The 57,671-nt window shown below is 36.4% G+C and carries 60 protein-coding genes, 2 pseudogenes and 2 other annotated features (2 of these 64 cut by a window edge); of the genes and pseudogenes, 50 read left to right on the forward strand and 12 right to left on the reverse strand.

The features are described 5' to 3' along the window. On the forward strand, positions 1-1,322 hold the 3' portion of the coding sequence (argH, locus tag AC1Q8L_RS09440) for an argininosuccinate lyase (protein ID WP_000041261.1). Its footprint begins 67 nt before the window's first position; the window shows 1,322 of its 1,389 coding nt (coding positions 68-1,389); its start codon lies off the left edge, out of view; the stop codon is at positions 1,320-1,322. A gap of 72 nt (positions 1,323-1,394) precedes the next feature. Here the strand turns inward: argH and AC1Q8L_RS09445 are convergent, their stop codons facing one another. Continuing rightward, positions 1,395-1,574 (reverse strand): hypothetical protein, encoded by a 180-nt coding sequence (locus AC1Q8L_RS09445; protein WP_000342760.1) that lies wholly within the window; start codon positions 1,572-1,574, stop codon positions 1,395-1,397. 95 nt (positions 1,575-1,669) lie between these two features. Here AC1Q8L_RS09445 and AC1Q8L_RS09450 point away from each other — a divergent pair, with 95 nt between their 5' ends. Further along, positions 1,670-2,365 carry a hypothetical protein gene (locus AC1Q8L_RS09450; RefSeq protein ID WP_001252888.1) on the forward strand — a complete coding sequence of 232 codons (696 nt, stop codon included), beginning with the start codon at positions 1,670-1,672 and terminating at the stop codon, positions 2,363-2,365. A gap of 41 nt (positions 2,366-2,406) precedes the next feature. Here AC1Q8L_RS09450 and AC1Q8L_RS09455 read toward each other — a convergent pair whose 3' ends face one another. Continuing rightward, positions 2,407-2,865, reverse strand: coding sequence for a universal stress protein (locus tag AC1Q8L_RS09455; protein ID WP_001066672.1), 459 nt, complete (start codon positions 2,863-2,865; stop codon positions 2,407-2,409). A gap of 147 nt (positions 2,866-3,012) precedes the next feature. Between AC1Q8L_RS09455 and AC1Q8L_RS09460 the strand changes: the two genes are divergently transcribed. From AC1Q8L_RS09460 to AC1Q8L_RS09495, 8 genes and pseudogenes are all read left to right on the forward strand, one after another. Continuing rightward, entirely contained in the window at positions 3,013-3,804 is a 792-nt protein-coding gene (locus tag AC1Q8L_RS09460; RefSeq protein ID WP_002024902.1) for an SDR family oxidoreductase, read from the forward strand. 213 nt (positions 3,805-4,017) lie between these two features. Next, a complete protein-coding gene (ald, locus tag AC1Q8L_RS09465; RefSeq protein ID WP_001219401.1) occupies positions 4,018-5,151 on the forward strand; it encodes an alanine dehydrogenase in 1,134 nt (377 codons plus the stop codon). 141 nt (positions 5,152-5,292) lie between these two features. Further along, on the forward strand, positions 5,293-5,694 hold the full coding sequence (locus AC1Q8L_RS09470) for a hypothetical protein (protein ID WP_000534959.1): 402 nt from the start codon (positions 5,293-5,295) through the stop codon (positions 5,692-5,694). A 44-nt stretch (positions 5,695-5,738) separates the two neighbouring features. Further along, positions 5,739-6,071 carry a cupin domain-containing protein gene (locus AC1Q8L_RS09475; RefSeq protein WP_000450930.1) on the forward strand — a complete coding sequence of 111 codons (333 nt, stop codon included), beginning with the start codon at positions 5,739-5,741 and terminating at the stop codon, positions 6,069-6,071. Continuing rightward, entirely contained in the window at positions 6,068-6,856 is a 789-nt protein-coding gene (locus AC1Q8L_RS09480) for a GNAT family N-acetyltransferase (protein WP_000736479.1), read from the forward strand. The genes AC1Q8L_RS09475 and AC1Q8L_RS09480 overlap by 4 nt, the downstream gene beginning before the upstream one ends. Before the next feature lie 2 nt (positions 6,857-6,858). Next, positions 6,859-7,203, forward strand: coding sequence for a DUF6176 family protein (locus AC1Q8L_RS09485; protein ID WP_001100204.1), 345 nt, complete (start codon positions 6,859-6,861; stop codon positions 7,201-7,203). A gap of 228 nt (positions 7,204-7,431) precedes the next feature. Next, positions 7,432-7,572: pseudogene (locus AC1Q8L_RS09490) on the forward strand (anti sigma factor C-terminal domain-containing protein); the annotation flags it as partial. Between the two features lie 63 nt (positions 7,573-7,635). Continuing rightward, complete coding sequence (locus tag AC1Q8L_RS09495) at positions 7,636-7,842, forward strand: hypothetical protein (RefSeq protein ID WP_001248905.1); 207 nt, start codon at positions 7,636-7,638, stop codon at positions 7,840-7,842. A gap of 13 nt (positions 7,843-7,855) precedes the next feature. Here AC1Q8L_RS09495 and AC1Q8L_RS09500 read toward each other — a convergent pair whose 3' ends face one another. Then, complete coding sequence (locus AC1Q8L_RS09500; RefSeq protein WP_000941489.1) at positions 7,856-8,683, reverse strand: DUF2785 domain-containing protein; 828 nt, start codon at positions 8,681-8,683, stop codon at positions 7,856-7,858. Positions 8,684-8,777: 94 nt separating this feature from the next. Here AC1Q8L_RS09500 and AC1Q8L_RS09505 point away from each other — a divergent pair, with 94 nt between their 5' ends. Together AC1Q8L_RS09505 and AC1Q8L_RS09510 are read left to right on the forward strand one after the other, a co-directional pair. After that, positions 8,778-9,152: a hypothetical protein gene (locus tag AC1Q8L_RS09505; RefSeq protein WP_000816700.1), complete on the forward strand. Its 375-nt coding sequence runs from the start codon at positions 8,778-8,780 to the stop codon at positions 9,150-9,152. Positions 9,153-9,172: 20 nt separating this feature from the next. Next, the gene (locus AC1Q8L_RS09510; protein WP_001079430.1) at positions 9,173-9,538 is read left to right on the forward strand and encodes a DUF3221 domain-containing protein; all 366 of its coding nucleotides are present in this window, start codon (positions 9,173-9,175) and stop codon (positions 9,536-9,538) included. Positions 9,539-9,567: 29 nt separating this feature from the next. On the opposite strand, the gene pepQ is transcribed toward AC1Q8L_RS09510, so the two are convergent. Beyond that, positions 9,568-10,665: a Xaa-Pro dipeptidase gene (gene pepQ / locus AC1Q8L_RS09515; RefSeq protein ID WP_492339430.1), complete on the reverse strand. Its 1,098-nt coding sequence runs from the start codon at positions 10,663-10,665 to the stop codon at positions 9,568-9,570. Between the two features lie 149 nt (positions 10,666-10,814). Here pepQ and AC1Q8L_RS09520 point away from each other — a divergent pair, with 149 nt between their 5' ends. After that, a complete protein-coding gene (locus AC1Q8L_RS09520; protein ID WP_000868922.1) occupies positions 10,815-11,498 on the forward strand; it encodes a metal-dependent hydrolase in 684 nt (227 codons plus the stop codon). 39 nt (positions 11,499-11,537) lie between these two features. Here the strand turns inward: AC1Q8L_RS09520 and AC1Q8L_RS09525 are convergent, their stop codons facing one another. Continuing rightward, positions 11,538-11,699 carry a hypothetical protein gene (locus AC1Q8L_RS09525; RefSeq protein WP_000976017.1) on the reverse strand — a complete coding sequence of 54 codons (162 nt, stop codon included), beginning with the start codon at positions 11,697-11,699 and terminating at the stop codon, positions 11,538-11,540. Between the two features lie 244 nt (positions 11,700-11,943). Here AC1Q8L_RS09525 and AC1Q8L_RS09530 point away from each other — a divergent pair, with 244 nt between their 5' ends. Together AC1Q8L_RS09530 and AC1Q8L_RS09535 are read left to right on the forward strand one after the other, a co-directional pair. Next, positions 11,944-13,257 (forward strand): CBS domain-containing protein, encoded by a 1,314-nt coding sequence (locus tag AC1Q8L_RS09530; protein WP_000201579.1) that lies wholly within the window; start codon positions 11,944-11,946, stop codon positions 13,255-13,257. 209 nt (positions 13,258-13,466) lie between these two features. Continuing rightward, positions 13,467-13,730 carry a DUF3949 domain-containing protein gene (locus AC1Q8L_RS09535; protein WP_000093046.1) on the forward strand — a complete coding sequence of 88 codons (264 nt, stop codon included), beginning with the start codon at positions 13,467-13,469 and terminating at the stop codon, positions 13,728-13,730. Positions 13,731-13,737: 7 nt separating this feature from the next. On the opposite strand, the gene AC1Q8L_RS09540 is transcribed toward AC1Q8L_RS09535, so the two are convergent. Further along, positions 13,738-14,043, reverse strand: a complete 306-nt coding sequence (locus AC1Q8L_RS09540) for a YtpI family protein (RefSeq protein WP_001144756.1) — start codon at positions 14,041-14,043, stop codon at positions 13,738-13,740. Positions 14,044-14,201: 158 nt separating this feature from the next. Here AC1Q8L_RS09540 and AC1Q8L_RS09545 point away from each other — a divergent pair, with 158 nt between their 5' ends. Continuing rightward, entirely contained in the window at positions 14,202-15,134 is a 933-nt protein-coding gene (locus AC1Q8L_RS09545; protein ID WP_000545129.1) for a DHH family phosphoesterase, read from the forward strand. 51 nt (positions 15,135-15,185) lie between these two features. Here AC1Q8L_RS09545 and ytrI read toward each other — a convergent pair whose 3' ends face one another. Further along, entirely contained in the window at positions 15,186-15,689 is a 504-nt protein-coding gene (gene ytrI / locus AC1Q8L_RS09550) for a sporulation membrane protein YtrI (protein WP_001265736.1), read from the reverse strand. Further along, a complete protein-coding gene (locus AC1Q8L_RS09555) occupies positions 15,686-16,099 on the reverse strand; it encodes a YtrH family sporulation protein (protein ID WP_002005839.1) in 414 nt (137 codons plus the stop codon). The genes ytrI and AC1Q8L_RS09555 overlap by 4 nt, the downstream gene beginning before the upstream one ends. A gap of 42 nt (positions 16,100-16,141) precedes the next feature. Here AC1Q8L_RS09555 and dnaE point away from each other — a divergent pair, with 42 nt between their 5' ends. The 8 genes from dnaE (at position 16,142) to AC1Q8L_RS09595 (ending at position 26,970) form a co-directional block, all read left to right on the forward strand. Then, positions 16,142-19,468: a DNA polymerase III subunit alpha gene (dnaE, locus tag AC1Q8L_RS09560; protein ID WP_000673718.1), complete on the forward strand. Its 3,327-nt coding sequence runs from the start codon at positions 16,142-16,144 to the stop codon at positions 19,466-19,468. 133 nt (positions 19,469-19,601) lie between these two features. Next, complete coding sequence (ystJ, locus tag AC1Q8L_RS09565) at positions 19,602-20,810, forward strand: NADP-dependent malic enzyme (protein ID WP_161114790.1); 1,209 nt, start codon at positions 19,602-19,604, stop codon at positions 20,808-20,810. Between the two features lie 14 nt (positions 20,811-20,824). Beyond that, on the forward strand, positions 20,825-21,469 hold the full coding sequence (locus AC1Q8L_RS09570; protein ID WP_000204444.1) for a FadR/GntR family transcriptional regulator: 645 nt from the start codon (positions 20,825-20,827) through the stop codon (positions 21,467-21,469). Between the two features lie 185 nt (positions 21,470-21,654). After that, on the forward strand, positions 21,655-22,524 hold the full coding sequence (accD, locus tag AC1Q8L_RS09575; RefSeq protein WP_000942856.1) for an acetyl-CoA carboxylase, carboxyltransferase subunit beta: 870 nt from the start codon (positions 21,655-21,657) through the stop codon (positions 22,522-22,524). After that, positions 22,512-23,486 (forward strand): acetyl-CoA carboxylase carboxyl transferase subunit alpha, encoded by a 975-nt coding sequence (gene accA / locus AC1Q8L_RS09580; RefSeq protein ID WP_061660088.1) that lies wholly within the window; start codon positions 22,512-22,514, stop codon positions 23,484-23,486. The genes accD and accA overlap by 13 nt, the downstream gene beginning before the upstream one ends. A gap of 128 nt (positions 23,487-23,614) precedes the next feature. Continuing rightward, positions 23,615-24,574, forward strand: coding sequence for a 6-phosphofructokinase (gene pfkA / locus AC1Q8L_RS09585; protein WP_000821158.1), 960 nt, complete (start codon positions 23,615-23,617; stop codon positions 24,572-24,574). A 53-nt stretch (positions 24,575-24,627) separates the two neighbouring features. Next, positions 24,628-26,385: a pyruvate kinase gene (gene pyk, locus AC1Q8L_RS09590; RefSeq protein WP_001232667.1), complete on the forward strand. Its 1,758-nt coding sequence runs from the start codon at positions 24,628-24,630 to the stop codon at positions 26,383-26,385. A gap of 195 nt (positions 26,386-26,580) precedes the next feature. Beyond that, positions 26,581-26,970 (forward strand): FxsA family protein, encoded by a 390-nt coding sequence (locus tag AC1Q8L_RS09595; RefSeq protein WP_000871631.1) that lies wholly within the window; start codon positions 26,581-26,583, stop codon positions 26,968-26,970. 612 nt (positions 26,971-27,582) lie between these two features. Here AC1Q8L_RS09595 and ytvI read toward each other — a convergent pair. Further along, complete coding sequence (gene ytvI, locus AC1Q8L_RS09600) at positions 27,583-28,701, reverse strand: sporulation integral membrane protein YtvI (RefSeq protein ID WP_001081389.1); 1,119 nt, start codon at positions 28,699-28,701, stop codon at positions 27,583-27,585. Positions 28,702-29,086: 385 nt separating this feature from the next. Here ytvI and AC1Q8L_RS09605 point away from each other — a divergent pair, with 385 nt between their 5' ends. From AC1Q8L_RS09605 to AC1Q8L_RS09625, 5 genes are all read left to right on the forward strand, one after another. Further along, the gene (locus AC1Q8L_RS09605) at positions 29,087-29,548 is read left to right on the forward strand and encodes a DUF441 domain-containing protein (RefSeq protein ID WP_000625507.1); all 462 of its coding nucleotides are present in this window, start codon (positions 29,087-29,089) and stop codon (positions 29,546-29,548) included. A gap of 387 nt (positions 29,549-29,935) precedes the next feature. Next, entirely contained in the window at positions 29,936-31,084 is a 1,149-nt protein-coding gene (gene citZ / locus AC1Q8L_RS09610; protein WP_000503651.1) for a citrate synthase, read from the forward strand. Between the two features lie 160 nt (positions 31,085-31,244). Next, positions 31,245-32,537 (forward strand): NADP-dependent isocitrate dehydrogenase, encoded by a 1,293-nt coding sequence (gene icd, locus AC1Q8L_RS09615; RefSeq protein WP_000206893.1) that lies wholly within the window; start codon positions 31,245-31,247, stop codon positions 32,535-32,537. 19 nt (positions 32,538-32,556) lie between these two features. Further along, entirely contained in the window at positions 32,557-33,495 is a 939-nt protein-coding gene (gene mdh, locus AC1Q8L_RS09620; protein WP_000153232.1) for a malate dehydrogenase, read from the forward strand. Between the two features lie 215 nt (positions 33,496-33,710). Next, positions 33,711-34,184 (forward strand): MaoC family dehydratase, encoded by a 474-nt coding sequence (locus AC1Q8L_RS09625; protein WP_000914180.1) that lies wholly within the window; start codon positions 33,711-33,713, stop codon positions 34,182-34,184. A 56-nt stretch (positions 34,185-34,240) separates the two neighbouring features. Here the strand turns inward: AC1Q8L_RS09625 and AC1Q8L_RS09630 are convergent, their stop codons facing one another. Beyond that, positions 34,241-34,372: a hypothetical protein gene (locus AC1Q8L_RS09630; RefSeq protein ID WP_001238014.1), complete on the reverse strand. Its 132-nt coding sequence runs from the start codon at positions 34,370-34,372 to the stop codon at positions 34,241-34,243. A 90-nt stretch (positions 34,373-34,462) separates the two neighbouring features. Here AC1Q8L_RS09630 and AC1Q8L_RS09635 point away from each other — a divergent pair, with 90 nt between their 5' ends. From AC1Q8L_RS09635 to dnaI, 12 genes are all read left to right on the forward strand, one after another. Next, positions 34,463-34,699, forward strand: coding sequence for a hypothetical protein (locus AC1Q8L_RS09635; protein WP_001267356.1), 237 nt, complete (start codon positions 34,463-34,465; stop codon positions 34,697-34,699). 162 nt (positions 34,700-34,861) lie between these two features. After that, positions 34,862-35,581, forward strand: coding sequence for a two-component system response regulator PhoP (phoP, locus tag AC1Q8L_RS09640; protein WP_001065220.1), 720 nt, complete (start codon positions 34,862-34,864; stop codon positions 35,579-35,581). Beyond that, positions 35,574-37,337: a sensory box histidine kinase PhoR gene (phoR, locus tag AC1Q8L_RS09645; RefSeq protein ID WP_001032098.1), complete on the forward strand. Its 1,764-nt coding sequence runs from the start codon at positions 35,574-35,576 to the stop codon at positions 37,335-37,337. The genes phoP and phoR overlap by 8 nt, the downstream gene beginning before the upstream one ends. 285 nt (positions 37,338-37,622) lie before the next feature. Then, positions 37,623-40,256 (forward strand): DNA polymerase I, encoded by a 2,634-nt coding sequence (gene polA, locus AC1Q8L_RS09650; protein ID WP_000412829.1) that lies wholly within the window; start codon positions 37,623-37,625, stop codon positions 40,254-40,256. 12 nt (positions 40,257-40,268) lie between these two features. Beyond that, positions 40,269-41,099 carry a DNA-formamidopyrimidine glycosylase gene (mutM, locus tag AC1Q8L_RS09655; RefSeq protein ID WP_001114476.1) on the forward strand — a complete coding sequence of 277 codons (831 nt, stop codon included), beginning with the start codon at positions 40,269-40,271 and terminating at the stop codon, positions 41,097-41,099. Positions 41,100-41,171: 72 nt separating this feature from the next. Next, positions 41,172-41,804 carry a sporulation membrane protein YtaF gene (gene ytaF, locus AC1Q8L_RS09660; protein ID WP_000281743.1) on the forward strand — a complete coding sequence of 211 codons (633 nt, stop codon included), beginning with the start codon at positions 41,172-41,174 and terminating at the stop codon, positions 41,802-41,804. A 51-nt stretch (positions 41,805-41,855) separates the two neighbouring features. Next, entirely contained in the window at positions 41,856-42,458 is a 603-nt protein-coding gene (gene coaE / locus AC1Q8L_RS09665; RefSeq protein ID WP_000219286.1) for a dephospho-CoA kinase, read from the forward strand. Between the two features lie 109 nt (positions 42,459-42,567). Then, entirely contained in the window at positions 42,568-43,596 is a 1,029-nt protein-coding gene (locus AC1Q8L_RS09670; protein WP_000198974.1) for a glyceraldehyde-3-phosphate dehydrogenase, read from the forward strand. Positions 43,597-43,986: 390 nt separating this feature from the next. Then, the gene (speD, locus tag AC1Q8L_RS09675) at positions 43,987-44,370 is read left to right on the forward strand and encodes an adenosylmethionine decarboxylase (RefSeq protein ID WP_002003660.1); all 384 of its coding nucleotides are present in this window, start codon (positions 43,987-43,989) and stop codon (positions 44,368-44,370) included. Positions 44,371-44,653: 283 nt separating this feature from the next. After that, on the forward strand, positions 44,654-45,115 hold the full coding sequence (gene nrdR / locus AC1Q8L_RS09680) for a transcriptional regulator NrdR (RefSeq protein ID WP_001203687.1): 462 nt from the start codon (positions 44,654-44,656) through the stop codon (positions 45,113-45,115). 152 nt (positions 45,116-45,267) lie between these two features. Then, on the forward strand, positions 45,268-46,677 hold the full coding sequence (locus AC1Q8L_RS09685; RefSeq protein ID WP_000415025.1) for a replication initiation and membrane attachment family protein: 1,410 nt from the start codon (positions 45,268-45,270) through the stop codon (positions 46,675-46,677). A gap of 33 nt (positions 46,678-46,710) precedes the next feature. Further along, the gene (gene dnaI / locus AC1Q8L_RS09690; protein ID WP_000400120.1) at positions 46,711-47,649 is read left to right on the forward strand and encodes a primosomal protein DnaI; all 939 of its coding nucleotides are present in this window, start codon (positions 46,711-46,713) and stop codon (positions 47,647-47,649) included. A 31-nt stretch (positions 47,650-47,680) separates the two neighbouring features. On the opposite strand, the pseudogene AC1Q8L_RS09695 reads toward dnaI, so the two are convergent. Then, positions 47,681-47,877, reverse strand: a pseudogene (locus AC1Q8L_RS09695) (DUF4177 domain-containing protein). 236 nt (positions 47,878-48,113) lie between these two features. On the opposite strand from AC1Q8L_RS09695, the gene ytxC reads away from it, so the two are divergent. From ytxC to AC1Q8L_RS09730, 7 genes are all read left to right on the forward strand, one after another. After that, the gene (gene ytxC / locus AC1Q8L_RS09700) at positions 48,114-48,995 is read left to right on the forward strand and encodes a putative sporulation protein YtxC (protein WP_098311921.1); all 882 of its coding nucleotides are present in this window, start codon (positions 48,114-48,116) and stop codon (positions 48,993-48,995) included. A gap of 31 nt (positions 48,996-49,026) precedes the next feature. Further along, positions 49,027-49,255: a binding site (T-box leader), on the forward strand. Between the two features lie 47 nt (positions 49,256-49,302). Further along, complete coding sequence (thrS, locus tag AC1Q8L_RS09705) at positions 49,303-51,240, forward strand: threonine--tRNA ligase (RefSeq protein WP_000786077.1); 1,938 nt, start codon at positions 49,303-49,305, stop codon at positions 51,238-51,240. A 210-nt stretch (positions 51,241-51,450) separates the two neighbouring features. Then, positions 51,451-51,571 (forward strand) — a sequence feature (ribosomal protein L20 leader region). A 62-nt stretch (positions 51,572-51,633) separates the two neighbouring features. Next, positions 51,634-52,137 (forward strand): translation initiation factor IF-3, encoded by a 504-nt coding sequence (gene infC / locus AC1Q8L_RS09710; RefSeq protein WP_000973215.1) that lies wholly within the window; start codon positions 51,634-51,636, stop codon positions 52,135-52,137. Between the two features lie 21 nt (positions 52,138-52,158). After that, a complete protein-coding gene (gene rpmI / locus AC1Q8L_RS09715) occupies positions 52,159-52,359 on the forward strand; it encodes a 50S ribosomal protein L35 (protein WP_001125945.1) in 201 nt (66 codons plus the stop codon). 37 nt (positions 52,360-52,396) lie between these two features. Then, positions 52,397-52,753, forward strand: coding sequence for a 50S ribosomal protein L20 (rplT, locus tag AC1Q8L_RS09720; protein ID WP_001138362.1), 357 nt, complete (start codon positions 52,397-52,399; stop codon positions 52,751-52,753). 432 nt (positions 52,754-53,185) lie between these two features. Further along, entirely contained in the window at positions 53,186-53,677 is a 492-nt protein-coding gene (locus AC1Q8L_RS09725; RefSeq protein WP_000365050.1) for a dUTP diphosphatase, read from the forward strand. Positions 53,678-53,747: 70 nt separating this feature from the next. Beyond that, positions 53,748-54,833, forward strand: a complete 1,086-nt coding sequence (locus AC1Q8L_RS09730) for a M42 family metallopeptidase (RefSeq protein ID WP_000163561.1) — start codon at positions 53,748-53,750, stop codon at positions 54,831-54,833. Positions 54,834-54,873: 40 nt separating this feature from the next. Here the strand turns inward: AC1Q8L_RS09730 and AC1Q8L_RS09735 are convergent, their stop codons facing one another. Continuing rightward, positions 54,874-55,491 (reverse strand): TetR/AcrR family transcriptional regulator, encoded by a 618-nt coding sequence (locus AC1Q8L_RS09735; RefSeq protein ID WP_000023672.1) that lies wholly within the window; start codon positions 55,489-55,491, stop codon positions 54,874-54,876. A gap of 297 nt (positions 55,492-55,788) precedes the next feature. Here AC1Q8L_RS09735 and AC1Q8L_RS09740 point away from each other — a divergent pair, with 297 nt between their 5' ends. Further along, positions 55,789-56,442, forward strand: coding sequence for an HlyD family secretion protein (locus AC1Q8L_RS09740; protein WP_001071420.1), 654 nt, complete (start codon positions 55,789-55,791; stop codon positions 56,440-56,442). A 12-nt stretch (positions 56,443-56,454) separates the two neighbouring features. Then, positions 56,455-57,671 carry the 5' portion of a DHA2 family efflux MFS transporter permease subunit gene (locus AC1Q8L_RS09745; protein ID WP_000095294.1) on the forward strand. It continues 583 nt past the right edge of the window, so only the first 1,217 of its 1,800 coding nucleotides appear in the window; its start codon is at positions 56,455-56,457; its stop codon lies off the right edge, out of view.

The following is a 57,671-nucleotide window of genomic DNA, read 5'->3' on the forward strand; positions in this document are numbered from 1 at the left end:
CCATCTCCTTCGATCAACAATTAGTAAATCAAGATATAAACGGGAGTATTGCACACGTAACGATGCTAGCAAAGCAAGGCATCGTTACGAAAGAAGAGGCAGAGAAAATAAAGATAGGTCTTCAATATTTATTAGAAGAAGCGAAACAAAATAAATTACATTTTTCGGTTGAAGCTGAAGATATTCATTTAAATATTGAAAAGATGTTAATTGAAAAAATCGGTGAAGTAGGAGGGAAACTTCATACAGGCCGAAGTCGTAACGATCAAGTGGCGACAGATATGCATTTGTATTTAAAAGAAAAGGTAGAACATATTATAAAAGCTACAAAACAATTGCAAACTGTTCTTGTTCATCAAGCAGAAAATAACATTGAGACAATTATGCCTGGCTATACGCATTTACAGCGTGCCCAGCCGATTTCATTTGCTCATCATATTCTTGCTTACTTTTGGATGTTAGAGCGTGATGTGAATCGTTATGAAGATTCATTAAAGCGTATTAATATCTCCCCATTAGGAGCAGGAGCGCTAGCTGGGACGACATTCCCGATCGACCGAGAATATAGTGCGGAACTTCTTAGGTTTAATGGAATCTATGAAAATAGTTTAGATGCAGTAAGTGATCGTGATTTCATACTGGAGTTTTTAAGTAACTCATCTATGCTTATGATGCACTTATCACGCTTTTGTGAAGAACTTATTTTATGGAGTAGCCAAGAGTTTCAATTTATTGAAATGAGCGATCAATACGCGACAGGAAGCAGCATTATGCCGCAAAAGAAAAATCCGGATATGGCGGAACTAATCCGTGGTAAAACAGGCAGAGTATACGGTAATTTATTCAGTTTACTTACAGTAATGAAAGGATTACCACTCGCTTACAATAAAGACTTACAAGAAGATAAAGAAGGAATGTTTGATACAGTCAAAACAGTAGAAGGATGCCTTCATATTATGGCGGGCATGCTTGAAACGATGACTGTAAACAAAGAAAAAATGGGGCAAGCTGTGACGCAAGATTTCTCCAACGCAACAGAAATTGCCGACTACTTAGCAAACAAAGGACTACCATTCCGTCAAGCTCATGAAATTGTTGGGAAGTTAGTGCTACATTGCACACAAAAAGGAATTTATTTATTAGATGTCCCGCTTGAAACATATCAAGAAATGAGCTCTTTATTTGAAGAAGATTTGTATGAAGTTCTTTCACCATATGCGGCTGTAAAGCGTCGTAACAGTGCTGGTGGGACAGGGTTTGAACAAATCAAAAACGCTTTGGAGAAGGCGAAGGGGTTAGTTGGAGAGTTTGTTAGAAGTTGATTGATTTTATAGGGAAGAAGGTACGCTAATCTTGATGGAGAGAAGCTTACCTTCTTTTTTTATAGCCCAAAATTAATCATACTTATGTCGATCTTCTGTAATTCGAATATACTCAATATCCATCAAATCACGAAGCAATGCACCATTACTTAGTTCAACGCCATGTTTCTCTTTAAAATGAGTGCGAATTGTATCTAGCATTTCAATTTCTTTTCCGTTCACGTCTAAAATAATGCGTTCAGAATCATCCATATAGCATCCTCCTTTTTTACACATATATATTTTGTCCGTCTATTTCTAAAAAATGTATGTTAACGTAATGTTAGGAAATAAGAAAGGGATGAAAAATGAGACGTATTTATTTTATAGGGCTAATCTTGTACACGCTAATTGTATTGCATGTTGCATTCCCAAATATCTTTTCATTTGAGGATTTAGAAACAGTACACGTTGCGATATTTATTTTTGCTCTATTTGTAGTAGATTGCTTTATTTCTATATGGCTTTCGAAAAGAAAAGATATACAAGGCAAAAAAGAAATGGAACGGAAAAAGAGAAAACGTTCATTTTGGATGATGACATACTGTTTGTCTGTAGTGCTTACTGCTGCTTTTTTTAGTGAACATATTCCATTAGAAAGAGTAAATATTGGATTTGGAGCATTCGTATTCGCATACTATTTTTTTATGCACTTTCTTCCTTATATGAAAGAAAAGCGAGGCGAAGGGGAAAATCCGCTTGTAGAAGAAGCGAAAGAACAAGAGCATAAGAGAATAGAAGAAGATATAAAGAAACTTGGAGAACAAAAGTGGTATTTAAAATCAAAAATCATATACGTTCTTTGCTTTATTACGCCACCAATTGGTTATTTGTACGTTTTCTTATTTCGTAAAAAAATGACAGAAGGTGCAAGACGAACGTACTTAACGGTTGCGACGATTATGATGGCATTATGGTCTTTGAAGTTTCTTCCGCCCTATGTGTTGGCAATTACCGTTGTTGTCGTAGCATGTCTTGTGTTTATAGTGAAGTTGATAAAATGAAAAACACCAAGTCTATGTGGACTTGGTGTTTTATCTATAAATTAAAGATCACCTTGCTCCTCATCACCACGAACAACAAGGACATCGCATTTCGCATAGCGAATAATATGTTCAGAGACGCTACCAATTAGGAAACGCTCAACAGCATTTAAACCAGTCGCGCCACACATAATTAAATCTACTTTATGGTTTGGAGCGATTTCTTTTGAAATTTTAGATTTAGGATTACCAAATTCTAATACAGTTTCAATTTTTTCAAGACCAGCTTCAAGAGCAGTTTTTTTGTAGTCTTCTAATAAGTCTTCTGCAAATAGATTTGCACGTTCAGCAATTGCACGGCTATAAGCCTCTACAGCTGAGTACGCTTTTACATCAACGATATGAGCAATTGTTAATGTTGCATTGTTGCGCTTTGCGACTTGGATTGCTTTTTTAAAGGCTTTTTCTGCTTCTTTAGAACCATCCACCGCGATTAAAATATTTGTATATGTATTATTCATAGTAAATTCCTCCCAATCTGTTTTATAACTGTTTACAACTTAATTATAAAACAAATTTTGGTAACGTGCTTGCCAGAAACGTTACAGAATTTTGAAAACTCTGTTTCAATTCATTTTAGTTGTAATTGGAGCGAGAACTTGTTACATATGAAGTATAGCAATTTAAAAGGGGGCAGTTTTGTGAGACATGCGCTCATTACAGCCGGTACGAAAGGTTTAGGAAAGCAAGTAACAGAAAAGTTATTGGCTAAAGGCTATTCAGTAACAGTAACGTATCATAGCGATATCACGGCTATGGAAACGATGAAAGAAACATATAAAGATGTGGAAGAGCGTCTACAATTCGTGCAAGCAGATGTCACGAAAAAGGAAGATTTACATAAAATAGTAGAAGAAGCGATGAGCCGTTTTGGCAAAATTGACTTTTTAATTAATAATGCTGGTCCATATGTATTTGAACGAAAAAAGTTAGTTGATTATGAAGAAGATGAATGGAATGAAATGATTCAGGGAAATTTAACAGCGGTATTTCATTTATTAAAACTTGTTGTTCCGGTCATGAGAAAACAGAACTTTGGCCGTATTATTAATTACGGATTTCAAGGGGCGGATAGTGCACCGGGATGGATTTATCGTTCAGCTTTTGCCGCAGCGAAAGTAGGACTTGTTTCATTAACGAAAACAGTTGCTTATGAAGAAGCGGAGTATGGTATCACTGCGAACATGGTATGTCCTGGTGATATTATTGGCGATATGAAAGAGGCAACTATTCAAGAAGCACGTCAGCTGAAAGAGCATAACACACCGATTGGTAGATCTGGAACAGGTGAAGATATTGCAAGAACCATTTCGTTTTTATGTGAGGACGATTCCGATATGATTACCGGTACAATTATTGAAGTGACTGGTGCAGTGGATGTTATTCATAGACATCGATAGAATAAAATAAGATGAAGTTTCGAATAATTGGACAGTTTATCCATTGTGCTGAGAGGTGCGGATAATACTGTCCTTTAATATAAAATTAAATCTATCGGAAAACTTGTATTATTTTTTGTCAAATATTGAGATATTATGTTAAAATATAAGAGCGTAGAAAGCGCTTTAAAAAATGATTCAGGGGTCATTTCATAACTCAAGGGGGAACTAATCATGCGTATCGGTATTCCAACAGAAATTAAGAACAATGAAAACCGTGTGGCAATGACGCCAGCGGGAGCAGTACATTTAGTACAAAATGGTCACGAAGTTTTTGTTCAAAAAGGAGCAGGTTTAGGATCTGGCTTTACAGATGAAGAATACGTACAAGCTGGTGCGAAACTTGTAGAAACTGCTGAAGAAGCATGGAATCAAGATATGGTTATGAAGGTAAAAGAGCCAGTAGCAAGTGAATACGGCTATTTCCGTGAAGGTTTAATTTTATTCACATACTTACACTTAGCTCCAGAACCAGAATTAACGAAAGCATTAATCGATAACAAAGTTGCATCAATCGCATACGAAACAGTACAATTAGACAATCGTTCTTTACCATTACTTGCACCTATGAGTGAAGTAGCTGGTCGTATGTCTGCACAAATCGGTGCACAATTCCTTGAGAAAAACAAAGGCGGTAAAGGTATTTTACTTGCAGGCGTTCCAGGGGTAAAACGCGGCAAAGTAACAATCATCGGCGGTGGTCAAGCTGGTACAAACGCAGCTAAGATTGCAGTAGGTTTAGGTGCAGATGTAACAATCATTGACTTAAGTGCAGAACGTCTTCGTCAATTAGATGATATTTTCGGTAACCAAGTAAAAACATTAATGTCTAATCCATACAACATTGCAGAAGCTGTTAAAGAATCTGACCTTGTTATTGGAGCAGTATTAATTCCAGGTGCAAAAGCGCCAAAACTTGTAACTGAAGAAATGATTCAATCAATGGAACCAGGTTCTGTCGTTGTAGATATTGCGATTGACCAAGGTGGTATTTTCGAAACAACTGATCGTATTACAACTCATGACAACCCAACTTACGAAAAACATGGCGTTGTTCATTATGCAGTTGCTAATATGCCAGGTGCGGTTCCACGTACGTCAACTCTTGCATTAACAAACGTAACAGTACCATATGCAGTACAAATTGCGAACAAAGGCTATAAAGATGCTTGCCTAGGCAACTCTGCATTATTAAAAGGTATTAACACATTAGATGGATATGTAACATTCGAAGCAGTTGCAGAAGCTCACGGCTTACAATACGCTGATGCGAAAGAGCTACTTGAAAAAGCTCCTGCTTTATCATAATAGAAATACATTTGAGACCTTCCTTTTCATAAGGAGGGTCTTTTTTATATGGGGAAATAACATGTGAATAATTGTTATTTATTGGTGTAAATCGATTTTTATTATGATAATTTAGAATTATATAATAAAAGAGGGGATTCAATGGGGAGTAAAAAAAGGAAGCAAAAGCAAGCTAAAAGACAAAAGTACATAAAGAAAAAACAGAAACAGAACATACCTTTTTCACAAAAAGTAGTCATTATGATAGAAAAAACATTCCGGTATATTTGTATGGCTCTGTATGTAATTTTGTGTATGTATTCATTTGGAGTGTTTTACAGTTTTGGGATAACTCCCAATATTATTGAGAGCATTCTAGAATTTATACTTGTTGTAATAGAATTAGCCTTATTCGTTATACTCTTTGCTACAGTATGGCCTAGTCATGAAAGTAAAAAAGATAGAAAAAGAAGCAAAAAATCTTCATACACTTCAAGCACATCAAGTGGATTCGGTCACTACAGTAGTAGTGATTGTAGTAGCTCAAGTGATGGTGGAGGTTAAGTTAATTTTTCAGAAGAACGACTAACGAAAGGATGGGATGAAATATGGAAACTGTGAACTTAATAGAATTAACAAAAGACATTCAAGATCAACATAAAAACTTCGTCGTTTCAAATATAAACAGTCATTGTTTACGAATCGCTGTATTTACTGGTGAATATGATTGGCACTATCATTCTAATTCGGATGAATTATTTATTGTGCTAGAGGGAGAATTACTTATTGATTTTGAAGATGGAGAAACAGCGGTTTTAAAGCCAAAGGATTCTATTTTAATTCCAGCATGTACGATTCATAGAACGAGAGCATTAAAGAGAACGGTAAATCTTTGTTTTGAACATATAGAGGCTGATACGATTAAAGTGGAGCAATTATGAAAAAATTATCTATAGCCGATTATAGAAAAGTTCTTCCGGTTTTAGAAGGTAATACAAGAACGACGACGTTTGCTTATGCGGTATGTGATCAAATGATAGATGGTGAGGTTTTTATAAACGGGCAATTAACAGCAGGATTAATTATTACAGCTAACGGTATCTATTATTTATTTGGTGATACGGATGATCAAAATTATAACGAAGAGTTATTTTCATATTTAAAAACGGCTATTGAAAAAACAGAGAAGAGATTTACACTGTTCACTTCGAGTGAAGAGTGGGAAATGATGATAGAAGAGCGTTTTAGTAATGTACTTCGGAACATCCCGCGAATGAAATTTCAAAGCGTAACCTTTGAAGAGAGTCAACGAGATTTTAACAAAAATACATATGAAGTGAAGCGTATTGATAGAAGAAATATAGAGCGCAGCAGTGAATTTAAAGAGGAGTACTACAAAGAGTATTGGGGATCAAAAGAAACGTTTTTGAACAGTGGTTTTGGATTTTGTATAGAACAAGATGGGATAATTGTAGCTGAATGTGTCTCAATATTTAGCGGGAATGGTTTTGCTGAAATAGATATTGCAACACATGAAGCGCATCAAGGGAAAGGATTAGCTCAAGCTGTTGCAACAAGGTTCATTGAACATTGCATGCAAAATGACATTATACCGAGCTGGGATTGTTATGTAGACAATATTCCTTCGCGAAAATTAGCTAGTAAATTAAGTTTTTATCATCCAATAGAATATAGTTTGTTTGTACGTAAGAAAACGGGGGAATAAAAATGAATGTAGAATTAACAAGATTTAAAGTTAAGCCTGGTAAGAGTCATCGAGTAGATGAATGGATGCAGCTTCTTAATGACAATTTGAAAGAAGTGCTTTTGACATTAAACGACGAAAAAATGTACGTTGAGACAATTTTCCGGGAAATAAGAGATGGAGAAGAGTACTTATATTGGTATTCTGTGCAAGGAGAAGGTGGTATTTTTGTCGAAAATTCGCATCATGAAATTGATAAAAAGCACTTAGCATTTTGGTATGAATGTATCGATGAAGAAGCACCGTCTATTGATATGAAAACAGAAGTTGTTATGATTCAAGATGTTGTGAAGGAAGCGATGAAATAATAGAATAGTATTTCAGAGAAGCGCATCAAAATGGATGTGCTTTTTATTATGAAACAATTTATAAAAGCTGCATTTGGATGTCTTTAAGTGAAAATAAAGAGGGATACTGAGAATATTTTAGGATAAACTATAAAGTGAAACTTTAATCAGTGTGGGGTTCATCCCCCATCTAACTTCTTGCTTCCGCTGAATTTTGATGTGAGGTCTTACTGCCCGTTAATGCGGGATAAAGAAATAAAAAACACCAAACCAAAAGACTTACCAATATACGGTATAGTCGTAACAGGAAAAACAGAGGATTTACAAAGTTTACAAGGGTCACCGTATATTAAGGCTGCTGTAAGAGGTGTAACAGTTGAGAAATATTGATCACAAGTAATTAATGTGAATAATCAGAAAATTTATGTTATAATATGGGAAAAGGAGGTTTATATGAGGCAAATACATGGAGCAATTTATATTTACATAACAATGTTTTTCGTGGCGATATCCTATGGGTTGGGGCACGTGTATTCGCATCCTATACTAACTTTTTTAAGTGGAGCATGTATGGCGTTTGCGCTTCTTGTCCACCTTTTCTCAGTTTGGATCGTGAAATTTCAATTAAATATTAGTGAAATAGAAGAAGGCACTTTTTGAGTGGCCTTCTTTTTTAATAATATTTTGGAAGCTCTTGTAGCAATTTTTCAATTTCGAATTCGGTTTCTTCACATATAGAAAGTGTGCGTAGTCTGAAAAATAAGCTACGTAAGAAAGATTTTGTATTTCCATATAAAAACTCGTACGCTTCAATAGGTAGTGCTTGTTTTTGGACCAGTAATTGAGCTACTAAGTCACGAAGGGCTAATATGAGTATTTCTTCTTTTAGGCCATTTTGCAGCATTGCGACAATCGGATAAACGAGACGCTCGTCTTCTTCATATTTGTAGTAAATAGAATGGACACAAACTTTGTTTAACAAAGTTTTTAATATCTCTTCGTAATGTAAAGTTTCTAGTTTAGGACTATGAACAAGCGCCTCAAATGTATCGGAAGCATGTGCGATACTATGTGCCCAGCCGTGGTCTTGCACATATCCGCGGAAATCATGTTCATTGTTCATATATAGAATTAATTGATCTTTTACAGTTAAAGTATCATTCTGTGATAAGAAATTATGAGTTGTATCTGCATCTATAATGAGCGCAATTAATAAGGTCGTAAATGCACGAGTAAATACAGCATCTTCATCATCTGAATGAATCTTATACAATAAATATTTTTCACCGATGCTTTCTAATAATAGTTTCTGTAATTGTGTGTGTGAAAGGTAGCGATTTTTGATGAGATGATAAAAAGTAGAGTAGATGAGTTTGTCCCTTAAGTAGCTATCAGTAACACCGATATGTTCAAACATACTGGAACTTAAAGAATCAATATGAAGTGTGTTATCTATGATGTAATTATTATTACGAATTTTTTCTAACTGTTGTTGTAACATATAAACCCCCTGTTTTAGAAAATTCTGTATTTTTATAATATAATAAGAGGAAGAAATAGACAATAAATAAGTGCATTTGAATGGAGGGGGCATTATGAAGAGAGCATTATTCTTTTTTATTAGTATTTTCTTTTTAGGAAGCTGTTCCATTTCGTATGTTAATTTTTCTAGCGAGAGCAAAAGTTGGACTGGACAATATAAAGGGCATATTAAGGATGACAGTGAAGATGGAATGTTTACGTTTCAATATAAGGGTGGGGATGGAAAGACAGAATTTAAAAACTTAGAGATTGCTATTAATGGAGCCTTTAGTACAATGACACAAACGTCAGAAGTTCATAAAGGAGCAAGGGTTGAAATAAAATCTTCTTGTGTAAGTTGTGCACCTCTATCTAAAGATGAACCGATAGAAGTTGTAATTAAATGGGATGATAAGTATGAGGAGAAGATGGTGTTAAATTTGAAATAGCCTAAAGTAAGGAGTTAAAAATGAATAGGCATGTGAAAATTGTTATGTTTTTAAGTGTATTTCTAGTCATATTATCAGCTTGTACTACAAAACAAGTAGAGCAGGTAACGGTAAAAGAAGTCCCTAAAGAAGGGTATATCATATTAAGAAATGACACGGTATTTTTTGCCGATGATAAAACGTTTGAAACAAAAGTAGAGTTGCAAAATTATATAGAACAACAAATGAATAAAGAGCATCCATCGCATATAGTCTTGAGCTTTAAGGACAAAGACGCATATAAACAGTTAAAAACAGGGGATAAAATAAAAGTATGGTTTTCTCAAATACTTGAAAGCTATCCAGCAAGAATGATTGTAGAGAAATTTGAAATAGTAGAGGAATAAAAAAAGGCAGCATTCAAGCTGCCTTTTTATTATTTTACAAATTGTAATTCTTTCGGGAATTTCGTTAAAATTTCTGATCCGTCTTTTGTAATGTAAATGTCATCTTCAATACGAACGCCACCTACGTTTGGTACGTAAATACCAGGTTCAATTGTGAAGACCATACCTTCTTTTAATGGAGACTCGTTACCAGCTTTTACATCTGGATATTCGTGTACGCTAATTCCAAGTCCATGACCAAGTCGGTGCGGGAAGAAGTCTCCGTAACCTGCATCTGCGATAACAGAACGAGCAGCGTTATCGATTGCGCCAAGTGTAACACCTGGTTTACATGCTTCAACTGCTTGTAGTTGTCCAGCAAGTACAGTGTTGTAAATGCGAGTTTGCTCTTCAGAAATCTCACCGAATGCTACTGTACGTGTAATATCAGAGCAATAACCTTCAATGATTACACCTAAATCAAATAGTACGAAATCACCGCGCTTCATTTTGTTTGCGCCAGGAATACCGTGTGGCAGAGCAGAGTTTGCACCCGCTAATACCATCGTATCAAATGACATCTTATGTATGCCTTTTGTTTTTAATTCGTGTTCAATAATTGCTAATACTTCTAGCTCGCTACGGTTTTCTTTAATTGCATTTACACCAACTTCAACAGCGTAGTCCGCCATTTTAGCTGCTTCGCGTAAAATAGAAAGTTCTTTTTCATCTTTAATTAAACGAAGTTCGCGAACTTTCTCCTCAGCTGATTCGAAAGCTGCATTTGGGAATAATTTCGTTAATTCTTCGTAGCGCTCTACGTTTAAATGTTCTTTTTCAATTGCAACTGCATTTGCATTGATGCCACGGTCTTTAATTGCTTTTGCAATCATATCCCATGGTCTGTCAGTATCAGTAAATCCGATAATTTCATGTGCCCAGCCAGCGTTACGTGCTTGACCTTCTTCCATTTTAGGACAAATTAAAATAGGTTCTTTTTCTTGGAATACAAACATACCAAGTAATCTTTCATGCGGTTCACAGTGGAAGTTCGTCATGTAGAAGACGTTCGGTGTAGAAGTTAAGAACGCAGCTTCTACGTTTTTTTCTTTTAGCCATTGCATTAAATTTTCTAATCTAGCATTCATCGATTGGCACCCCCGAGATATTTAATTACAAATATAACTTTAACTCGGAAGAAAGCGTTATGACAAGTAAATAGATGTTAGAAAAGACAGGGAATTGAAAAATCATGTAGAATAAAAAGTGAGAATGTGAATAGGGGAGGAATGTAATAATGAAAGTATCTTATCATGGGCATTCAGTTGTGAAAATTGAGGCGAATGGAAAAGTTATTTTAATTGACCCGTTTTTAACAGGTAATCCGAAAACAGATTTAAAAGCTGAAGATGTAAAAGTGGATGCAATCCTTTTATCGCATGGACACGGTGATCATGTTGGAGATACAGTAGAACTTGCGAAGAAAAATAATGCAGTTGTTGTAGCGCCATTTGAACTAGCAACATTTTTAAGTTGGCAAGGTGTAAATACACATCCGATGCATATTGGTGGTTCACATGAATTTGACTTCGGAAAAGTGAAGTTTACACAAGCATTCCACGGCTCTAGTTATATTGATGAAGCAAATAAGACGATTACATATACAGGTATGCCAGCAGGTATTTTATTTACAGCAGAAGAGAAAACAGTGTACCACGCAGGAGATACTGCACTATTCTCTGATATGAAGTTAATTGGGGAATTAAATAAAGTTGATCTAGCATTTTTACCAATTGGTGATAATTTCACAATGGGACCAGAAGATGCTGTACTAGCGGCAAAATGGATTAATGCGAAAACTGTTGTACCGATGCATTATAATACGTTCCCAGTTATTGAACAAGATCCATATCAATTTGTAGAAAAGCTACAAAATTGTACAGGGAAAGTATTAGAAGCTGGAGAAAGTATTACACTATAGAAAAGAAACCCTTCATTTGAAAAGAAAAGTGAAGGGTTTTTACGTGTGTAGAACAGCTTTTAATGCTTGTATTTGTTTTGGTGATTCTTTTCTTTTGGTACGTGGTTGTTCAGGTGTTTCATTCAATTCCATTGCAACTTTTTTCCCATCTACGAAAGCTAAAAATACAGCACCTACAACCTCTAAAAATTTTTTCATCATGTGTCCGCTCCTTTGTTTTATTTCTTGTCTTCATTGTATAGGGAATCAAGTGGGCGAACTATCGAATGAGATGACAATAGCATTACATTGTTGTAATAGAATGACTGGTGGAATGTAAGAGTCATTTTGTTATAAAAAAAATAGTACAGGTATGCAAAGAGAGAGTGTAACAGTTTTGAAAATATAGTATACTGAAAGTACAACACATGAAGAATTTAGGGAAAAGAAAGTATGGTGAAACCATTTGGCTACCAAGCATAACCAAATTTTAGAACATATTAATAGCCTGCCAGTAGGCCATAAAATTTCTGTAAGACAAATTGCGAAAGATTTGAGTGTAAGTGAAGGGACAGCTTACCGTGCAATTAAAGATGCAGAAAATAAAGGGTATGTTAGTACAATTGAACGTGTCGGAACAATTCGAATTGAACAAAAGAAGAAAGAAAATATCGAAAAACTGACATATGCAGAAGTCGTTAACATTGTCGACGGTCAAGTACTTGGGGGCAGAGAAGGACTACATAAAACATTAAATAAATTCGTAATCGGAGCTATGAAATTAGAAGCGATGATGCGCTATACAGAAGCTGGGAATTTACTCATTATTGGTAACCGTACGAATGCACATCAATTAGCGCTAGAAACTGGAGCCGCTGTATTAATTACGGGTGGATTTGATACGGAAGATCATGTGAAGAAATTAGCAGACGAATTAAAGCTGCCGATTATTTCAAGTAGCTACGATACATTTACGGTCGCAACGTTAATTAACCGTGCAATTTATGATCAACTGATTAAGAAAGAAATTGTACTTGTTGAGGATATTTTAACACCAATTGAAGAAACGTTATATTTAAAGCCACATGATACAGTACAGCAATGGCATGCATATAATGAAGAGACAATGCACGGAAGATATCCAATTGTCGATGAAAATAAAAAAGTGCTAGGAATCGTAACTTCAAAAGACATGATCGGTGTAGCGAAAGAAACACCAATTGATAAAGTAATGACAAAACACCCAATTACAGTGAATGGTAAAATGTCTGTCGCAGCTGCGGCACGTATGATGGTGTGGGAAGGAATTGAATTACTTCCTGTCGTTGAGGAAGGAAATAAACTGCAAGGTATCATTAGCCGTCAAGATGTACTTCAGGCACTGCAAATGATTCAACGTCAGCCACAAGTTGGAGAAACAATTGATGATATTGTAACGAATCAATTTATGACGCCAAAAGAAGCGAAAAATGAGCATCTATATCAATTTTCAGTGACGCCGCAAATGACGAACTCAATCGGAACGTTATCGTACGGTGTATTTGCAACAATTGTGACAGAAGCGACAAATCGCGTCATTCGTGCGCAAAAGAAAAGCGATTTAATTGTTGAAAACTTAACAATTTATTTCGTAAAGCCGGTTCAAATTGATAATGTTGTATCCGTTCATCCGAAAGTATTAGAAATTGGGCGTAAATTTGGTAAGGTTGATGTAGAGGTGCATCATGAGGGCAATGTCGTTGGAAAAGCATTACTTATGGTTCAGTTAATTGATAAATAAAAAGATGGAACAAATCGTTTTGATTTGTTCCATCTTTTTTGTTGTTTTAAATTTGAAAGGCATGATTTTAGATGAGAGTTTTAGTGAAATATGTATGGGGTGGAGTGGAAAAGTAACGCAATAAAAGACAGAATAGTAATTTAATTTGGTTGTATATTGTGTTATGATTATATTGTAAGAAAATGGATTTGTGAAAGGTGGTATACATTATGTCGTCAGCCGTACTCTTTTTTGGTAGTATCGCACTATTTTACTTTCTTGTAATGATACCGATCCAATATTTATATTTACAAGGTTTACATGAAAAAAAGGAAAAGACAGGATTATCTCAGCGAGAGCTATATGAAAAAATGTCTTTTGGAGAAGAACAATTACATTTTCACGTACAAGGTAACCCATTTAATATACCATCTGCGTTTGTCGCATATATGATTTTAAAAGTTAGAGGACGTAAAAAAGCATCACAATTTTGATGCTTTTTTACGTTGTTTCATAGACTTCTGCTTCTTTAACTGCTAATGGTAAGAAATGTTTGTATTGGCGAAATCCATTAAATACACTTGCACTACCAAATAGAACGAATAAGATACCAACGATAATACGAGCGGTTGAAAGTTCTAAAAAGAATTGGTTTATCCCGAAGAATAAGACGAATGAACCGAGTGCCATTGCGGATTTTCCAGAGAGCCAACCTTTCTCCATTGGGCGGTTTGTACGAAAGTATTTTGTTTTGTAGAAGAGATGCAACATAAATGAGACGATAATACAGAAGACTAATACTGGCATAATGAACACTCCCATCGTTTTATGAAAAAATAGTGGAGAAAAAAGAAATATCTAAACTTTCTAACTTTTATTATAAAGCAATTGTTCGCATGTATGAAATACTTTCCGTTATAATGAGAGATAAAGTGAAGAAGTTGATTAAAAAGGAGATTATACATATGCATGAGCAAATTTTAGGAGCAATTAAAGAGTTTGATACAATTATTATTCATCGCCACGTGCGTCCGGATCCAGATGCATTAGGTTCACAGGGTGGCCTTGGTACAATTCTAAAAGAATCGTTTCCAGAGAAAAATATTTATACGGTTGGGTACAATGAACCGTCGTTAGCATACTTACGAGTAATGGATGATATTGAAGATAGTGTATACGAAAATGCGCTTGTTATTGTTTGTGATACTGCGAATCAAGAACGTGTTGACGATCAACGCTATACAAAAGGGAAGATGTTAATTAAAATTGATCATCATCCAAATGAAGATCCATATGGAGATATTACGTGGGTAGATACGACAGCGAGTTCGACAAGTGAAATGATTTATGAGTTTTATAACTATGGAAAAGATAAAGGATTAAAAATAACAAAAGAAGCAGCCCGCCTTATTTTAGCAGGAATTGTTGGAGATACAGGTCGTTTCTTATTCCCAAATACGACAGCAAAAACACTTCGTTACGTAAGTGAGCTTGTTGACATGGGTGTGAAATTCACAGATTTATACAATGAAATGTATAAGACAAAAGAAAAAATTGCTCGTTTAAACGGTTATATTTTACAAAACTTTACGATGGTAGAAGAAGGAGCAGCTTACATTAAATTAACGAAAGAAGTATTAGAAGAATTTGATGTACTTCCTTCTGAAGCATCTGGTGTTGTTGGAGCGCTTGGCAATATTGATGGATTAAAGGCGTGGGTTCTATTTTTAGAGGAAGACGACGTAATTCGTGTTCGTCTTCGTTCAAAAGGACCAGTTATAAACAAATTGGCAATGCAATATAACGGCGGAGGACATCCGATGGCTTCTGGTGCCAAGGCATCTTCTTGGGAAGAAGCGGATCGTCTTTTTGCTGATTTACGTGAGATTTGTAAATAAGGGACTATATGTTAGAACGAAAAGAAGGAGCGGCGCTAAAGCCCTCCTTCTTTATTTTTCCTTTTCTATAGTAATGCTAATTTCAAGCACTGTATCAAAAGATATTGTATCGACTTTAAAACGGTATAGTCGATCGTAATGTTTGTACGTTTTGTTTTCGATTACCTTTTTGAGTAGGTCTTTATTTTTTGCGATACTTTGAATGTTTTTCGTTAAAAGATGCTGGAGATCATTATGGATAGATGTAGTCATATTTTCGAGTGTAAGATTGTCTAAATCGTATTTTTCTCGATTGATAAGTTTTATTTTAATCTCTTGAATGGTTAAGAGCCGTTTATTTTCAGTGTTCAATTTTTCTTGATCTTCGAGAAGGACGTGGAGTTTTGCTTCTTGTTTTTCTATAATTTCTCTTTGTTCTGCTATTTTACTAGCTTGTTCTTCTTGAAAAACACCGTATATGTACAAAAAAATAAACCAGCTCAACACGCCTCCAACAGCAGCACCAGCTAATACTAAGTACCATCTTTTTGCTGTATTGGCACTTGGTACTCTCATACATGTTCCTGCGTTAGCCATTTAATAATAATGAGACCTGTTTGCATACCACCAGTTGCGAAAAAAATAAGGAGAATTTGTTTTACGATATCTTTCATATCTCCGCCAAAGAAACTTCTTTCAAAGCTATAAAAGGTATCGAATGTTCCACCAATTGCTGCAACGAGTGCCCAAATTCTTAAATTTTGGGCGAATTGATTAATGTAAGTTAGAGCTGGTTTTCCGATAAGAAACGCACCAAATCCACCAATTAATGAACCGCCAAGTATAACCCCAAAGGCAATAAAATAACTAATAATAAGCAGAGAGAAAAAAGTATGTTCTCTTACATCCATCGTCATTCCCCTTTCTTCTTCATATATATGGACAAAGTATAAGAAGTATGTTTTGATTTCCGCTTTCCTCATCACCTATAATAAAAGTAGTCAAATAGGTAAAGAGAGGGTACAACAGTGAAGTTTGTGCATTTACAATGTCAAACCGTTTTTAGTTTATTAAAAAGTGCTTGTAAAATTGATGAGCTTGTAGTCAGGGCGAAAGAACTTGGTTTTTCATCGCTGGCTATTACGGATGAAAATGTTATGTATGGCGTTATTCCGTTTTATAAAGCATGTAAGAAACATGGTATACAGCCTGTTATTGGATTAACCGCTTCTATTTTTAGTGAAGAAGAAGAAAGGTCTTATCCACTTGTATTACTTGCTGAGAATGAAATAGGCTACCAAAATTTATTAAAGATTTCTAGCAGTATTATGACAAAATCCAAAGAAGGTATTCCTAAGAAGTGGCTTGCGCATTATGCGAAAGGATTAATTGCTATTTCACCAGGTAAAGATGGCGAAATTGAGCAATTATTACTAGAAGACAATGAGAGTCAGGCTGAAGAAGTAGCTCGCACATATCAAAATATGTTCGGCCATTTTTATATGAGTTTGCAGCATCATGCGATTCAAGATGAGTTGCTTTTACAAGAGAAAATACCTGAATTTATTAGTAGGGTTAATATTCCAGTCGTTGCAACAAACGATGTGCGCTATATCAATCAAAGTGACGCACTTGTTCACGAATGTTTACTATCTGTTGAAAGTGGAACGAAAATGACTGATCCAGATAGGCCGAGGCTGAAAACAGATCAATATTATTTAAAGTCATCGGTTGAAATGGAAGCACTATTTTCCCATGCGCCGGAAGCAATCCAAAATACAATGAAAATTGCAGAGCGTTGCCAAGTAGAAATACCGTTCCATGTAAATCAACTTCCGAAGTTTCCTGTTTCGTCTAATGAAACGAGTGATATATACTTGCGTCGTGTTTGTGAAGAAGGTTTACGGAAACGATATGGTGCGCCGAAAGAAGTGCATATAAAGCGTTTAAATCATGAATTAAATGTTATTTCTCGTATGGGATTTAGTGATTATTTCCTCATCGTATGGGATTTTATGAAGTATGCACATGAAAATCATATTTTAACAGGACCAGGTCGTGGATCGGCAGCTGGTTCACTCGTCTCATACGTATTAGAAATTACAGATATTGATCCGATTGAATACGATCTATTATTTGAAAGGTTTTTAAATCCTGAACGTGTGACGCTTCCCGATATTGATATTGATTTTCCAGACGTAAGACGTGATGAGATGATTCGCTATGTGAAAGATAAATACGGTCAGCTCCGTGTTGCGCAAATTGTAACGTTTGGTACGCTTGCAGCAAAAGCGGCAATTAGAGACATTGCCCGCGTAATGGGGCTTCCGCCGCGAGATATTGATATATTTTCAAAACTTATCCCATCAAAGCTTGGTATAACGTTAAAAGATGCATATGAAGAATCACAATCACTTCGTGAGTTTATACAAGGGAATCTTCTGCATGAGCGTGTGTTTGAAATCGCAAAACGTGTAGAAGGTTTACCACGTCATACGTCTATTCATGCGGCTGGCGTTATTATGAGTCAAGAACCGCTAACAGGCAGTGTAGCAATTCAAGAAGGACATAACGATGTTTATGTTACGCAATATCCAGCCGATGCGCTAGAAGAACTTGGGTTGCTTAAGATGGACTTTTTAGGATTACGTAATTTAACGTTACTTGAAAATATTATAAAATTTATCGCGAACAAAACAGGGAAAGAAATCGATATAAGAAACTTACCTCTTCAAGATGAAAAGACGTTCCAATTATTAGGGAGAGGGGATACAACAGGTGTATTCCAGCTTGAGTCAGGTGGTATGCGAAATGTACTTCGCGGGTTAAAACCGAATGAGTTTGAAGATATCGTAGCTGTTAACTCATTATACAGACCGGGACCGATGGAACAGATACCGACCTTTATTGAATCGAAACATGGAAAAAGAAAAATTGAATATTTACATCCGGATTTAAAGCCAATTTTAGAAAGAACATACGGCGTCATTGTATACCAAGAACAAATTATGCAAATTGCATCGAAGTTAGCAGGGTTTTCGCTTGGTGAAGCAGATTTACTGCGCCGTGCAGTGAGTAAAAAGAATCGTGATATTTTAGATCAGGAACGTAAGCATTTTGTCCAAGGTTGTTTGCAAAATGGTTACGATGAGACGTCTGCTGAGAAAATTTATGATTTAATTGTAAGATTTGCGAATTACGGTTTTAACCGAAGTCACGCTGTAGCTTACAGTATGATCGGATATCAACTTGCCTACTTAAAAGCGAACTATACGCTGGAATTTATGACGGCACTATTATCAAGTGCAATTGGAAATGAAGATAAAATTGTACAGTATATACGAGAAACGAAGCGAAAAGGTTTTCATGTTTTGCCGCCGTCTCTTCAAAAAAGTGGTTACAACTTCCAAATAGAGGGGAATGCGATACGTTACAGTTTACTTTCGATTCGAAATATTGGAATGGCTACAGTGACGGCATTATTAGAAGAACGAGAGAAAAAAATGTTCGAAGATTTGTTTGAATTTTGTCTCCGTTTGCCGTCAAAGTTTGTAACGGAGCGCAATTTAGAAGCTTTCGTCTGGTCGGGATGTTTTGATGATTTTGGTGTTTCGAGAACGAATTTATGGAAAAGTATTAAAGGGGCATTAGAGTACGCGAATCTCGCACGTGATTTAGGAGATGCTGTTCCAAAATCAAAATACGTACAAGGAGAAGAGCTATCTTTTATTGAACAACTAAATAAAGAGAAAGAAGCACTTGGCTTTTATTTATCAAGTTATCCGACAGCGCAGTATGTAAAGTTAGCAAAAGAATTAGAAATTCCATCTCTCGCTCAGGCGATGCGACACAAGAAAAAAGTACAAAGAGCTATTGTGTATATAACAAGTGTGAGAGTGATTCGTACGAAAAAGTTTCAAAAGATGGCATTTATTACATTCTGTGATCAAAATGATGAAATGGAAGCAGTCCTCTTCCCGGAAACGTATATACATTTCTCGGACAAGTTACAAGAAGGAGCAATTGTTTTAGTTGACGGTACGATTGAGCTAAGAAATCATAAGCTGCAATGGATTGTAAATGGGCTATATCCGCTAGAGGAAATGGATGTTTATGAAGAAAAGAAAGACGCATCTGTTTACGTGAAATTGCCGTCTCAGTATGAGAAAAAGCTTTTAAATCAGGTTACGAAAATATTGTTCGACTATTCAGGTTTTGCGAAAGTACTAATTTATTATGAAAAGGAACATAAAATGGTACAATTATCTCGGAGTTTATCGATTCATCCAAGTGAAGAATGTTTAGGAGCACTTCGTGAAATTGTCGGGGAAGAAAATGTAGTTGTGAAAATATAATGGACAATTTCCCTACACTTCGATTATTATAGTAGTAGTGTTCGTGGTCAGACCACTTGGAGAAATTGATATCAGCAAGAATAATTTGAGGAGAGTGGATAGTTTGTCAACACTTCGTGAAGAAGCACTTCACATGCATAAAGTGCATCAAGGAAAATTAGAAACTGTATCAAAAGTAAAAGTAGAAAATGCAAAAGATTTAAGTCTTGCATATTCTCCAGGGGTTGCAGAACCTTGTAAAGAAATTTATGACGATAAAAGTAAGGTATATGAATATACGATGAAGGGAAATATGGTAGCAGTTGTGACAGACGGAACGGCTGTACTTGGTCTTGGTAACATTGGACCTGAAGCATCTCTTCCAGTAATGGAAGGTAAAGCTGTATTATTCAAGAGCTTTGCTGGTGTAGATGCATTCCCGATTGCCTTAAATACAAACGATGTAGATAAAATTGTTGAAACTGTAAAATTAATGGAGCCAACTTTTGGCGGCGTTAACTTAGAAGATATCGCAGCACCAAACTGCTTCATTATTGAAGAGCGTTTGAAAAAAGAAACAAATATTCCTATCTTCCATGATGATCAACACGGAACAGCTATCGTAACAGTAGCAGGTCTTGTAAATGCACTGAAATTAGTTGGAAAGAAAATGTCTGACATTAAAGTTGTCGCAAATGGCGCAGGTGCAGCAGGTATTGCAATTATTAAACTTTTATATCGCTATGGTGTACGCGACATTATTATGTGTGACCGTAAAGGGGCAATCTATGATGGTCGTCCTACAGGTATGAATCCGGTGAAGGATGAAGTTGCAAAATATACAAATAAGAATCGTATAGAAGGTTCTTTAGCTGATGTTGTACAAGGTGCGGACGTATTTATTGGTGTATCTGCAGAAGGTGCATTAACAGAAGAGATGGTTCGTACAATGAATGACAATGCGATTATTTTTGCAATGGCAAATCCAGTTCCAGAAATTATGCCAGAATTGGCAAAAGCAGCGGGCGCAGCTGTGGTTGGAACAGGTCGTTCTGACTTCCCGAACCAAGTAAATAATGTACTGGCGTTCCCTGGTATTTTCCGCGGTGCACTTGACGTACATGCGACACAAATTAACGAAGAAATGAAGATGGCAGCTGTACAGGCTATTGCTGAGCTTGTAGCAGAAGATGAGTTAAATGCAGACTATATCATTCCAGCACCATTTGACGCGCGTGTAGCGCCTCAAGTAGCGGCTTACGTTGCAAAAGCAGCAATGGAGACAGGAGTAGCTCGCCGTCAAGTAGATCCAAATGAGATCGCTGAAAAAACAAAACAATTAGCGCTGATTGGTAAAGAATAAGCGAGGAATTTCCATTGACATCATCAAATACAAAAGTATATCTCGAAATTGTAAAAAAAATCCGTTCCATTATGGAAGAGGATGGATTGGTAGCGGGGGATCGTTTGCCGTCTGAGCGTGAGTTAAGTTCACGCTTAAACGTAGGACGTTCCTCTGTAAGAGAAGCATTGCGTGCTTTAGAACTGGTAGGATTGATTGAAACGAGACGTGGTGAAGGGACGTTTATTCGAAACTTTTATGATAACGGTCTTGTACAATTAATTGCTCCGTTCTTACTGCAAGATGAGAAAACGATTCGTGATTTATTACAAACAAAACGATTGCTTGAGAAAGATATGATTCGAATTGTATGTAATTTACCGAAAGAAACGTTTTCTAAAGTACTAAGTAGATTACACCAAGTACTTGAAGAAAATGAAAGCTCAATCCCAACGCTTCATCAAACGTTCTTTAAAACACTTATTGAACAAGTTGATAATTATTTACTATATCGCATTTGGATGATCGTAAATGATTACGTAGCAACTCTTTCTTGTAAAGTTTCAAGAGATTCTATCGATATGTATAGAAAGCTTTATGCTACTTTGGAAGAAAAACAAGAAAATGATGCACTAAAAATTTACGATGAATTAGTAGAGAATATACAGTTTCACTCGTAATGTATAAAATTTGTCGAAATGACCATGACACGTTATGACAAACATTCTACCGCGTAGCGGTTAAAGTTAAACGTAAAGAGTGAGGTTATTAGACAGATTGAGAAGATAAGGCTAACATCAAACTTTGGTGTTAGCCCCATTTTCTTCTTACGCTAACCTTAGCTCTCAACGAAGGGGGTCAAATTGTGCTAAGAGATTTATTCGTGAAAAAGAAAAAGTACGCTGCAATACCTTCAGAACAAGTACGAAAAGATGTGCCAGATGGCGTTATGACAAAATGTCCGGAATGTAAAAAAATCATGTATACGAAAGAACTTCTAAAAAATTTAAAAGTATGTGTGAATTGTGGATATCATCATCCTATGAATGCATGGGAACGTCTTGATAGTATATTGGACGAAGGGTCATTCCGTGAGTATGACAAAGAAATGGTTTCATTAAATCCACTCGAGTTTCCAGGTTATGAAGAGAAACTAGAGAGCGATCGTAAGAAGACTGAATTGAACGAAGCGGTTGTAACTGGTGAAGGAACAATTGATGACATGCTTGTTGTTGTTGCAGTAATGGATTCTCGTTTTCGAATGGGGAGCATGGGCTCTGTAGTAGGAGAAAAAATCGCCCGTGCGGTTGAAAAGGCGTACGACTTACAAGTTCCATTTATTATCTTTACTGCTTCGGGTGGTGCCCGTATGCAAGAAGGGATATTAAGTTTAATGCAAATGGCAAAAACAAGCGTAGCTTTGAAAAAGCATAGTAATGCAGGAGGGTTATTTATTTCTGTTATGACTCACCCAACGACGGGCGGGGTTTCAGCGAGTTTCGCTTCACTTGGTGATTATAATCTTGCAGAACCAGGTGCACTTATCGGATTTGCTGGTAGACGTGTAATTGAACAAACGGTGCGTGAGAAACTACCGGAAGATTTCCAAACGGCAGAATTCTTACTAGATCATGGTCAATTAGATGCGGTGGTGCATCGTGATGATATGAGAGAATCGCTTCGCAAGATTTTAGAAGTTCATCAAGGAGGGGAAATGGCTGTATGGCAGAGCTAGAATTTGAAAAACCAGTTGTTGAGCTAAGAAATAAGATTCGTGAACTGAAAGACTATACGAAAAACAGTCAGATGGACTTCAGTGAGGAGATTCGTATTTTGGAAGAAAAGCTAGAAAATTTAGAGGAAGATATATACGGCAATCTAAAAGTATGGGACCGTGTTCAAATTGCTCGTCATGCAGAACGACCGACAACGCTCGATTATATTGAGCACTTATTTACTGATTTTTTCGAATGTCATGGAGATCGTCTATTTGGCGATGATGCAGCGATTGTCGGCGGCATTGCGAAATATAAAGGGATGCCTGTAACTGTAATTGGGCATCAGCGCGGAAAAGATACGAAAGAAAATATTCGCCGTAACTTTGGAATGCCTCATCCAGAAGGATATCGAAAAGCACTGCGTCTCATGAAACAAGCGGAAAAGTTTAATCGTCCTATTATTTGTTTCATCGATACGAAGGGAGCTTATCCTGGTAAAGCAGCTGAAGAACGTGGACAAAGTGAAGCTATTGCCCGCAACCTATTTGAGATGGCAGGTTTAACGGTACCAGTTATTTGTATCGTTATCGGTGAAGGCGGTAGTGGTGGTGCGCTAGGTCTTGGAGTAGGAGATTACATTCATATGCTAGAAAATTCCACTTATTCTGTTATTACACCAGAGGGTGCAGCGGCAATTCTTTGGAAAGATGCAGGAAAAGCAAAGGAAGCTGCAGAGGCAATGAAAATTACAGCAGCAGATTTGAAAGAATTAGGTGTAATTGATGAAATTATTCCAGAGACAAAAGGTGGAGCTCACCGTAATATTTTGAAACAGTCAGAAAATATAGACTTAATGATTAGAAAAACTTTTGAACAATTAAACGGAATTTCGAAAGATGAATTAATCGAAAAACGTTATGAAAAATATATGAAAATTGGGCAAGTTTCGTTTTCAAACGCTTCCATTGGGATAAAATAAGAAAAGCGTGCGTTCCTCTTCGCGAATGCACGTTTTTATTATGAAAAGACACATCTTCTCCATTGTGTTTTTATATTTTTTCGTGTTATTTTATTATAAGGCAAATAATCTTTATGAGGTGAGTACAAATGAAACGTATTGGTGTATTAACAAGTGGTGGAGATTCACCTGGTATGAATGCTGCCATTCGTGCAGTTGTTCGTAAAGCGATTTTCCATGATATTGAAGTATATGGTATTTACCATGGATACGCTGGATTAATTTCTGGTCACATTGAAAAATTAGAACTTGGTTCTGTTGGCGATATTATCCACCGCGGTGGTACGAAATTATATACAGCAAGATGTCCTGAGTTTAAAGACCCAGAAGTACGACTAAAAGGTATCGAGCAATTAAAGAAACATGGTATCGAAGGACTTGTTGTTATTGGTGGAGATGGTTCTTACCAAGGCGCTAAAAAATTAACTGAACAAGGATTCCCATGTGTTGGTGTACCAGGTACAATCGACAATGATATTCCTGGAACAGACTTCACAATTGGTTTCGATACAGCTTTAAACACTGTTATTGATGCAATTGATAAAATCCGTGACACAGCTACATCTCATGAACGTACATATGTTATCGAAGTAATGGGACGTCACGCTGGTGATATCGCATTATGGGCTGGTTTAGCTGATGGTGCAGAAACAATCTTAATTCCAGAAGAAGAGTATGACATGGATGATGTTATCGCTCGTCTGAAGCGTGGTAGTGAACGTGGTAAAAAACACAGTATTATCGTTGTAGCTGAAGGTGTTGGAAGTGCAATTGACATCGGTAAGCACATTGAAGAAGCAACAAACTTTGATACTCGTGTAACTGTATTAGGTCACGTACAACGTGGTGGATCACCAAGTGCACAAGACCGTGTATTAGCAAGTCGTCTTGGCGCAAGAGCAGTTGAATTATTAATTGCTGGTAGAGGTGGACGTTGTGTAGGTATTCAAGATAACAAACTTGTTGATCATGATATTATCGAAGCGTTAGCTCAAAAGCATACAATCGATAAAGATATGTATCAATTATCTAAAGAATTATCCATCTAATCGGCGTAATGTCAGATATTTGGGAACGGTTTCATAATTTTCGGAGGTGCAATATGCGTAAAACTAAAATTGTATGTACTATAGGTCCTGCTAGTGAAAGTATTGAAAAATTAGAGCAATTAATCGAAGCAGGTATGAACGTTGCTCGTTTAAACTTCTCTCATGGTAGCCATGAAGAGCACGGAGCTCGTATTAAAAACATTCGTGAAGCTTCAAAGAAAACTGGTAAAACAGTTGGTATCTTACTTGATACAAAAGGTCCAGAAATCCGTACTCACGACTTCGTAGACGGACAAGCTGAGCTTGTAACAGGTGCAGAAGTAGTTCTTTCTACTGAGCAAGTATTAGGTACTGCAGAGAAGTTCTCTGTATCTTATGCTGGTCTTTATGACGATGTAGACCCAGGTTCTCGCATTCTAATCGATGACGGTCTTATCGAACTAGAAGTAATCGAAAAAGCTGATGGAAACATCCGTACAAAAGTTCTTAACAGCGGAACTGTAAAAAATAAAAAAGGTGTTAACGTACCAAACGTAAGCATTAAGCTTCCTGGTATCACTGAAAAAGACGTAAAAGATATCATCTTCGGTATCGAGCAAAAAGTTGATTTCATCGCAGCTTCATTCGTACGTAAAGCGTCTGACGTATTAGAAATCCGTGAATTATTAGAAGAGCATGGCGCTCAATACATCCAAATCGTACCGAAAATCGAAAACCAAGAAGGTATCGACAACATCGATTCAATCTTAGAAGTTTCTGACGGTTTAATGGTAGCTCGTGGTGATATGGGTGTAGAAATTCCACCAGAAGAAGTACCATTAGTACAAAAACGTCTAATCAAAAAATGTAACGTGTTAGGTAAACCAGTTATTACTGCGACACAAATGTTAGACTCTATGCAACGTAACCCACGTCCAACTCGTGCGGAAGCAAGTGACGTAGCTAACGCAATCTTCGATGGTACAGATGCAATCATGCTTTCAGGTGAAACAGCTGCTGGTCAATATCCGGTAGAAGCAGTAACAATGATGGCTAACATTGCAGTACGTGTTGAAAAATCATTACAATACGAAGATATGTTCAAAAAACGTATTAAAGAGTTCACTCCAACAATTACAGATGCAATTAGCCAATCTGTTGCGCATACAGCACTTGCTCTTGATGTAGCTGCAATCGTAGCTCCAACAGAAAGTGGACATACTGCGAAAATGATCTCTAAATACCGTCCAAAATCTCCAATCGTAGCTGTAACATCTGACGAGCAAGTAGGACGTCGTCTTGCACTAGTTTGGGGTGTACAAGCATTTATGGCTGAGAAGCGCGCAGCTTCAACTGACGAAATGTTAGATACAGCAATTCAAACAGGTATGGATGCAGGTCTAATCGGCCTTGGAGATACTGTAGTAATTACTGCTGGTGTTCCAGTTGCTGAAACTGGTACAACAAACTTAATGAAAATCCACGTTGTTGGTGAAGAAGTTGCTAAAGGACAAGGGATCGGTCGTAAAGCTGCAAAAGGTAAAGTAGTTGTAGCAAAAACAGCTGCTGAAGCTGTAGCGAACGTAAACGAAGGTGATATCCTTGTTACAACAAGCACTGATAAAGATATGATTCCTGCAATCGAAAAAGCTGCTGCTTTAGTTGTAGAAGAAGGTGGCTTAACAAGCCATGCAGCTGTTGTAGGCGTATCAATCGGTATTCCTGTTATCGTTGGTGTAAACGGCGTAACAGCAACTTTAAAAAATGGCCAAGAAGTAACAGTTGATGCAGCACGCGGAATTGTTTATAATGGACATGCGGAAGTGCTATAAGTAATACGGAGAGAAGGATCGGAGTCCTTCTCTTTTTTTTTACACAAAAACGAGATAGAATTAGCTTAAAACGCCTAGAATTGCTTTTAAAAGCTGTTTGTTATGGGTTTTAATATGAAAGGGTATTATATTTCATATGATGTATATAGGCTTTGTGAGGGCGTTAAAAGTGAGTTGTGAGAGAGGTGTAGAACTATGAAGTGGTTACTATTCTTGTTTATTTTAATACCGGCGATTGAGATTACGGTCTTAATCGGATCAAGTCATGTAATAGGTTTATGGTCTACGTTCGCTATGATAGTATTTACAGGTGTAGTAGGTGTGTATTTGGCGAAAAGACAAGGATTTAAAGTGCTTGGAGAGATTCAATCTAAGTTGAATAGAGGGGAAATGCCAGGTGAGGCAGTACTAGATGGTATTTTTGTATTTGTAGGAGGTATTCTCTTAGTGCTTCCTGGTTATGTGACAGATGTGCTAGGGTTTATCTGCGTGATCCCTATTACGAGAGCTTTATTGAAGCCGCTTGTTATGAAGTGGATGGAATGGAAGTTTAGAAAGAACTCTACTATTATCATTCAGAAGTAGCGCTTAGATTATAACGATCTAAGTGCTATTTTTTTGTCTTGTAAGAGGGGAGGAACTTTCTGATTGAAGCTTTGTTTTACCGCGTTATTTGTGGGGTGTGGAATTTCTATCTCAAAGCTGGGATGCTCGTAAGTGTTTGATGTGGGGGGATAAACGAAACGTCCGCTTATTATATTTGCTATATAATTTTCGTTTGAACTCTTGTTGTGCTTCGATTAAACGTGTGATTTTTAGTGCTATTAATTTGGATGAATAAGATGGTGTGAAATGCAGCCAAATTAAAGTTTTGCTTTCGTATATAAAGGAGCGATTGGTGTAAAGAATTAATATAAAAGGTGGGGATTGTTAGTTGAAGCCCTATTTTATGCTATTTTGTATATTTATTCATTTACATAAAAAGTAATAAATGTAAGTAATAATTATAGGTAAAATAGAATAAAAATGTATTTTTAGCTAGAATATGTGTTTTTTTATGCAAAAAAACAAGAGGATTATCCTGTTTCTGGGTAATTCTCTTGTTGCGTGTGAGTAGTGTGGGAAATAGGTAAAAGGAATAATCAGTGGGAATTTCCCACTGATTATAGCTTGATTTTTTGTATGAATTAGAAACTGTTATTTTGAAGGTGAACCTTTAATATATTTCCACAAGTCATGGAAGACATTAGCTTTGTGTAATGTATTAAGTAGTACTAAGGTGACTGGACCGATGATTAATCCTAAAAAGCCAAAAAGCTTAAAGCCGACAAATAGAGCGACGAGTGTTGCTAATGGATCGAGACCGATGTTAGATGAAAGTACTTTCGGCTCCATAATTTGTCTTTGGACAATCACGACGATGTATAAAATGAGAAGGCCAATGGCGAATCCGGTATCGCCAGTGAAAAATACGTATATAACCCACGGAACGAAGACCGCGCCTGTTCCTAAATAGGGTAGTAAATCTACAACTCCTGTAATAATCGCAATAGTAATGGCGTATGGTACGCGTAATATTAAAAGTCCGATTAGTACAATGACGGTTGTCATAGATACGAGTGTAAGTTGTGCTTTCACAAAACCAAACAAAGCTTTTCTTAAATCGACAAAAATAGTTTTTCCGTATCCATGTACACGATTCGGTAGCAAATTTCTTGCTTTCTGAGCAAGACGGTGCCAATCGTAACTAATGAAGAAAGTGGCTAATAAAATGAATACAAGGACAGTTAACGTTGTTGGCAGTGCACTAATGAAATTCGTTAACCCGCTTATAATGGCGGTTAAAAGTTCTTTCATTTGTGTTGTTGCTTCTGTTCCTAAGTTTTGGATGTTTTGTGTAATTGTATAGCGCTGTGGTTCTCCAAGATGATTAAATTTAGAGATTAAATCATCGTAGAGAGGCATAATATGATTAAGTGCAAATTGCTGAGCGAATGTAACGATATCTGGAAACTTTACTGTAACAAGTTGTAGTAAGTATGTTGTGGCAGATATTGCTTCAGTCACAAGATATGTAACAAGTCCGACGATAGCTCCAAATACGAGAATTAAGCTAACGAGTACTGCTAGTGCGCGAGGAAATTGTAGTTTTTGATTAAGGAAATTGACGACAGGATTAATCAAATAAGCAAATGCAAAAGCGATAATAAAAGGATAGATAAGCCCTGACATGTATAGTAATACATAGAACCCAGCTACCGTTGCTACAATGACAAATATGAGTCGCAATATCATATATAGTAAGTTTCGGTTCAAAGATGTATACCTCCCATTCCAATTTGGATTATCCTAATTCGTTCAACTTATAACGAGTGTGCCCCACTGATTAAAGTTTCACTTTATGTTATAGTGGAATGATGGATTTTTCCTGCTTTTTCAGTATGTGAGTGACTGTGAAAGCTTGGTGTTGATGCTTCTACTATATGGTAAAAACTTCATTTTCTCTTCTTTTTATTTTACCTGTTTCTAATTAGAAAAGAAAGAAGAGACGCCCGTTTTTAAAATGTATACATGCTTAAATTTTGATGGTGAAAGTCTCAGATTCATGTTGAATAGGCATCGATATAGCATGTATAACGATAGGTTTAAAGGTATTTTTGTTTGGAAATGAGTTCATTATTTTCAGAAAGGAAGTGCAAACATGATTAGTCAGTCAACGTTATTTTTATTCATACTACTTATTATAGGACTTATTGCTAAAAACCAATCGCTTACTGTAGCTATTGGTGTGTTATTTCTATTGAAGTTTACGTTTTTAGGAGATAAGGTCTTTCCTTATTTACAAACGAAAGGAATTAACCTAGGTGTAACGGTCATTACAATAGCGGTGCTCGTACCGATTGCGACGGGGGAAATAGGTTTTAAACAACTTGGAGAAGCGGCGAAATCGTATTATGCGTGGATTGCTTTAGCTTCAGGTGTAGCGGTCGCTTTGTTAGCGAAAGGCGGCGTACAATTGTTGACAACGGATCCTCATATTACAACTGCGCTTGTTTTTGGGACAATTATAGCGGTTGCGTTATTTAATGGGGTTGCTGTTGGTCCGTTAATTGGGGCTGGAATTGCCTATGCGGTTATGAGTATTATACAAATGTTTAAATAAGGAATTTTATAGTAATATAAAATTTTTGAATTCTTTCTGTTCACAAAAGTCAGATAATTGTTTATAATAGGATTAGAAACTTTGAAAAGTTACATAACAGCAGAGACTTTACACCAGATAAAATAAAAACAACATAAAACAATTTTATAATGATATTGTTTTATGTTGTTTTTATCACAAAACTCTTCGGAATGTATTTTCCTCACTAACTTGTTGTTTTGAGCGTGAGGATTCGGGGAGACATTCACGCTCATGCTTTCCATGTAAACAATGGACAATAAGAGGGGAACACCGCAACAAATTTGCATGATCGTGCATTTTGCTTGCCTAAAGAGTGAACGGGCGTTCATAATTCATAAGGGGAGCAAATAGATATAAGGAGCAAGGTTGGGAGAATTTTCAGGAAAAGGAGAGAATGTCATGACTGTTATTCGAGGTTTAGAAGGGGTAGTAGCAACAACATCATCTGTGAGCTCTATTATTGATGATACATTAACTTATGTTGGGTATAATATTGATGATTTAGCTGAGAATGCTACGTTTGAAGAAGTAGTGTACTTATTATGGCACCGCAAGCTTCCTAATGAAAAAGAACTAGCGGAATTTAATGAAATTGTATCTGAATACTATAAAGTTCCAGGTGAGATTTTAACATATTTGAAACAAGTAGATTTAAAAATTGCACATCCGATGTCTGTTTTACGAACTGCAATTTCCATGCTATCATTATACGATGAGAGCGCTGAAATTATGGATGAAAAGTCTAATTATTTGAAAGCGGTTAAATTACAGGCTCAAGTGGGAACTTTAGTTGCTGCTTACGCGAGAATCCGTAAAGGTTTAGATATTGTTGAGCCAAGAAAGGATTTATCATTAGCTGCAAATTTCTTGTACATGTTAAATGATCGCGAGCCAAATGAAGTTGAAATTGAAGCTTTTGATAAGGCGCTTGTACTTCATGCAGATCATGAGTTAAACGCTTCTACATTTACTGCACGTGTTTGCGTAGCTACACTGTCAGATGTATATTCTGGTATTACAGCAGCAATCGGTGCATTAAAAGGTCCTCTTCACGGTGGGGCAAATGAAAATGTAATGAAGATGTTAACTGAAATTGGCGAAGAAGAAAATGTAGAGTCATATATTCATAATGCTCTTCAAAATAAAGTGAAAATCATGGGCTTTGGCCACCGTGTGTATGAGCAGGGTGATCCACGTGCAAAACACTTACGTGAAATGTCTAAGAGATTATGCGTGCTTTTAGGAGAAGACAAATGGTATAATATGTCTATCAAAATTGAAGACATTGTAACAAAAGAAAAAGGTCTTCCACCAAATGTCGATTTCTATTCAGCTTCTGTATACCATTGTTTAGGAATTGACCATGACTTATTTACACCTATTTTTGCAATTAGCCGTATGTCAGGCTGGTTAGCTCATATTCTAGAACAATATGAAAATAACCGTTTAATCCGTCCACGTGCTGATTATAATGGACCAACGCATCAAGTGTATGTTCCAATCGCACAAAGATAAGCAAAAAACACTATTTCGATAGTGAAAATACGCTTTCAAAAGTCTGATTTTTTCGGAAAGATGTAATGATTAGAATATTTTAATTTGACTAACGGTTTGAACTGAGGGGTTATTCCCTCAGTTTCATACATATGAAATTTCAAACATGGGGGTTATCACATTGACGACAGGTGAAAAAATTACTGTAACTAATGGTGTTATGAATGTACCAAACAATCCGATTATTCCATTTATTGAAGGAGATGGAATTGGTCCTGATATTTGGGCAGCTGCATCTCGCGTAATAGAAGCAGCAGTTGAAAAAGCTTATGATGGTGAGAAGAAAATCGTTTGGAAAGAAGTGCTTGCAGGGGAAAAAGCATTCAACCAAACAGGCGAGTGGTTACCAGAAGAAACTTTAAATTTAATTCGCGAATATTTAATCGCAATTAAAGGTCCACTTACAACTCCAGTTGGCGGTGGTATTCGTTCTCTAAACGTAGCACTTCGTCAAGAATTAGATTTATATGTATGTCTACGTCCAGTTCGTTATTTTGAAGGTGTTCCTTCACCTGTAAAACGTCCGGAAGATACTGATATGGTTATTTTCCGTGAAAATACAGAAGACATTTATGCTGGAATTGAATATGCACAAGGATCTCCAGAAGCAGAAAAAGTTCTTGCTTTCTTAAAAGAAGCAATGGGTGTTAATAAAATCCGCTTCCCAGAAACATCTGGTATTGGTATTAAACCAATCTCAGAAGAAGGGACAAAGCGTCTTGTTCGTGCTGCAATTCAATATGCAATTAATGAAAAACGCTCTTCTGTTACATTAGTTCATAAAGGAAACATTATGAAATTTACAGAAGGTGCTTTCAAAAACTGGGGTTACGAAGTAGCGGAACAAGAATTCGGCGACAAAGTATTTACTTGGGCTGAATATGATCGCATTGTTGAAAAAGATGGTAAAGATGCAGCAAATAAAGCGATGGCAGACGCTGAAGTGGCTGGAAAAATCATCGTAAAAGATTCTATTGCAGACATCTTCTTACAACAAATTTTAACTCGTCCACGTGAGTTCGATGTTGTTGCAACAATGAACTTAAATGGTGACTATATCTCTGATGCACTTGCTGCACAAGTAGGTGGAATTGGTATTGCACCTGGTGCAAACATTAACTATGTGACTGGACATGCTATCTTTGAAGCTACACACGGTACAGCTCCAAAATATGCAGGTTTAGATAAAGTAAACCCATCTTCAGTTCTTCTTTCAGGTGTATTATTATTAGAACACTTAGGATGGAATGAAGCAGCGAAATTAGTAACAGATTCAGTTGAGAAAACAATTGCATCAAAAGTAGTAACATATGACTTCGCTCGCCTAATGGAAGGCGCAACAGAAGTGAAGTGTTCTGAGTTTGCTAATGAGCTTATTAAAAACATGGATGTAGCGATAATCAAAAACGCATAATTAAAACGGGGGGTAAATTATGACAATCAAACGCAAGAAAGTTTCAGTCATCGGTGCAGGATTTACAGGAGCAACAACGGCATTCTTATTAGCACAAAAAGAACTTGCAGATGTTGTATTAGTGGACATTCCACAACTGGAAAATCCAACAAAAGGGAAAGCGTTAGATATGTTAGAAGCGAGCCCAGTACAAGGTTTTGATGCTAACATTATTGGAACATCTGATTACGCAGATACTGCTGATTCTGACGTTGTCGTTATTACAGCAGGTATTGCACGTAAGCCTGGTATGAGCCGTGATGACTTAGTAGCAACGAACTCTAAAATTATGAAAAGTATTACGCGCGACATTGCAAAACATTCACCAAATGCAATTATTGTTGTGTTAACAAATCCAGTTGATGCAATGACATATTCTGTATTTAAAGAAGCAGGATTCCCGAAAGAGCGTGTAATTGGCCAATCGGGCGTATTAGATACAGCTCGTTTCCGTACATTCATCGCACAAGAATTAAATCTTTCTGTGAAAGACATTACAGGATTTGTTCTTGGTGGACACGGTGACGACATGGTACCTCTTGTGCGTTATTCTTATGCAGGCGGTATTCCGTTAGAAACGTTAATTCCGAAAGAGCGTTTAGAAGCAATCGTAGAACGTACACGTAAAGGTGGCGGTGAGATTGTAGGCTTATTAGGAAACGGTAGTGCATATTACGCACCAGCAGCTTCTTTAGTTGAAATGACAGAAGCAATCTTAAAAGATCAACGCCGTGTATTACCAGCTATTGCGTACCTTGAAGGTGAGTATGGTTATAGTGACCTTTACTTAGGGGTACCAGTAATTCTAGGTGGTAACGGAATTGAAAAAATTATTGAATTAGAACTTCTTGCAGATGAAAAAGAAGCGTTAGATCGCTCTGTAGAATCTGTACGTAACGTAATGAAAGTTCTTGTTTAATAATTGAATAGTAGTGAAAAAGATTCGGGATTCCGAATCTTTTTCTACTATTTACCGAATTGTTTTTTTGAAATAATATGAAAACGCTATCATTTGTAATATCCTATAATGAAACTATAGATTTATACTATATATTGCCCTCATCATAGTAAAGTTCGGATAAGGTATCGCTTTTAGTAGGATAATAAGGTGAAAAAATCGGAGGGGGTTGTAACATGTTAAAGAAAAAAGTTCAAATTGGTCGTAAAATGGATGAAATTACAGTAGGAGAGAAATTATCTATCACTGAAAAAATTGAGGATAAAGATTTGTTATTGTACTTAGGGTTAACGAATGATGCCAATCCATTATATATTCAGCATGATTACGCATCCCAAACTCCGTATGAAAAGCCGATTGTACCAAGCATTATGCTAACGGGAATGATTACAACGGCGGTTACGAAATATTTACCGGGTCCAGGAAGTCATATTACGAGAAAGGACCTTACGTTCGTGAAGCATGTTCACCATTATGAAACGTTACAAATCCACTTTGAAGTTGTGGCTGTTTCTGAGGAGGAACATACAATTGATATGCTTGTATCTGCTCATGATGAAAAAGGAGAAACTGTTGTAAAAGGTTCATTAACAGTCACGCCGCCTTTTAAATCTGTTTCCATTATGGAAAAAGCATTAGATAATTTTTAAAAGATGAAAATATGAATAGCGCTAGCATACCTTGAATAAGGATGCTAGCGCTATTTTTAGTTGAAAAATCCTTCTTTGAACCCTTCAGCAAATTCTGAGCACCCCGTTTTAATCGTATCCCAGCTCGGTACGTTAAAAGTAAGGAAGCATGTTACTACTAAAGTTAAAATAGGTAGTAATAGTCGCATAATAGACCTCGGTATCTAATTTATTTGTATATTTAAATTAATAATATAATCATCGGTAATTGAAGTCAATGAAAGGAGTGGTTTTTTTAGGTGAGGTGGAAAAAAGAAGATGTTATCTTTGAAACAATAAGAGAAGCTGAAGTGTGGGCAGACGGGGTCGCAAATGAAATGTACGGAAGAGTATTGGATGGATATGCAACGCGAGATTATAAAGTCGCGTATGCTCTTTCGTTTTTCCTAGCACAAAATCAAGATTTTATAGTTCATACGGAAGTGAGCTTTAAAGAAGAGAGAGTAATCTATAAAGTTTGGCAAAATCCTGTGTAGTTGCAGGTAAAGTGTAATTACGTCTATTTTCTCAATTCTACACAAACGATCTCCATGAATAGACAATTATATTGAGAGGGACCTTGTTTTCTAGTATGATGAGAATAACGGGGAAAATACTAGGATGAAGAAGGTTTCAAGTCTATAACTTGGAGGAAAAGAATGAACAATCGTATTTTAGTAGTTGATGATGAGGAATTTATCTTAACTTTAATCGAATTTAATTTACAACAAGCTGGGTTTGAAGTTATAACAGCGATGGATGGAGAAATGGCGCTTCAAAAAGCGACAACAGAACGCCCAGATTTAATTATATTAGATTTAATGCTTCCGAAAATGGATGGTATGGAAGTGTGTAAAGAATTACGATTGCAGCGCGTTATGACGCCGATTTTAATGTTAACGGCAAAAGATGATGAGTTTGATAAGGTGCTAGGCCTTGAACTTGGGGCAGATGATTATATGACGAAGCCATTTAGTCCAAGGGAAGTTGTTGCTCGTGTGAAGGCGATTTTGCGCCGCACGAAATTACAACAAGAAGAACAAGTTGCAGAAGCGCCAGATGAAGATAGCATCACAATTGCAGAACTTAAAATTTTACCGGAGTTTTATGAGGCTTATTTCCAAGGAAGAAAGCTTGAATTAACACCAAAAGAATTTGAACTACTTGTGTATCTTGCGAAAAATAAAAGTCGCGTGTTGACTCGTGATCAATTATTAAGTGCTGTATGGAATTATGATTTTGCTGGTGATACGCGAATTGTTGATGTTCATATTAGCCATTTGCGCGATAAAATTGAACAAAATACGAAAAAACCGACGTACATTAAAACGATACGTGGTTTAGGATATAAATTAGAGGAGCCAAAAGGGAATGAATAAATTTCGTTCCAGGCTTCTTTTTACATTTGTTTCTCTTATTGTATTTATTTTAGTTGGACTAGGTTTATTGCTAGAAACTGTGTTTGAAAACTACTATATAGATCATGCTAAAGAGAGAATGGTAAAAGAGACAGAGTATGTTGCGGCGTTAGCAGAAGAGCAAGGTTTTGATAATGTCTTAAAAAATCCATACGTATTTGAAAAGTTAGAAGAAAAAATACCAGCTTCTATCGTATTTGTGGATGAAAAAAAGAAAGTTCAATATAGAAAAGGACAAGAATTGGCATTTAGTCCAGAAACGATTAAAGAACTTTCTTCGGAAGTGGCAAAACAACGAAGTAAAGTGATTACGAAAGAGACAGATCGAAAGAATGAATTTTATCATGCGGTGTTCGTTCAAGATGTAGAAGGAAAACAAGGATACGTTTTGGTGAAAAGTACAATCGATCCTTTAAGAGACGTACATCAAAAAACGTGGGGATTATTAATTATCGGATTTGTTATTGCTTGTCTCGTAGTTGTATTTTTAGGTATGAAAATTACAGGGCAATATATTAGGCCGATTGAATCGGTTACAAAAGTTGCAATTGAATTGGCAAAGGGTAATTATAAAGCACGTGCATACGAAAGTCATTCGGATGAAACAGGAATGCTGAGTAAAGCAATTAATATTTTAGCTCGTAACTTACAAGAGATGACACTTGAACAAGAAATGCAGCAAGATCGTCTGCATACGTTAATTGAAAATATGGGAAGCGGAATGATTTTAATTGATAGCCGCGGGTATATAAACCTTGTAAACCGCTCTTATAAGGAAACTTTCCACGTAACAGATGAAGAATATTTAGATCGCTTATATTATGAATCGTTTCATCATACAGAAATTATTGAGCTTGTAGAAGAAATCTTTATGACAGAAGTGAAAGTGCGTAAACAAATGTTATTGCCACTTGGAATTGAGCGGAAGCATTTCGAAGTATATGGAGCGCCGATTATCGGGACAAACCATGAATGGAAAGGGATTGTTCTCGTATTCCATGACATAACAGAGTTAAAGAAATTAGAACAAATGAGAAAAGACTTTTTAGCGAATGTTTCTCATGAATTAAAGACACCGATTACTTCTATTAAAGGTTTTTCAGAAACACTCTTAGACGGAGCGATGGATAATAAAAAATTCTGCGAACATTTCTTGCGCATTATTTTAAAAGAAAGTGAGCGCATGCAAGGATTAATTGAAGATTTATTAGATTTGTCGAAGATCGAACAACAAGGATTTAAATTAAATATGGGAACCGTTGACATGAAGGGGCTGCTTGAAGATATTCATATGGTGCTTGATAATAAAGCAGGAGAAAAAGAAATCTCTTTACAAGTGAATGTATTAAAACGTGCTTCTGTTATTGGAGATCCAAGTCGTTTGAAACAAATCTTTATTAATTTAATAAATAACGCGATCGTATATACACCGGCTGGAGGCGTTGTTTCAGTAGAGTTAGCGGAAGATAAGTATAATGCTTATATAAAAGTATCGGATACTGGAATTGGTATTAGTAAAGAGGAAATTCCGCGTATTTTTGAACGCTTTTACCGAGTGGATAAAGCGAGAAGTAGAAATACTGGTGGTACAGGCCTCGGATTATCAATTGTAAAGCATTTAGTAGAGGCGCATCACGGTACAATTACAGTGGATAGTGAAGTTGGGGAAGGGACAACATTTACAGTTGTTTTACCAAAATCAGCAACTGAAAAATAGGATGAAGGATGTTTACAATATATTAACAATGGCTTAATTAAATATTAATAAAGCTCTGTTAATATAATACATGAAAACCCCTTCATCCAAGGAGTAATTTTGGACGAGAATAGTTAAGCTGTTCTCGTCACTTCCCTTTATGCCAATATAAGTCTGTTTTATATATGAAAGAAAATAACCGTTATTTTTCTTCTCTCTATTAGTCATGTTAATATAGAGAGAGGAAAGGAACGGTTTTTTTCTGTGAAAAAAATCATTTCAAATTTGTATGGGGAGGTTTCAATTTTGGAAAAAAAGGTCGTATTAGTAGATGGTAATAATATCGCGTATCGTGCTTTCTTTGCACTACCGCTTTTAAATAACGACAAAGGTATACATACGAACGCAATTTACGGTTTTACAATGATGTTAATGAGAATATTAGAGGAAGAAAAGCCAACTCATATGTTAGTGGCGTTTGATGCAGGCAAAACAACCTTCCGTCATAAAACGTATAGTGAGTATAAAGGAGGACGTCAAAAGACTCCACCTGAATTATCAGAGCAGTTCCCGTTTATTCGTGAGATGCTGGATGCGTTCAATGTACCGCGTTATGAATTAGAAAATTATGAAGCGGATGATATTATGGGAACGCTAGCAAAAGAAGCGAGTGAACAAGGAGCAAGTGTAAAAGTTATTTCAGGAGATAAAGATTTACTTCAACTTGTTTCTGATAACACGCTTGTATGTATTCCGCGAAAAGGGATTACGGAAGTAGATGAATATACGAAAGAATCTTTATTTGAAAAATATAGCTTATCACCAAAGCAAATTATCGATATGAAAGGTTTAATGGGAGACCAATCAGATAATATTCCGGGTGTACCAGGAGTTGGTGAAAAAACGGCGATTAAATTGTTAACACAGTTTGGAACGGTTGAAGAAGTGTATGAAAATCTAGATCAAGTAAGCGGGAAGAAATTAAAAGAAAAACTGGAAGAAAATAAAGAACAAGCTCTTATGAGTAAAGATCTAGCGACTATTATTACAGATGCGCCGATTACAGTTCATGTGGATGATATGGCGTATAAAGGATATGAAGCAAGTGATGTGATTCCAATGTTCGAGAGTTTAGGATTTACATCTCTTTTAAATAAATTAGGCGTTACGCCAGAAGAAACAGCTCCAGCTGAATTAGATGATATTACATTTGATATTGTGGAAGAAGTTACAGAAGAAATGCTTCAGCAAGATAGTGCACTTATTGTTGAAGTGCAAGAAGATAATTATCATAAGGCGGACATTCAAGGCTTTGGTATTCAAAATGAAAATGGTTGCTACTTTATTCAGAAGGATATTGCTCTTGCATCGGATGCATTTAAAGCATGGCTTGCAAATGGAGAAATGAGAAAGCATACATTTGATGCGAAGCGAGCAATCGTTGCACTGAAATGGAATGGGATAGATATGCAAGGGATTGACTTTGATCTATTAATCGCTGCTTATTTACTTGACCCGGCTGATACAGATAAAGATTTCCGTACTGTAGCGAAAATGAAAGAAACGCATGCTGTGAAATCAGATGAAGAAGTTTACGGAAAAGGTGCGAAGCGTGCTGTTCCAGAGTTAGAAGTAGTAGCGGAGCATGTGGCTCGTAAAGTGCATGTATTATATGATGTAAAGCAAACATTCGTTGAAGAGTTAAAGAAGAATGAGCAATATGAACTGTTTACAGAGTTAGAATTGCCACTTGCGCGTGTATTAGCTGATATGGAAGTAAAAGGTGTAAAAGTTGATACGGAGCGTCTTCGTAATATGGGAGAAGAACTCGCAGGTAGATTAAAGGAAATGGAACAGGAAATTTATAAGCTTGCGGGAACAGAATTTAATATTAATTCACCGAAGCAGCTTGGTGTAATTCTGTTTGAGAACTTAAACTTACCGGTTATTAAAAAGACGAAAACAGGTTATTCTACGTCAGCTGATGTATTAGACAAGCTTATGGATCGCCATGAAATTATTCCAAACATTTTACATTATCGTCAATTAGGGAAGCTAAATTCAACTTATATTGAAGGTTTACTGAAAGTTGTACATGAAGATTCATCTAAAATTCATACTCGCTTTAATCAAGTGTTAACGCAAACAGGTCGATTAAGTTCAACGGATCCGAACTTGCAAAATATCCCGATTCGATTAGAAGAAGGAAGAAAGATTCGTCAGGCATTTGTTCCATCAGAAGAAGGTTGGATTATGTATGCGGCTGATTATTCACAAATCGAATTGCGTGTATTAGCTCATATTGCAAATGATAAAGGGCTAGTTGAAGCATTCCAGCATGACATGGATATTCATACGAAAACAGCTATGGATGTATTTGGCGTTGAAAAAGATGAAGTAACTTCAAATATGAGAAGACAAGCGAAAGCTGTTAACTTCGGAATTGTGTATGGTATTAGTGATTATGGTCTTTCACAAAACTTAGGAATTACAAGAAAAGCAGCAGCGGAATTTATTGAAAAGTATTTAGAAAGTTTCCCTGGTGTACAAGAATACATGGAGGACATCGTAAAAGATGCGAAACAAAAAGGATATGTGGCTACATTATTAAATCGTCGTCGTTATATTCCAGAAATTACGAGTCGTAATTTCAATTTACGTAGCTTTGCTGAGCGTACAGCGATGAATACACCAATTCAAGGTACTGCAGCAGATATTATTAAAAAAGCTATGATTATTATGGCGGATCGTTTAGAAGAAGAAGGATTACAAGCACGTCTTCTTCTGCAAGTACACGATGAATTGATATTTGAAGCGCCAAAAGAAGAAATTGAAAAATTAGAGAAGCTTGTACCTGAAGTAATGGAGCATGCAATTGAACTCGCAGTTCCGCTGAAAGTTGATTATTCTTACGGTCCAACTTGGTACGACGCAAAATAAGGAAGTGATGAAATGCCTGAATTACCAGAGGTTGAAAACGTCAGACGGACACTTGAAAATCTTGTAACAGGAAAAACGATTGAAGATGTTATTGTTACTTATCCAAAAATAGTGAAACGACCAGATGATGCAGAAATCTTTAAAGAAATGCTAAAAGGCGAGAAGATTGAAAATATAAAGCGAAGAGGAAAGTTTTTGCTTCTATATGTAACAAATTATGTTATTGTTTCACATTTGCGTATGGAAGGTAAGTTTTTACTACATCAAGAGGATGAGCCGATTGATAAACATACGCACGTCCGTTTCTTATTTACAGATGGAACTGAATTACATTATAAAGATGTGAGAAAGTTTGGTACGATGCATCTCTTTAAGAAAGGTGAAGAGATGAACCAAATGCCTCTTGCTGACTTAGGTCCGGAGCCGTTTGATGCTGAATTGACACCACGGTATTTACAAGAAAGATTGCAAAAGACAAATCGTAAAATAAAAGTTGTGCTATTGGACCAGCGTCTTTTAGTAGGGCTTGGAAATATATATGTAGATGAAGTTTTATTCCGTTCTCAAATTCATCCGGAACGAGAAGCTTCGTCTTTGACAATAGAAGAAATTGAGCGAATTTATGAGGCTACCGTTACAACGCTAGGCGAAGCAGTGAAGCGTGGCGGAAGTACAATTCGAACGTATATCAACTCACAAGGGCAAATTGGTTCGTTCCAAGAACTCCTAAATGTATACGGAAAAAAAGGAGAACCGTGTGTAACTTGCGGTACGATATTAGAAAAAACAGTTGTTGGCGGAAGAGGAACGCATTACTGCCCAATTTGTCAGCCAAGAATATAGAAAAGAGATAACATCGGATAGGCATTTGTCATATACATACAGCAGAGCTATGTATAAGGGAGGAGCTTACCGATGTACCTTTATTTATCTCTTATTTTATTAGCTTTTACATTAAGCTTAGATAGCTGTAGTGTAGGGCTAACATATGGTTTAAGAAGCGTAAGAATTCCACTAAGATCAATTATAATTATCGGAATGTGTTCAGCGGCTGTTATGCTTGTTTCAATGGGAATTGGACATATGATCGCGAAAGTATTTTCACCTGTTATCGCAACGCGTATCGGTGGGCTTGTTCTTATTGGAATAGGGATTTGGGTATTGTATCAATTTTTTCGAAGTGAGAAAAAAGAAGAACCGAAGCAAGAGGAGAAGGTCTGGAAATTAGAGATTGCCTCGCTAGGGCTAGTGATTCAAATTTTACGGAAACCGACTGTAGCAGATTTTGATAAATCAGGCACCATTTCTGCAGGAGAGGCATTGCTTCTTGGTATCGCTCTTTCTGTAGACTCATTTGGTGCCGGAATTGGTGCATCTTTATTAGGGTATGCACCTGCTATGATGGCGATATTAGTTGCAATTATGAGTTCTTTGTTTTTATTTATTGGAATGAAACTTGGAACGGTTTTATCGAATATGAAGTGGTTACAAAAATTTACATTCCTGCCTGGGGTATTACTCATTATAATTGGAATTTGGAAAATGTAAGTATGGGCGTGGAACATTGGTTTCGCGCCTTTTATTATGAGGAGGATTATTATGACAGTAGTAATTGGATTAACGGGAGGCATTGCAAGCGGAAAAAGTACGGTATCAGAAATGTTTCGTGAGCTAAGTATACCAGTTATTGATGCAGATGTTATTGCAAGAGAAGTTGTAGAACAAGGAAAACCAGCATATAACAAAATAGTAGAAGTGTTTGGAGCGGAAGTGTTACAACAAGATGGGGAACTAGATCGTCCAAGATTGGGAAGCATCGTTTTCTATAATGAAGAAAAACGATTGCAGTTAAATAAAATTGTGCATCCTGCAGTGCGTGAGGAAATGAATAGGAAAAAGGAAATGTACATAAAAGAAGGTATGCAAGCGGTTGTGTTAGATATTCCTCTCTTATTTGAAAGCAAATTAACAAGTCTCGTTGACCGCATTTTAGTTGTAGCGGTTAAGCCGCATACGCAATTAGAACGTTTAATGAAACGAAATAACTTTTCAGAAGAAGAAGCAACAGCTCGTATTCAATCTCAAATGCCGTTAGAAGAAAAAGTGAAAAATGCAGATGAAGTGATAAATAATGATGGCACAATTATGGGAACGAAAACACAATTGCAGGTAATTTTAAAGAAGTGGAACATTATTGACTAAAAAATTGTGAAATTAATGAAAATGCTTAGTGACATATCTCCTTTTTGTGTTATACTATTATTGGGATTGGAGATAAATAGTATAACGCATTCAAGGGGGATAACATATTATGACTCGTGTGGCAATTAATGGATTTGGACGTATTGGGAGAATGGTATTTCGTCAAGCAATAAAAGAAAGCGCATTCGAAATTGTAGCAATCAATGCAAGCTATCCATCTGAAACGTTAGCACACTTAATTAAATATGATACAGTTCATGGCAAGTTTGACGGAACAGTAGAAGCATTTGAAGATCACTTATTAGTTGATGGAAAAATGATTCGCCTTTTAAACAACCGCGATCCAAAGGAATTGCCTTGGACAGATTTAGGTGTTGAAGTTGTAATTGAAGCAACTGGTAAATTTAATTCAAAAGAAAAAGCAATTCTTCACGTTGAAGCTGGAGCGAAAAAAGTTATTTTAACAGCGCCTGGTAAAAATGAAGATGTAACAATTGTAGTTGGTGTGAACGAAGACCAATTAGATATTACAAAACATACTGTTATTTCAAATGCATCTTGTACAACAAACTGTTTAGCGCCTGTTGTGAAGGTGTTAGATGAGCAGTTTGGAATTGAAAACGGTTTAATGACGACAGTTCACGCTTATACAAATGACCAAAAAAATATTGATAACCCACATAAAGATTTAAGAAGAGCACGTGCTTGCGGACAATCAATCATTCCGACAACGACAGGTGCTGCGAAAGCGCTAGCAAAAGTTCTTCCGCACTTAAACGGAAAACTTCATGGTATGGCACTTCGTGTACCAACACCAAACGTGTCTCTTGTTGACTTAGTAGTAGATGTAAAACGCGATGTGACAGTTGAAGCTATTAATGATGCATTCAAAACTGTTGCAAACGGTGCGTTAAAAGGTATTGTAGAATTCAGCGAAGAGCCTTTAGTATCTATCGACTTTAATACAAATACACATTCAGCTATTATCGATGGTTTATCTACAATGGTAATGGGTGATCGTAAAGTGAAAGTACTTGCTTGGTATGATAACGAGTGGGGCTACTCTCGTCGTGTTGTAGATCTTGTAACGTTAGTTGTTGAAGAGTTAGCGAAACAAGAAAATGTGCAACACATTTAAGTGAATAAGGGAGGAGAGGGCAAGGCAATATTTGCCCTCTTTTTTTATTTTTTTCTGAAAAGGAAAAAAATTATATAAGTATATTTTAAAAAGTGGACATACCACGAAACGTTGTGATTACTGCATTTGTGAATCGTTTATTTTTTTTAGGGAAAAGTAAAGAGGAAAATATGACAGAAAATCGAAAAAACTGTTGTTGCAAAATGAAAATAAACAAAGTATACTAACACTCGTAAACTTAAGAGCTGAGGTACGTAGTCACTACTTAAAGGGTTAGGACCTCTCTGGACTAACTTTCCCCCGTGGTAGTGGAGCAAGCCAAATTGCAAATTAGTTTTCAATTCGAACAGTTAGAATAAATTTACAAGGGGGAACTGTAGAATGGATACTATGGATACGATGGGTCGTCACGTGATCGCTGAACTTTGGGATTGCGATTTCGACAAGCTTAATGACATGCCGTATATTGAACAATTATTTGTGGATGCAGCACTAAGAGCTGGTGCTGAAGTGCGTGAGGTTGCTTTCCATAAATTTGCACCACAAGGTGTAAGTGGAGTAGTAATTATCTCAGAATCACATTTAACAATTCATAGCTTTCCGGAGCACGGTTACGCAAGTATTGATGTTTATACTTGTGGGGATCGTATTGATCCAAATGTTGCTGCAGAATATATTGCAGAAGGTTTAAACGCGAAAACGCGTGAGAGCATCGAGCTTCCTCGAGGCACTGGTAGCTTCGAAATTAAGCAGAGAGAAACAAAAGCTCTTTAAAAAAGAACATAATTGATTTAAAATGTAAAGAGGTGTATAATGCACCTCTTTTTTAGTTTATAAAAAAGGAAAAATATAACGTACTCGTTAGTTGAATACATTGGACTCTTGCAAATGAGGTAGTGCCCTATATACCATCTTATTTTTAAGTATGAGATGATAAAGTGATGCGCTGAAACTTAAAGTGGTAAGAGAGTTAGAATGAGTTATATAATATTGTATATATATTTTAGGTGAATTGAGTAGAGAAAAATAAAGAGTATAGTGTAAAGGAGTGAATGAATTGCGTTGTCCATCCTGTTCTCATAATGGTACAAGAGTGTTAGATTCGCGTCCGGTAGACGAGGGGCGCTCTATTCGAAGAAGAAGAGAGTGTGAAAGTTGTTTAAGTCGCTTTACGACCTTTGAAAGGGTAGAAGAGTCACCTCTTATCGTTGTTAAAAAAGAAGGCACACGAGAAGAGTTTAATAAAGAAAAGATTTTACGCGGTTTAATTAAAGCGTGTGAAAAAAGACCAGTATCTTTAAGACAATTAGAAGAAGTAACACAAAGCGTGGAACGTGAACTGCGTAATTTAGGTATATCAGAAGTGAAAAGTGATATGATTGGTGAAATTGTTATGGAAGAACTTCGCGATATTGATGATGTTGCTTATGTACGTTTTGCTTCTGTATATCGTCAATTTAAAGATTTAAATGTATTTATTGAAGAATTAAAAGATATACTGCAAAAAGAAAGAGAGTAGAAGTTGTATTTTATTCTCTTTACATACCGTAAGTAATAGGATAAGAGAGCTAGAAGCGAAAGCTAATAGCTCTTTTTCACTAAGAATTTATATAATGAAGATAGAAGGAATGAAGTAGAGGATAGATTGGATGAGAGAAAGGAAAAGCAAGAATGGAAAAACAGTCATGGATGGAGCTATTGCCGATTGATCGTTATAAAGTAAGTGCGAAAGGGCTACTGCATAATTACGACCGAAAAGTATTAACGATGTTGTATCAGCCGTTAATAGGTAGTAGAGCTTTTAGCTTATACATGACACTATGGGGGGAGCTAGAGCAAGATCGTGTATTTGGAAAAGAGAATACACATCATTCCCTTATGGTGACTATGCAAATGCAACTTCCTGAAATATATGAGGAACGAGTAAAGTTAGAGGCAATTGGGCTTTTGAAGGTATATATTAAGAAAGAAAAAGATATTCGAATGTTCATATATGAGTTGCAACCACCTTTATCTCCGAAGCAGTTTTTTGATGATATTGTTTTAAGTATCTTTTTATACAATCGATTGAGTCGGACAAAATATAATCAAGTAAAGCAATATTTCTTAGAAGAAGAATTTGATTTTGCTTCTTATGAAAATGTTACGCGCTCTTTCAATGATGTGTTTGGTTCGTTTAATCCAGGACAGCTTGAGCATGCGCAAGAAGACCTTCGTATTCCAAAAACGACAACTATGCCAAGTAACGAGAAGGGAGACGCTCCGAAAGTTTGGAATGATTTCTTTGATTTCTCTTTATTTGTAGATGGATTGTCCGCTCTTGTTCCTAAAAAGGCGATTACAGATCAAGTAAGAGACTGCGTTATAACACTTGCTTACGTGTATGGTGTAGATGTGTTATCGATGCAAAATATCGTTCTTGGTGCGGTGACAGAGATGCAAACAATTGATATGGAAAGGCTTAGAAAAGGAGCGCGCGATTGGTATCAATTTGAAAATGGTCAAGCATTACCGGTACTAAGTGAAAGAGTACAGCCTCATGCTGCACGTACGATGAAAGAGAAAGAGCCTTCATCACAAGAGGAGATGTTAATAAAGCAGCTAGAGGAAATCTCGCCAAAACAACTATTGAAAGAGATTTCTGGTGGTGCAGAGGCAACGAAAGCGGACTTGCAAATCGTTGAAGATGTCATGATTAATCAAAAATTGACACCAGGAGTTGTGAATGTACTTATTTATTACGTTATGCTACGCTCAGATATGAAACTTGCGAAAACGTATGTCGAGAAGATTGCTGGGCATTGGGCACGTAAAAAGGTCGGTACAGTAGCGGACGCGATGGCGTTAGCGAAAGAAGAGAACCGTCAATATCAAGAGTGGGCTGAGACGAAGAAAAAAGGCCGTACGGCGAAGAAAACGGTACGAAAAGAAATGGTGCCAGATTGGCTTAAGGAAGAAGAGCCGAAAGAACAAGAGAAAGAAACGGCGAAGAAAGATGTAAGTGTAGAAAAAGATGCAAGTACGCTAGAAGATGAACGAAAACGATTAGAAGAAGTGTTAAAAAAATATAAGCGTGATTAATAGAAGAGAATGAACGCTCTTTGAGGTGAGAAAATGGAGCATATTCAAAATTCATTTACAAAATTAATGGAAAATGAAAACTTTAAAAATAGATATGAAGTATTAAAGGCAGAAGTAATGGCGCACCCGCGTGTAAAAGAATTTATTGACGAACATAAAGGTGAAGTAACGACTTCTATGATTGAGCGCAGTCTTGTGAAGTTATATGAATATATTGGACAAAGTGTAGGTTGCGTGGATTGTCCGGATTTAGGTGCATGTAAAAATATGCTACAAGGATACGAGCCAAAGCTTGTTATTCAAGGGAAGATGATTGATATTCAATACGATCGTTGCGTTAGAAAAGTAGCATATGACGAGAGAAAGAAATATGAAAAACTCGTTCAAAGTGTATATATGCCAACGGATATTTTACAGGCAACTATGGAAAACTTAGACCCTTCTGACTTAAATGCACGTATCGATGCAATTGGCGCAGCGAATGAATTTTTAAGTACATATGAACCAGGTAAAAAAGCACAAGGTTTATATTTGTACGGTAAATTTGGTGTAGGAAAAACGTACCTTTTAGGAGCAATTGCGAACGAGCTTGCTCGAAAGAAAATAAGTTCGATGCTCGTATACTTCCCGGAATTTTTACGTGAAATTAAAAGTTCGATTCAAGATAATTCGATTGGCGAAAAGATTGATGCGGTTAAACGCGTACAAGTTTTAATGTTAGATGATATCGGGGCAGAAGCGATGTCGAGCTTTGTGCGTGACGATGTACTTGGTGCAATCTTGCAATTCCGTATGTTAGAAAACTTACCGACGTTCTTTACGTCTAATTTTGATTTTAAACAATTGGAACATCATTTAACGTATACACAACGTGGTGAGGCTGAAGAAATGAAGGCAGCACGTATTATGGAACGAATTAAATATTTAGCCAAACCAATTCCAATTGGTGGGAAAAACCGTCGTCATAAGTAAAAGAGCAAGCTGAGAAGCTTGCTCTTTTGTATTATAGTGATATTTTCTTTTCAAATATGAGATCGAAATATTCAGGTTGTCCAGAACTGCCAATCGTAGGGCAACAATCTGTACGAACCTCCAGTCATCTCTAGCATGTTCTTGAATAATTTCTTGGTAGTCTTCAGCTAGTTTTGAGCGAGTGAGCCCCCAATGAAATTCGACTTTTATGAATTTATATTCAAATATTCAGATACCCCCCTTTAGTAATAAGTAAAGTATACAATAAAAAAATTCATAGTAGCTTGTATCATTTTTTTCTCCCTCCCTTAATATATATAAAATTAGCAAGCCATATTGAGTGGATTTTCTAACGATAGGAAATGTAATTCTACTAAGAGTGAAATTCACGCGGGACGGACTCTTATAGGATTTGTAACGTATAGATACAGTCCTTTAGAGCAGGGATAAAAGGGGGGACAAAAGTGATTGAAATTTGCTTCGAAGAAAAAAATGATGCTATGCACGTATATAGACAATTGCTGAAAAGAGCGGAAGTATTATATAAGGAAACGAGTGTGTATTTACAGGAACAAAAAGTGGTGATTCACATACCAGTACGTGAATCAAATTATATTGAAAAGATCTTATTGCCGGTAATGGTGTATTTTATTGTGAATGTGAAACAAAATGAGTGGATTTATACGATCTTAAAAGAAAAGTTTTTTTATGAAGAACAAGAAGAGTGTCATCAAATATTGCACATGGCACATGAGATTTTAAAGGGAAGAAGAAAAGGGGTAGCTCAGGATTTAACGCGTAACGCATTTGAGTCATATATTAAGTCTTCTTTAAATAATTGGCTTTGTGATCCGCTCTCATTCTCGTTTTCATCATATATCCGTTTTCGTCTTCGTACATATAGGGAAATGGTGGCTAAACTTGCGGAAGTGGCAATTGATGAATATAAGATGGAGCAAGAATACCAAATGTTCATTGAGACGCTTCGGCAACAAGTAAGTAGCCGTAAATCACGCTTGTCCTGCGTGCATCTTATTTTTGATGAAAGCTTTATCTTTTATGATGATAAAGGAAGACGTTTAAAACAGGAGAAGTTGGTCCAATATATAGATGAGGAATTATTAAAGCAAAATGATGTATATATTGATACGAAAGTAATTGCGCCGCTTCTTTCTATTTCGCCCAAAAAGATTTATTTATATACGAAAGAACAAGACCATAATATGATTATTACTTTGCGAAATGTGTTTCAAGAACGGGTCAAATTACATGGATTACATGATTTTGAGCGCAATGTGAAAAATTTAAAAAATAAAGGTAACGCCCTTGATTTTCTAAGTTTTTGAGCATATAATTACCTACATAAATGAAATATATCGAAATGTCATGATGAGGACATGAGTAGTTTTCTACGATTTTCAGAGAGGGAAGCCTTAGGGTGTGAGCTTCCTAGTACGGGATTATTACTTACCACCTCTAAACTTTAGCAGTGAACGGTTTTTCTAGTAATTGCTAACGGACAACACCGTTATGTTGAACTTGAGCAATTAACAATTATGTTAATTGGAACAAGGGTGGAACCACGAATTCAACACTCGTCCCTTTTTACGGGATGAGTGTTTTTTATTTTGAGAAAAAGAGGAGTGACCAGTGATGGCAGATGTAGTTAAAATTACTTTCCCTGATGGAGCTGTGAAGGAGTTTCCAAAAGGCGTAACAACTGAAGAAATCGCAGCTTCTATTAGCCCAGGCTTAAAGAAAAAAGCTGTAGCTGGAAAATTAAACGATGAGATGATCGATCTTGTTACACCAATCGAAGAAGATGGTGCAGTTTCTATTATTACATTAGATTCTGAAGATGGCTTATATATTTTACGCCATTCAACAGCCCACCTTTTAGCACAAGCGTTAAAACGTTTATATAAAGATGTTAAGCTTGAGCTTGGCATTGGTCCAGTAATTGAAAATGGCTTCTATTACGATATCGATATGGAAGAAGCAATTACAGTTGAAGACTTCAAGAAAATCGAAAAAGAAATGCAAAAAATCGTGAACGAAAACTTAGAAATCGTTCGTCATGAAGTACCACGTGCAGAAGCACTTCGTCGCTTTGAAGAAATTGGTGATGAGTTAAAATTAGATTTAATTAACGATCTTCCAGAGGATGCAGTTATTTCAATCTATGAGCAAGGCGAATTCTTCGACCTTTGCCGTGGTGTTCACCTTCCATCTACAGGGAAAATTAAAGTGTTTAAATTATTAAGCGTTGCAGGTGCTTACTGGCGCGGCGATAGCAATAATAAAATGTTACAACGTATTTACGGTACTGCATTCGTTAAGAAAGCAGAATTAGATGAGCACTTACGTATGCTTGAAGAAGCGAAAGAGCGCGATCACCGTAAATTAGGTAAAGAATTAAAACTATTTACTAATAGCCAAAAAGTAGGACAAGGTTTACCACTTTGGTTACCAAAGGGTGCAACAATTCGTCGTATTATCGAGCGTTACATCGTTGATAAAGAAGCAAGCTTAGGCTATGATCACGTATACACTCCAGTATTAGGAAGTAGAGAGTTATATGAAACTTCTGGTCACTGGAATCACTACCGTGATGGCATGTTCCCATCAATGGAAATGGATAATGAAGAATTAGTTCTTCGTCCAATGAACTGTCCTCACCATATGATGGTTTATAAAAATGATATTCACAGCTACCGTGAATTACCAATCCGTATTGCGGAACTTGGAACAATGCACCGTTATGAAATGTCAGGTGCGTTATCTGGATTACAACGTGTACGCGGAATGACTTTAAACGATGCGCACATTTTCGTTCGTCCAGATCAAATTAAAGAAGAGTTAAAACGTGTTGTAAACTTAACTCTAGAAGTGTACAAAGATTTCGGTTTAGAGAACTACTCATTCCGTCTATCTTATCGTGATCCAGCAGATACTAAAAAGTATTATGCGGATGATGAGATGTGGGAAAAAGCACAAGGTATGTTAAAAGAAGCTATGGATGAAATGGGTCTTGATTACTATGAAGCTGAAGGTGAAGCGGCATTCTACGGTCCAAAACTTGATGTTCAAGTTCGTACTGCTCTTGGAAAAGACGAAACACTTTCAACTGTGCAATTAGACTTCTTACTTCCAGAACGCTTTGAATTAACTTATGTTGGCGAAGACGGTAAGCAACATCGTCCAGTTGTAATTCACCGTGGTGTTGTATCAACTATGGAACGCTTCGTAGCCTTCTTAATTGAAGAATACAAAGGTGCATTCCCAACTTGGTTAGCTCCAGTTCAAGTACAAGTAATTCCAGTTTCTCCGCAAGTACATTTAGACTATGCGAAGAAAGTACAAGACGAATTGCGTCGTGCTGGTATCCGTGTTGAATTAGACACTCGTGAAGAGAAGATCGGTTACAAAATCCGTGAAGCACAAATGCAAAAAATTCCGTACATGCTTGTAGTAGGTGACAATGAAGTAACTGAAAACGGCGTAAACGTACGTAAATATGGTGAACAAAAATCAGAAACAATCGCATTAGATGCTTTTGTTGACATGATTAAAGTAGAAGGAAAACGATAAGAAAAAGCCGCGGTATACCGCGGCTTTTCTTTGTAATATAAAAGAGAAAAACTAGAAAAAATAACCATGTAACACTTATCATAAAAAAGTATTGCAAGTATGTTAGTTGTTTGTTACAATATTTCTTGTTGTTAGTAAAACACATCGCGTCTTCTTGACAGACGTCATGTCCTATGATAAACTCATCAAGGATAATAGAATATTGTTTTGTGGAACAAGTAGAAGCACCCGCTTCTCACCTGATGGACGCATTCGCAGTTAGCAGGTAAATGTATTTCTTACTTAAGATTTTACAAGTGTGGGTGTCGTATGCCCGCACTTTTTTTGTCGGGTTCTATGACTACAAAATATGTTCTGAGAAAACCTTGGAGGTGGCTTACTATTAGCAAGGATATGATGATTAACGAGCAAATTCGTGCACGTGAAGTACGTTTAGTTGGCGCAAATGGCGATCAACTTGGAATCAAGTCTCGTAATGACGCTTTAGACTTAGCTGCAAATCTTAATCTTGATTTAGTATTAGTTGCTCCAAATGCGAAACCGCCAGTATGCCGCATTATGGACTACGGTAAATTCCGCTTTGAGCAACAGAAGAAAGAAAAAGAGCAGCGCAAAAATCAAAAAGTAATTAGCATGAAAGAAGTTCGTTTAAGTCCAACAATTGATGAACACGACTTTAACACAAAACTTCGTAATGCTATCAAGTTTTTAGAGAAAGGCGACAAGGTTAAAGCGTCAATTCGCTTTAAAGGACGTGCCATTACTCATAAAGAAATCGGTCAACGTGTTTTAGATCGCTTCTCAGAAGCTTGTGCTGAAGTTAGTACAGTTGAATCTAAGCCTAAAATGGAAGGACGCAGTATGTTCTTAGTTTTAGCACCGAAAAACGATAAGTAATAGATAGAGGAGGAAATACCTATGCCTAAACAAAAAACTCATCGCGGCGCTGCAAAGCGTTTCAAAAAGACTGGATCAGGTAAACTGAAACGTTCTCACGCTTACACAAGCCATTTATTCGCTAACAAATCTACAAAAGCTAAACGTAAACTACGTAAAGCTGGTGTAGTAAGCGCTGGTGACTTCAAACGCATTCGTCAAATGCTTGACAACTTAAAATAAGTTCGGCTGATATATAGAACAATTAGGAGGTAATATTATGCCAAGAGTAAAAGGTGGTACAGTTACTCGTCAACGTCGTAAAAAAGTAATTAAATTAGCAAAAGGTTACTACGGTTCAAAAAATACATTATTCAAGGTTGCTAACCAACAGGTTATGAAATCTCTAATGTATGCATTCCGTGACCGCCGTCAAAAGAAACGTGACTTCCGTAAATTATGGATTACACGTATCAACGCAGCAGCTCGTATGAATGGTCTTTCTTACAGCCGTTTAATGCACGGTCTTAAAAATGCTGGCATCGAAGTTAACCGCAAGATGCTTGCTGACTTAGCTGTTCATGACGAAAAAGCTTTCGCTGAATTAGCAACAGTTGCAAAAAACAACATTAACTAATTAATTAGTTGAAACCTTAGAAGAATTTTCTTCTAAGGTTTTTTGTTTGTGTTCAGAGAGAAGTTTGAAGTTCTAAAGATTAACGGATGTGTTGTTATCGATATGACAAAATCAACGTAAAAACTATAGCGATATAGAAGAATATATATATGAAGTCAGGAGAATCCTCCTGGCTTTTTTTAATTATGCACGTTTGGAAAGAAGAGTATCTTTCCTAGCCGAAACGACACTGCTATAATGGAAAGATGATATGGAACTTTCATCAGATGAACAATTTAAGAGTGATGACTGAAACGTATTTGCAAATTAAGGACAAGCTATTTTATAAAGAGGTAGATAGCTGACTTATTCATAAGAACTGAAACATAATAATGAACTTTGAGATGAAACAACATTGTTGCGTAAAATGCGATGTTGGAGGAGGACAATAGAATGGACTTACTACAACTATTTAAATTACAAAAAGAATTAGATGACCGTATTGCAAAAGAACATGACTTACAACCGAAAAAATTGTTAAAAGAAAAAATGTTAGCTCTTCTTGTAGAAATTGGTGAACTTGCAAATGAAACACGTTGTTTTAAATATTGGAGCAACAAACCAGCTTCGGAACGTGAAGTAATATTAGAAGAATACGTAGATGGTTTGCATTTTATTTTATCAATCGGAATTGATTTAGGTATTGATAAAAACTTCTTATTCTATAAATGTGCACAAACGAATAAAACACAAGTGGAAATTTTCTTAGACACATATGCGAAAGTAATTCGTTTTACAGATCAACCATCTATTACAAACTATATTGAATTATTTACGAGCTATCTTCGACTTGGACAAGCACTTGAATTTGAGCAAGAAGAGATTGAAAAAGCATATTTAGATAAAAATGAGGTAAATCATCAGCGTCAAACACAAGGATACTAATTTAATTTTTGAATATTTCAATTTAATTATTGTATAATGAATTGACTGAAGAAAAAGGAGGGTGTTGGCAATGACAAAATTAGACGCGACATTGACAATGCTAAAAGAATTAACGGATGCACGTGGTATTGCTGGTAACGAACGTGAACCACGTGAAGTAATGAAGAAATATATCGAGCCGTTTGCGGACGAACTTTCTACTGATAATTTAGGGAGTTTAGTTGCGAAAAAAGTAGGGGAAGAAAACGGCCCGAAAATTATGGTTGCAGGTCATTTAGATGAAGTTGGATTTATGATTACACAAATCGATGAAAAAGGTTTCCTTCGCTTCCAAACGGTTGGTGGCTGGTGGTCACAAGTTATGCTTGCACAGCGCGTGACGATTGTAACGCGTAAAGGAGATGTAACAGGTGTAATTGGTTCAAAACCACCGCACATTTTACCTCCAGAAGCTCGTAAAAAGCCAGTTGAAATTAAAGACATGTTCATCGATATCGGTGCTTCTAGCCAAGAAGAAGCGATGGAGTGGGGCGTACGACCAGGAGATCAAGTTGTACCGTACTTTGAATTCCAAGTGATGAAGAACGAAAAAATGTTACTTGCAAAAGCGTGGGATAACCGAATCGGTTGTGCAATTGCAATTGACGTATTAAAACAACTAAAAGATGAAAAGCATCCAAACGTTGTATACGGCGTTGGAACTGTACAAGAAGAAGTTGGTCTTCGTGGCGCAAAAACATCTGCGAATTATATTAAACCAGATATCGCGTTCGCAGTAGATGTTGGTATCGCTGGAGATACACCGGGTGTAACGTCAAAAGAAGCGCAAAGTAAAATGGGCGATGGACCACAAATCATTTTATATGATGCGTCTGTTATTGGACATACAGGTTTACGTGATTTCGTAGTTGATGTTGCTGATGAATTACAAATCCCGTATCAATATGATTCAGTAGCGGGCGGAGGAACGGATGCGGGTGCGATTCACATTGCTGTAAATGGTATTCCTTCTATGGCAATTACAATTGCAACGCGCTATATCCATTCTCATGCGGCAATGTTACATCGTGATGATTATGAAAATGCAGTGAAGTTAATTGTAGAAGTTATTAAACGTCTTGATAAAGAGGCTGTACATAACATTACATTTAATTAATAGAAAAAGCGAAGGAGATTCTCCTTCGCTTTTTTATGTTTTAAAAAGGCCGTTCTAATCCCGCTGCAGTATGAGCGCCTAAAATAATTAAACGAGTTAATTGCATCGCCATAAAATGCGGGGTATATATCATTCCTCTTTTAAGCCATGACATAATCATCCCTAGATGGGCACCAGTAACATAACTAATGAGAATATCGCGTGGAACCATTAGTTTTTCATCGTTAGGTTGTGAAATAGAGAGGCTTAATGTTAAATGCGTTTGAATTGCTTTCATCATCTTATACGTATAGTTTCCGGCAGCTTTATCACCAAGCATGACGTTATAGAAGTTAGTGTTTTCTGCAATATGTTCGAACAAGGCCAAAAAACTTGGATGTGGCGAATCAAATGTTAATTGGAAATCTTCTTTATTTCTATTTCTCGGTTTAATTACTTCAGTTAGTTTTTCTAACATTTCTTCAATGCTTTTGTCTAGTAAGTCATATTTATCGTGGTAATGGCTATAAAATGTAGCGCGGTTTACAGGAGCGCGTTCTGCAATATGTTGAACAGTAACATTTTCAAAACCTTTTTCGCCTACTAAAGCGACAAAAGCATCCTGTATGAGTTGTCTCGTCCGTTTTACACGTGGATCATTTGTATTTTTAATAGACATTTTTATTTCCCCTCGTTTAATTTTCTGTACTTAAACAACATATTGGTATTATATTGTTGTTTAAACGACATTTCATACGTAAATTGTCGGTTGTAGATTCAAAATAATTATTTATAATTATAAACGATAGTCCTTCAGAAATCAGCACCGCTCGCAGGTAGATAAATTTCGATTTACGCTGCAGATGGTGTGATTTTTTTGTTAAAAGGTTAATATAATTAACAATTAAACAATCTAAACAATAAGGACATAAATAGTTTAGAAAAAAATTATATGCGATATAAGGAGAGGAATGCAATGAATCAGTTTCGAAGAATGGTAATTATCAACATTATCACATTAATTGTACTAGTTGGCGGCGGTATTGGCGGTTATTACTATTACAATCAAACGGAAAATTACTTAAAAACAGACAATGCAAAGATTGATGGAAAGGTAATTCCGGTTGCTTCACCAGTAGCAGGTAAACTAACTGACTGGAAAGCTGAAGTAGGAAAAAATTATAATGAGAACGATAAATTAGGTACTGTTACTGTAGCGGCAGCTAATGGAGAACAAACAGTAGATGTAACAATTCCACAAAATGCAACAGTTGTACAATCAAACGCAACAACAAATGCTTTCGTTGGAGCAGGTAGCCCGATTGCTTATGCATTTGATATGAACAATTTATGGGTAACAGCAAACATTGAAGAAACAGATGTTGATGATGTTCAAAAAGGTCAAGATGTAGATGTGTATGTAGATGCATACCCAGATACAACGTTAACAGGAAAAGTAGAACAAGTTGGCTTAACAACAGCGAATACATTCTCTATGTTGCCATCAAGCAACGCAACAGCGAACTATACGAAAGTAACACAAGTAGTACCAGTTAAAGTTTCTTTAGATCATAGCAAATCAGTAAATATTGTTCCTGGCATGAATGTGACAGTTCGTATTCATAAGTAAGGGGGAGATGAGATGTCCTCAATTGTAATTGCAGGATATGCACTATTTTGTATAATCGTCTTCTTCCTTGTAAATCGTCTTTTACGAAAGAAAAAAACGAAAATGGGAGAAGAACAAGTCCCAGCCGTAAGTAAAATAGAAGTAAGTAAAGTTGAAACAGAAGAGAAAGAAATTGAACGAAAGCAAGAATCGGAAATTTCTAATGTAGTTGAGTTAGAAACAGGAAAGCAAGAAGAAGTAAAACAAGAAAAAGAAGTGCCGAAAAAACAAATGTCTATGCCTGTAGAGAATGTGAACGTAAAAGCAGTTGTAGCTGTATTAATTCTCGGCATGTTCGTTTCTATTTTAAACCAAACAATCATTAACGTTGCATTACCTCCGTTAATGAATGAATTTAATGTATCAACTTCAACAGCACAATGGTTAATTACAGGCTTCATGCTTGTAAATGGTATTTTAGTACCGATTAGTGCCTTTTTAGTTTCACGATTTACGTATCGTAAATTATTCGTAGCAGCAATGTTATTCTTCACGGTAGGATCTATCATTTGTGCTACTTCAGGAAACTTTACAATGATGATGACAGGTCGCGTAATTCAAGCAGTTGGTGCGGGTATTTTAATGCCGGTTGGTATGAATATCTTTATGACGTTATTCCCGCCTCATAAACGCGGAGCGGCGATGGGATTACTAGGTGTAGCGATGATTTTAGCGCCAGCTATCGGACCAACTGTAACAGGTTGGGTGATTGAAAACTATAGCTGGAACTTAATGTTCTATGCGATGTTTATTATTGGTTTAATTATTACGTTCCTATCTTTAAAATTCTTTACACTAGCTCAGCCAGTGTCTAAAACGAAATTAGATATATTCGGTGTGGTTAGTTCAAGTATTGGACTAGGAAGCTTATTGTACGGATTTAGTGAAGCTGGAAATAATAGTTGGACTAGTGCAGAAGTCATTATTTCACTTGTTATCGGTGTAATTGGTTTAGCGTTATTTATTTGGAGAGAGTTAACAACGGACAATAAAATGCTTGATTTACAAGTATTTAAATATCCAGTATTTACTTTTACTTTAGTAATTAACGCAATCGTTACGATGGCATTATTCGGAGGTATGTTATTGCTTCCAGTATATCTGCAAAACATTCGTGGCTTTACGCCAATTGAATCTGGTTTACTACTTCTTCCAGGATCATTAATTATGGGGATCATGGGACCAGTAGC

It is taken from the genome of Bacillus sp. GW823-FHT06A11 (genome assembly GCF_058795355.1).

Coding starts and splice junctions, on each gene's coding strand:
- AC1Q8L_RS09445 (WP_000342760.1), bottom strand. CDS start 1,574: ATGGATGATTCTGAACGCATTATTTTAGACGTGAACGGAAAAGAAATT.
- AC1Q8L_RS09450 (WP_001252888.1), top strand. CDS start 1,670: ATGAGACGTATTTATTTTATAGGGCTAATCTTGTACACGCTAATTGTA.
- AC1Q8L_RS09455 (WP_001066672.1), bottom strand. CDS start 2,865: ATGAATAATACATATACAAATATTTTAATCGCGGTGGATGGTTCTAAA.
- AC1Q8L_RS09460 (WP_002024902.1), top strand. CDS start 3,013: ATGAAGTATAGCAATTTAAAAGGGGGCAGTTTTGTGAGACATGCGCTC.
- ald (WP_001219401.1), top strand. CDS start 4,018: ATGCGTATCGGTATTCCAACAGAAATTAAGAACAATGAAAACCGTGTG.
- AC1Q8L_RS09470 (WP_000534959.1), top strand. CDS start 5,293: ATGGGGAGTAAAAAAAGGAAGCAAAAGCAAGCTAAAAGACAAAAGTAC.
- AC1Q8L_RS09475 (WP_000450930.1), top strand. CDS start 5,739: ATGGAAACTGTGAACTTAATAGAATTAACAAAAGACATTCAAGATCAA.
- AC1Q8L_RS09480 (WP_000736479.1), top strand. CDS start 6,068: ATGAAAAAATTATCTATAGCCGATTATAGAAAAGTTCTTCCGGTTTTA.
- AC1Q8L_RS09485 (WP_001100204.1), top strand. CDS start 6,859: ATGAATGTAGAATTAACAAGATTTAAAGTTAAGCCTGGTAAGAGTCAT.
- AC1Q8L_RS09495 (WP_001248905.1), top strand. CDS start 7,636: ATGAGGCAAATACATGGAGCAATTTATATTTACATAACAATGTTTTTC.
- AC1Q8L_RS09500 (WP_000941489.1), bottom strand. CDS start 8,683: ATGTTACAACAACAGTTAGAAAAAATTCGTAATAATAATTACATCATA.
- AC1Q8L_RS09505 (WP_000816700.1), top strand. CDS start 8,778: ATGAAGAGAGCATTATTCTTTTTTATTAGTATTTTCTTTTTAGGAAGC.
- AC1Q8L_RS09510 (WP_001079430.1), top strand. CDS start 9,173: ATGAATAGGCATGTGAAAATTGTTATGTTTTTAAGTGTATTTCTAGTC.
- pepQ (WP_492339430.1), bottom strand. CDS start 10,665: ATGAATGCTAGATTAGAAAATTTAATGCAATGGCTAAAAGAAAAAAAC.
- AC1Q8L_RS09520 (WP_000868922.1), top strand. CDS start 10,815: ATGAAAGTATCTTATCATGGGCATTCAGTTGTGAAAATTGAGGCGAAT.
- AC1Q8L_RS09525 (WP_000976017.1), bottom strand. CDS start 11,699: ATGATGAAAAAATTTTTAGAGGTTGTAGGTGCTGTATTTTTAGCTTTC.
- AC1Q8L_RS09535 (WP_000093046.1), top strand. CDS start 13,467: ATGTCGTCAGCCGTACTCTTTTTTGGTAGTATCGCACTATTTTACTTT.
- AC1Q8L_RS09540 (WP_001144756.1), bottom strand. CDS start 14,043: ATGCCAGTATTAGTCTTCTGTATTATCGTCTCATTTATGTTGCATCTC.
- AC1Q8L_RS09545 (WP_000545129.1), top strand. CDS start 14,202: ATGCATGAGCAAATTTTAGGAGCAATTAAAGAGTTTGATACAATTATT.
- ytrI (WP_001265736.1), bottom strand. CDS start 15,689: ATGAGAGTACCAAGTGCCAATACAGCAAAAAGATGGTACTTAGTATTA.
- ystJ (WP_161114790.1), top strand. CDS start 19,602: ATGCATAAAGTGCATCAAGGAAAATTAGAAACTGTATCAAAAGTAAAA.
- accA (WP_061660088.1), top strand. CDS start 22,512: ATGGCAGAGCTAGAATTTGAAAAACCAGTTGTTGAGCTAAGAAATAAG.
- pfkA (WP_000821158.1), top strand. CDS start 23,615: ATGAAACGTATTGGTGTATTAACAAGTGGTGGAGATTCACCTGGTATG.
- pyk (WP_001232667.1), top strand. CDS start 24,628: ATGCGTAAAACTAAAATTGTATGTACTATAGGTCCTGCTAGTGAAAGT.
- AC1Q8L_RS09595 (WP_000871631.1), top strand. CDS start 26,581: ATGAAGTGGTTACTATTCTTGTTTATTTTAATACCGGCGATTGAGATT.
- AC1Q8L_RS09605 (WP_000625507.1), top strand. CDS start 29,087: ATGATTAGTCAGTCAACGTTATTTTTATTCATACTACTTATTATAGGA.
- mdh (WP_000153232.1), top strand. CDS start 32,557: ATGACAATCAAACGCAAGAAAGTTTCAGTCATCGGTGCAGGATTTACA.
- AC1Q8L_RS09625 (WP_000914180.1), top strand. CDS start 33,711: ATGTTAAAGAAAAAAGTTCAAATTGGTCGTAAAATGGATGAAATTACA.
- AC1Q8L_RS09630 (WP_001238014.1), bottom strand. CDS start 34,372: ATGCGACTATTACTACCTATTTTAACTTTAGTAGTAACATGCTTCCTT.
- phoP (WP_001065220.1), top strand. CDS start 34,862: ATGAACAATCGTATTTTAGTAGTTGATGATGAGGAATTTATCTTAACT.
- phoR (WP_001032098.1), top strand. CDS start 35,574: ATGAATAAATTTCGTTCCAGGCTTCTTTTTACATTTGTTTCTCTTATT.
- mutM (WP_001114476.1), top strand. CDS start 40,269: ATGCCTGAATTACCAGAGGTTGAAAACGTCAGACGGACACTTGAAAAT.
- ytaF (WP_000281743.1), top strand. CDS start 41,172: ATGTACCTTTATTTATCTCTTATTTTATTAGCTTTTACATTAAGCTTA.
- coaE (WP_000219286.1), top strand. CDS start 41,856: ATGACAGTAGTAATTGGATTAACGGGAGGCATTGCAAGCGGAAAAAGT.
- AC1Q8L_RS09670 (WP_000198974.1), top strand. CDS start 42,568: ATGACTCGTGTGGCAATTAATGGATTTGGACGTATTGGGAGAATGGTA.
- speD (WP_002003660.1), top strand. CDS start 43,987: ATGGATACGATGGGTCGTCACGTGATCGCTGAACTTTGGGATTGCGAT.
- AC1Q8L_RS09685 (WP_000415025.1), top strand. CDS start 45,268: ATGGAAAAACAGTCATGGATGGAGCTATTGCCGATTGATCGTTATAAA.
- dnaI (WP_000400120.1), top strand. CDS start 46,711: ATGGAGCATATTCAAAATTCATTTACAAAATTAATGGAAAATGAAAAC.
- thrS (WP_000786077.1), top strand. CDS start 49,303: ATGGCAGATGTAGTTAAAATTACTTTCCCTGATGGAGCTGTGAAGGAG.
- infC (WP_000973215.1), top strand. CDS start 51,634: ATGATGATTAACGAGCAAATTCGTGCACGTGAAGTACGTTTAGTTGGC.
- rpmI (WP_001125945.1), top strand. CDS start 52,159: ATGCCTAAACAAAAAACTCATCGCGGCGCTGCAAAGCGTTTCAAAAAG.
- rplT (WP_001138362.1), top strand. CDS start 52,397: ATGCCAAGAGTAAAAGGTGGTACAGTTACTCGTCAACGTCGTAAAAAA.
- AC1Q8L_RS09725 (WP_000365050.1), top strand. CDS start 53,186: ATGGACTTACTACAACTATTTAAATTACAAAAAGAATTAGATGACCGT.
- AC1Q8L_RS09730 (WP_000163561.1), top strand. CDS start 53,748: ATGACAAAATTAGACGCGACATTGACAATGCTAAAAGAATTAACGGAT.
- AC1Q8L_RS09735 (WP_000023672.1), bottom strand. CDS start 55,491: ATGTCTATTAAAAATACAAATGATCCACGTGTAAAACGGACGAGACAA.
- AC1Q8L_RS09740 (WP_001071420.1), top strand. CDS start 55,789: ATGAATCAGTTTCGAAGAATGGTAATTATCAACATTATCACATTAATT.